This window comes from Cupriavidus necator A5-1 (assembly GCF_000744095.1).
GTDB classification, from domain to species: domain Bacteria; phylum Pseudomonadota; class Gammaproteobacteria; order Burkholderiales; family Burkholderiaceae; genus Cupriavidus; species Cupriavidus necator_A.
Map to the genome: position 1 here is coordinate 2,519,299 of NZ_JQLI01000001.1, position 55,830 is coordinate 2,575,128.

Consider the following 55,830-nt stretch of genomic DNA (forward strand, 5'->3'; position numbering starts at 1 on the left):
GCCTCATGTCCTGCAGTTCCCTTTCGGCGATTTTTTCCGGGGTCGGCGGACTGAACAAGTTTGCAAGCCAACGCATGGCAGTACCTCCAGTGCTGTCAATGGCGAAATTGCGATGCTTGTGCCACGAGGTCCAATATAGACAAGAAATTGGAAAAAGACCCTTGAGTCGCATGGCCGTGGCGCCTCGCCCACAAGGATGATTGATGCAGGCGGAAGTCTGCGGTAGATTGTCCGCCGAGGGTCGGACCCTGCCCCGGGTCTGCCGGCTGCATCGGCAGCCGGCCGGGGTCAAAGCGTTTTCGCGGTTGCCTTCGCGCTTATCTTTCCTGTTCCGATCGTCTCGCCTGCGTCGACTTCCACATCCACGTCTTCCGCTTGTTTTTCGTCGCGCTCTTGCGCATGCACGAAGCGCAGGATCGGCGCCCAGAATGCCCCGATATGGTCCGGCAGGATCGCTGCGTCATGTGGCATCGCGTCCAGCATCACCAAGGCATGCAACTGCCTGGCTGCGCTGGCGAGGCGCTCCGCATGGCGCGGGGCAATGACCGCATCGTCACGGCTGTGCACCACCAGCAGCGGACGCGCCAGCCGGCTCGCGCGCGCGGCGTTGTTCCACGGATCGGGCAATAGCCATGAGGCCCATCCCGGCACGCGCCCGGTCTGCACCGCGGCCAGTCGCGCCGAACTGAAGCCGGCGGCAATCACATAGCCATCGGGCTGCGGATCGAAGCGCCACGCCACGTCGAGCAGGATGCCGGAGCCCAATGAATGGCCCAGCACGACGCGCCGCTTCGCAGCGGGCGTAGCCGCAACAAAATGCTGGTAAGCGGTGAGCGCATCCTCGCGCAGATGGCGCACGCTCGGCCGGCCGCTGCTGCGTCCGTAGCCGCTGTAGTCGAACACATAAGAGGCGATGCCCGCTGCGGCCAGCATGGTTTGCACCGGCAGCCAGTCAGCCAGGCATTCGTTGTCGCCGTGGCACACCATCAGTGCGGGCGCCGCGGGATCGGCGGCGGGCATGAACGAGGCGTGCAACACGCGCTTGCCGCTGGCGAACGTGGTATGCCGCGCGATTGCCTTCGGCGCGGCCGGCGCGATAGCAGGCAATGTCTCATCCGTCGGTGTGACAAATGCTTTGCGTTCCAGCGCACGAAACAGTAGATGCCGCGCAACGCCGGTCGCGAGTGCGACCCCCGCGGCGGCGGCAAGCCAGCGGTGCGCGGAGGAGCCGGGCGGGGGCGATTCTGGTCGCTGGCCTGCGGACATGAGCGGTTGGGCGAGAACGGCTTCTCTTCAGGCTAGCAGGCCGCGGGCGCGCGGGTGAAGGAAAGTTCATCCCGAGCATCTGTAGCCGGTTTATGCGGAGTGACGCCGTACATTTAGTCGGCCGCTATCACACCGATAGAAAACTTTTTCCTTGACTCTCTACCTAGTAGTAGATAGCATTCAGTCCATGGAACCGCTGCACCGCCAGCAGCAAGCAAGAACGGGCGGATAAGTGGCGATCCCATTGCATTACCGCAAGGTGGTCTTTTTTTAGCCCCGAACGTCTATCTACTAGTAGATGCGAGCCTGAAAAGCGACCTGCTGGAAGCCACTGATACCGAATTGACGCGATCCCGAAACATCGTCATCCAGGAGCCCACCATGAATGCCAAGTTCGCCAAGACCCTGATCACCGCCGCCACCCTTGCCGTCGCGTTTGCCGGCGGTGTCGCGCAAGCCTCGGGTGTGCAGGACAGCACCTTCGCCGGTGACAAGTACGGTTACCAGTTCCGCGTCGGCAAGACCGATGCATTTACCGAAGGTGCCCGTACCGGCCAGTTCGACCCGTTCACGGAAGGCGCCCGCGCCGGCAAGTTCGATCCGTTCACGGAAGGCGCGCGCGTTGGCAAGTTCGATCCGTACACCGACGGCGCCCGCACCGTTGCAGGCCTGGACCGCAGCAGCGTGTCGTCGCAACCGGGCCGCAGCATTGACCCGTACACCGATGGCGCACGCGTGAGCAAGACCGATCCCTACACCGACGGCTTCCGCGCCGTGGCTGGATTGGACCGCAGCGGCGTGTCGTCGCAGCCGAGCCGCAGCTTCGACCCGTACACCGACGGTGCGCGTGTTGGCAAGGGTGACCCGTACACCGACGGCGCCCGCACCGTGGCTGGCCTGGACCGCAGCGGCGTGTCGTCGCAACCGGCCCGCAGCTTCGACCCGTACACCGACGGTGCACGCGTAGGCAAGGCTGACCCGTACACCGACGGTGCCCTGGCCTGATCGCTTCCGGCCCTGAGGCCGGCGGCCCAACCCTTTACGGTGGCGCTCCCAGTGAGCGCTGCCCGATGGAGTCCATCATGAGTTTGCGTGACAGCATCCTGCTCCTTGGCGGATGGCTTGTGCTTTGCGTGACGAGTGGCTCGATGATCACCTTCGCCGCGCAGGTCCTGCCTGGCTAAAGCACATGCCCCGATTGCTAGGGAATTACCCGAGCCTCGGGGCATTTCGACTTGAGCGTCTATCTTCGCGTAGATAAACTGTTTTCATGAAAACGCAATCCGTACGCGAGCAACTGCTCGAGCACACGCTGGTCCTGATCCGACGCCGTGGCTTCAACGGCTTCAGCTACCGCGACCTGGCGGAACTGGTCGGGGTCAAGACGTCCAGCATCCACTATTACTTCCCCAGCAAGGACGACCTGGTCCTGGAGGCGGTGAAGGAGTACAGCGCGCGCATGTCCGAGCGCATGCGCTCCATCGACACCACCTTGCCAGTTACCGAACAGGCGGCGATCTACCTGGCGCCGTTCCGCGCCAGCTGCGGTTCGGACCAGATCTGCCTGTGCGGCATGCTGTCCACCGAGACGCTGTGCCTGCCTGAATCCGTGCACAAGCTGCTGCAGGGTTTCTACCTGCTCAACGAGCAGTGGCTGGCCGGCTTGCTGGAACGCGCGCAACCGCAGCGCAGCGCGCCTTTCCCGGTGCCGCCGCCGCGCCTGGCGCAAGTGGTGTTCGGCTCGCTGCAGAGCGGGCTGATCGCGGCGCGGCTGTTCGGGACTTCCGATCGGGTCGAGGCCGCGGCCGATACTTTGATGGCGGCCGTGTCCGGCTGAGTTTTTTCGCGCATATCAGTGGCGCGCTCAAAGCCGCCATGTGGCTTACGCTGCATGGCGGCTTTTTTATCAGGCGCGATCCCGGCTCGCGGCCGCAGCTTCTCGTTCCTCAACTAATGCAATAAAAACAAAGACATGGCAGGGAGACTGCGTTCCCTATCAGGTCGATAGAAAACTTTTTCCTTGACTATCTACCTAGTAGTAGATAGTATTCAGGGCATGGAAGCGCCGCAGCGCCACCAAGCAGCAACAAAGCGCGGCTTAGCGACGATCCCATTGCATGACCGAAGGAGGTCATTTTTTCAGGACCGGTTATCTATCTACTAGTAGATGCGGAATGAAGAAAGCGACTGCCACAGCCACTGATACCGATTGACGCGATTCACAACATCGCCCCCAGGAGCCCATCATGAATGCCAAGTTCGCCAAGACCCTGATCACCGCCGCCACCCTTGCTGGCGCCTTTGCTGGTGGCGTGGCCAACGCCGCCGGCGTGAAGGACAGCACCTTCACCGGCGACAAGTACGGCTATGAATTCCGCGTCGGCAAGGCCGATGCCTTCACCGACGGTGCCCGCACCGGCAATTTCGACCCCTTCACCGAAGGCGCCCGTACCGGCAACTTCGACCCGTTCACCGAAGGCGCACGCGTCGGCAAGCCCGATCCGTACACGGACGGCGCGCGCACGGTTGCAGGCCTGGATCGCAGCGGCGTGTCCTCGCAACCGGCCCGCAGCTTCGACCCGTACACCGATGGCGCACGTGTCGGCAAGGCTGACCCGTACACCGACGGCGCGCGCACGGTGGCAGGCCTGGACCGCAGCGGCGTGTCCTCCCAACCGGCCCGCAGCTTCGACCCGTACACCGATGGCGCACGTGTCGGCAAGGCTGACCCGTACACCGACGGTGCCCGCACGGTTGCAGGCCTGGACCGCAGCGGCGTGTCGTCGGAACCGGGCCGCAGCATTGACCCGTACACCGACGGCGCCATCGCGTGAGAGCCGGCCGGCCTGGTGCCGGCCATCTGAATCTGCCAGGCCGCCAGCATGCGGCCCGACTCAAGGAGTTGATCGTGCGTTGGCTTGACACTGCGCTGATCTTGGGCGGATGGGTAGGGCTTTGCCTTGTAAGCGGGTCCCTCATTACGCTGATCGCACAAACGCTGCCGGCCTGAATTGCCGGCGGCAAGACGAGGAGCTGGTCCCATGAAAACCCGATCCGTACGCGAGCAGCTGATTGAACATGCGCTGGTGCTGATCCGGCGTCGGGGTTTCAACGGCTTCAGCTACCGCGACCTGGCCGAACTGGTCGGGGTAAAGACCTCCAGCATCCACTATTACTTCCCGTCCAAGGACGACCTGGTGCTGGAAGCGGTGCGCGAGTACAGCACGCGCATGCAGGGGCGCCTGGGCGCCATCGACACCAGCCTGCCCCCGGCGGAACAGGCGCGGCAGTACCTGGCGCCACTGCGTGCGGGCGCCGGCACTGACCAGGCCTGCCTGGTCGCGATGCTATCGGCGGACGTGCTGGCGCTGCCCGAGGCGGTACGCGCGGTGATGCAGGACTACGTCCGCTTCAACGAACAATGGCTGGCACACTTGTTCGAGCGCGCCGCGGCACAGCGCGAGACGCCGTACCTGGAACCGGCGCCGCAACTGGCACAAGCGGTGTATGGCGCGTTGCAGACCGGCCTGATCAGTGCGCGGTTGTTCGGCTCGGCGGAGCGGCTTGATGCCGCCGCGTCGCTGTTGACCAGCACCATGCCGGTCGAGCAGGCCTTAGCCGACGCCTAGCATGACCCGGGCCGCGGCGTCGCACAGCCACTGCGGATCGTCGTGGGGCAGGTCGTGGCCGGCCCAGTGGTGTGTCAGCAGCGGCGCGCCCCAGGCCTGCGCGATGCGTGTGGAACACATCGGATCGACCAGGCGATCGGCTGCGGACGCAACCAGCAGTACCTTGCAGCGAGGCGCGCTAGCGGGCGCGCGATAGCGTGCCGCAGCCAGCAGTTGCGCCAGCGCCGACTGCCGGCTGACCGGCGCATCGGCGGCGATGGCCTTCCACGCGTCGATATCGCCCGCCAGCGTATCGGCGCGCGCACAGGTGATGGCGTGGATGGTGCGCTCGCAGAGTTCGCGGTCGTGCCAGCGCTGCGCCACGCGCAGCAGCTTGCCCCAGTTGCGCGGGCGCAGCCGCTGTGCCGGCGTGCAGAACGGCCGCATGCTGGTATTGACCAGCACCAGCGCGCCGACTTCCTCCGGATGCATGCCCGCCCACTCGGTTGCGACCATCGCGCCGAGCGACATTGCCAGCACGCGGTAGGGCCCGTGCGCACTGGCATCCGGCAACTGGCGCCGCACCGCGCCAACCATTTCCCGCACACCCCAGGGCGCCGGCTGCGCCGACAGTGCCCCGTTGCCCGGCAGGTCCGGTAGCAGCGGACGCCCAAGCCCGGCCGCTTCCCATTGCGTCGGCAACGTCCCCCAATGGCGCGATTCCCGCGTCAGTCCCCTCAGGAATACCCATCGACCCATGGATCGGCCCATCGCGTTCATCGCGGCGGCTCCTTCTGCCAGTGTGCGCGCGCCTGCTGCTCCAGCTGTTCGCGCTGCGCGCCGCGCGGCCGCCACCGTTCGGGCGCAAACGCGACCCGGCCCAGGAAGTCGAACAGGCTGACGTGCCGGCGCAGCACGCGCGCGGTGCGGTGCGCCTTGATCGGATTGAAGATGCCTTCGCGCGAGAACAGCTGGCGCGGGTTCTTCTTGATCCACAGCCACGAGCCCAGTTCCAGCGTCATCGGCAGGAACAGGTTGCCCGGCTGCGCCAGGTCGTAGGCATGGTCCCACAGGTCGCCGTGCAGCAGGTACTGGTGGCTTTGTGGCTCGAAGGTATAGCCGTGGTGCGGATGGGCCTGCTCGAACAGCGTCTTGAGCAGGTACATCTCGGCCAGGTGCGCCATCGGCCGGCGCGTGCGCGCGTATGGGAACCAGATGCTGTCGCGCCAGCCGTAGCCGGAGTGGCAGTCGACCGCAAAGCTGAGCGGGCGCGGCAGCAGTTCTTCCTGCACCACGCGCAGCAGTGCGCGGCTTTCCACTTCCATCGGCGCGCCGGCCGGGCCGCGGTACCACGGCAGCCAGGCGCCGATACGCTGCCCGCCGGCGAGGAAGGGCACGTGCGCATCGGCGTCCTGCGGCCCGTTGCGCATCAGGTCGACGCCGTTGGGGTTGGCGCGGGTGCCGGCCCACATCCCGCCCGGGTTGACGATCGGCATGAACACCAGCCGCACCGCCTGCAGCTCGCGGTGCAGCAGTTCATCCCACGCCATTCGGCACAGCAGCGAGCGCAGGTAGTCCAGCACCAGCTGCGTGCCAATGCGTTCGAGCCCGTGGATGCCGCCAAATATGCCGATCGCGGGCGCTGCCGGATCGCGGCTGCCGAGCGTGGCCACATGCACGGCGAAGCGATGGCCCTGGACCGTGGTTTCGCAGATCACGCGGGTATCCAGCACATGGCTGCCGGCGTCTAGCAAGGACAGCAGCTGGTCATACTCAGGAAAGCCGGCGGCGCGCGCGATCATGCAGTTCAGGTTAGTGGCAATGCGGCGTCCGCGCCAGCCGAAGCCGGCAAGCCTGGCGCCGCGCGGTGACCACGCAGTGATGATCGCAGCAAGATTTCCGATAGCGGCATCGGCGCTTTGCGCATGCGCGGGTCTTCAGGCGGCCTGCGCCTCGGTGGCCGGCTCGGCCAGCGCCACGCATTCCACGAACGCGCCGACGAGCCGTGTGTCGCGCCGGCTTTTCAGGCAATAGAGGTATTCATGGAGTACCGGCGCACCGTGGGCTAACGGCACCACGCGCAGCAGCGGGTCGCGCGGCACTTCGCCCAGCGGTACCACGCTGGCGCCCAGGCCCAGCCGGATCGCTTCGTAGATCGCCTCGCGGCTGCCGATCACCGTGTGCGGCGGCAGTTCCTGCCCGCAGGCGGCCAGCGCATCCTCGGTGGCCTTGCGCGTCATCGAGCCATGCTCGCGCACCAGCAGGTGGCAGCCGCGCAGCTGCGGCAGTTCGACCCGGGTCAGCCCCGCCAGCGCATGGTCCGGATGGACCACCAGCACCATCGGATCCGACGCCAGCCGGATGCGCGCCAGGCGCTCGTCGTCGACCGGGTGCGAGGACACCGCTGCATCGATGCGGTACTCGAACAGCGCTTCCAGCATCTGCTGCGAGTTTCCAGTGTCCAGGCTGACGTCGATGGCCGGGTAGCGCTGCCGGAACGCCGCCACCGCGCGCAGGATGTAGTAGGGTCCCGTAGCGCCGATGCGCAGGTTGCCAAAACGCAGGTTGCCGGCGTTGCGCAGCAGGTAGTCGGCATGGCCTTCCTGCTGCATCAGCTGCTCGACCATCGGCATCAGCGCCACGCCCACGTCGCTCAGGTCGACCCGGCTGGCGCGGCGGTGGAACAGCTCCACGCCGTAGGTCTCTTCGAGCTGGCGGATGCGGCCGGTCACCGTAGGCTGGCTGACGCGCAGCTGCCGGGCAGCCATGGTGATGCTGCCCTGGCGCGCGACTTCGAAAAAGGTCATCAGCAGGTCGCCAAGCATGGTCATCCGCAGGGTTGTGGGGGTAGTGGACCGGACAGGTCCGGACGACCGCGCAGTCTAGCGGGCCAATATGACAAAACGGCTACGCCCGCCGCGGCCGCGATGGGCCGGAGCGGGCGCAGCACTGCGCACCGGAAGGCGCGGGACGTCAGTCGATCACACCCATCGCCGGGTCCGACACGCTGTCCCTGCCGGTTTCGATGCGGCCGCCAAAGCGCCGCATAAAGGCACCGTGGCCACCCTGCGTGGCGGTCACGGTGAAGTCGTACCAGTTGCCCTGCCGGCCCACCGGCCAGTGCTGGTCGAGCTGCTTGCCGGCCGGGATCTCGAAGGTCCACGGGCCGTCATCGCGGTAGGCATTGGGCTGTACCGTGAAGGTGCAGGCAGCGCTGCCGGTATTGATCATCGTCAGGTACACGGCCGCGTTGGCGATGTCGTAGCAGACGCGGATCTCCGGCGCGGCACCGGCTGCCGTGACCGCGGCCACGTCGCCGCTGAAGGCGCGATGGAAGCCGTTGGGGCCGAGCACCCACAGGTCGTACTTGCCGCTGTCGGCCGAGAACACATCCCAGCTGCCATGCAGTTCCTTGCCCGGCTCGACCAGGTAGCGACGCGGCACGCGGTCCAGGTGCAGGCGGTCGTAGACGTGGAACACTGCCGCGGCCGTGCCGGTATTGGCGAACAGCAGCCACAGCCCGCGACTGTCGCGGGCGTCTTCCCGCGCGCTGACATGCAGCTCATAGGGCAGGGCGCGCGACGGACGCGTGCCGGTGTCCTGTTGCGGCATCTGCTGGCTGTCCGCCGCGGGCAGCGCCACCTGCGGCAGCACGCCCTGCGCGGTGCGGATCGCGTCGGCGCTGACCTTGTCGCGATTCGGCAGCGAGGGCAGCGGGTTGGCGTTCGGGCTGACGAAGTTGAAGGCCGAGGTCAGGTCGCCTGCCACCGCGCGGCGGAAGCCGCTGATATTGGGCTCGGCCACGCCGAAGCGGGCTTCCAGGAAGCGCAGCACCGAGGTGTGGTCGAACACCTGCGAGTTGACCCAGCCGCCGCGGCTCCACGGCGACACCACGTACATCGGCACGCGCGGGCCGGGGCCGTAGGGATGCTTGTCGACGTGGTACTCGGGCGCGACGTCTTCCGGGGCGAGCGTGGTGGCGCCGGCCAGCGTGTCGTTGTCCCAGGCCGGTGCGCACGGCGGCGGCACGTGGTCGAAGAAGCCGTCGTTCTCGTCGAAGTTGATCAGCAGCACGGTCTTGCTCCAGACCGCGGGGTTGGCGGTCAGCGCATTGAGTACCTCCTGCGTGTACCACGCGCCCTGCACCGGGCTCGACGGCCCGGGGTGCTCCGAGTACGTGGCCGGCGCCACGATCCACGACACCTGCGGCAGCTTGCCGGCGGCCACATCGTCGCGCAGCGCCTGCAGGAAGCCGCCGTCGGGCATGGTGTTGGCCACGCCCTTGAGCAGCGGGCTGATGGCATCGTCGGCGCTGGTGTACGGCGGGTAGGGGCTGCCGTTGGCCTGGTTGCCGCGCGCGGCGTTGGCGTCGCGGTATTGCTTGAAACCCGCGAGGGGGTTGTCGGTGAAGTTGTCCGGCATGTTCTGGTAGACCTTCCAGTTCACGCCGGCCGTGTCCAGCCGTTCCGGGTAGGTCTTCCAGGTATAAGGCGGGGCCGAGCCCGTGAACGAATCGCCGCTGTTGTCGATCACCGGGCCGCCGTTGGCGCCACCAGGGTCGTTGGTGCCGGTCCAGTGGAACAGGCGGTTGGGGTTGGTGCCGCCATGGAAGCTGCAGTGGTAGGCATCACACAGCGTGAAGGCATTGGCCAGCGCCACCTGGAAGTCGAGCTCGGCCTCGGTGTAGTAGCCCATCGACTGGGTCTGCTTGTAGGTCGGCCACTTGTTCATGCGGCCCAGGTCCCACGCGTTCTGCGCATCGGGGTAGGAGTGCGGCGTGCCGCTGACGCGCTGCGCGTTGCCGGTGCTGCTGTCGAGGTGATAGGGCAGCACGGTGCGGCTGGTGCCGCCGTTGATATAGGTTTGCTGCAAGACGTTCAGGCCGCCCGCCAGCGGGATCGGGAAGCGGTCGCCAAAGCCTCGCACGCCGCGCAGCGTGCCGAAGTAGTTGTCGAACGAGCGGTTCTCCTGCATGAGGATGACGACGTGCTCGACATCGCGGATGGTGCCGGTGGCGTTATTGGCCGGGATCGCCAGCGCACGGCGGATGGCGGGCGGAAAGGCGGCCAGCGCGGCGGCGGCAGCGGTGCTGCCGCCGGCGAGCTTGAGGAAATTGCGTCTGCTTTGGGGGTTCATGGATTCTGTGCCGGGTGTTTGTTCGGGAAGGGAAGACAGGCCGGGCCCGGCTTCAGGGCGCGCAGCGCATCTGCGGCTTCACGGCAGGCGTCTCGCCAGGCCGGTCGCTGCCGTTACCCTGGCCGGGGTTGCCGCCGGTGCCGGGGGCGCCCGGCGTGGCCGGCGCTGCATTGGGCGAGCCGGTGGCGGGGCTGTCGCCGGAATCGCCGCCGCAGGCGCTCAGCGCCGTGCACAGCAGCAGGGCAGCCAGCCAGTGCGGCCGGGCAAGGGTGGAAGGTCGGAAGGTCATGGTTCATCTCCTGCAGGGATCGGTAGCGTGGCGCCCGCAGAGTAAGAACCGGGGTTGTCACCGTGGTGACAGAGAGGCAAAGAATGCTGATGGAGCTATTCAGATTCTTGGAAGCATTGCAGACAAGGCAGGCGTGACAAGGCCGCGCGGGGCAAGTGAGCAGCCCCTTGTAAACTGCTTATAGGGTAAGTTCTCAATAAAACGGGGCAAGCGGCGGCACGTCGCTCAGGTCGAGCGAGCGATGCGCTGTTCGAGGAGGTGGGGAAGTCGGGGAATGTGATTGGTGTGTGTGATGCGGTCCGCCAGGTAGTCCCAGAACGAGATTCCCAGCTTTCGACAGGTCTTCTTCAAGCTCGAGAAGGTGTCACGGCATTGACGACCGAGTTCGCTGCGCGTGCCGCCACTGATCTTCTGCTTTTTCACGTGGTCGCGAATGTCGCGTTCACTGCCGTTGGTATGCAGTGGGATCTCGGGGCGTTCGAGCACCAAGAGCAGCTCGGACTTGTTCTTGTGAAGGCGTCTGAGCAAACGGTCCAGCGTTGCGTAACGGGTCTTTTGGATGAAGACTGCGTCAAAGCGTTTTTGCAGTTCGGCTTTGCGCCGGATCGTCGGATTCTGCTTGTATTCCTTCAGATCCGCATAGAGCGACCAGATTTCGCTGCGCACACGGGCAATATCCTCTCGATGTAGGTCATTGAGCGGCAGCAGCTTGTGCACGAGACGCTCGGCGTGGACCCAGCATAAGCCGTGAATCAACACATTGAACTGTCCCGCATCATCGCTGATGATGGCCAGATCCTGGGCTACGCCACGTCGCCTCAGGCTGCCCACTAATGCCCCTTCGGTGGCGATGTTCCGGTGGCGGGTAACGTCCATGCCCAGGCTGTCCAGATGAGACAGCCACGCACTCTGGTTGGCGAAGCTCGCGCACTCATGCTGACGCAGCCCTTCCACGAACGCCTGTGGGAGCTCATGCTTTTTCATGTAGGAGAAGGCCTCGTCGTTGACCCGGTAGCCATGTCCCGCTGCGAGCAGTTCGAGGAAATTGATGCGGCTCTTCGTGCTTGTGCTTTTGAACCAGGCGAAGTGCTCGTTACCGATGTGGGTGACATAGCCGTTGCGGCCCTGATGCCGCGTGCCGGTGTCGTCGACCGTCACATACGCCGAGAGCGCCAGCCCCGTCGACAGCAGACCCTCCTTTTCCTCATGGAAGCACTGCTTGTCCTCCTGCAGCAGCGCATTCATCTGCCCGGACGAGATCTCGATACCCCATTCCCGCAACTGCTCGCACAGCAGCGGCTGCGTCACGTGGCAGTGGTGATATTGGTACAGCACGTAACTGACCAGTGTCGCGCCAAAGTGGCTGCCGGCAACGGCCTTGGGCAGCTGCCCGGTCAGCGTTTGACCGTCCGGAGTCTGCCAGCGTGCGAGCCGGTAGCGCGTATTGTGGGTCCCGATCACGAGGTCCTGCACCACGAAATCCCGGTAGCCCTTGAACCGCGAGCCAGACGGGATAGACTCGGGCGGCTGGATGACTTGCTCGCAATCGATCTTCAGCTGCCCCGTCTTGCTCCTGGCGGGCGAACCGCGTCGACCGGCTGGTTTGCCCTGCTGCCGCCGATTGGACTCGCTGGTTTTGCCGGCCTCCTCATGCATGCGGCTTGGCTTGAACGTCGGGCGCTTCTTCTCTCCCTTGAGCACCGCGACCTCGTCTTTCATGTGCCCCGCGTTCTCCACCAGACGATGGATGAGCGCCACGAGATCTTCACCCCAGGCCAGCACCTTCAGCACCGCCGGCGTACGTTCGGCCTCGGCAATGTACGGCGCAACAAGCTTCTTCTTCACGGCCGCAGTCAGGCTACGCGCGCTTTGCAGCTCTTCTCAGCTCGGCGAGTTCCTGTTCCAGTTGCTCCTTCTCCTGCTGCAAGCCATTGGCCATGTCGACCAATCCCTCAACCCATGCCAACACCTCAAGTTCTTTTGGCGTCAATCCTTCTCGCGCGATGTCCGGCAGCGTGATTTTTTGGCAAGTGGTCATGACCTGGGCAGCGTGGATGGCGACGGCGAAAGTTAACATCTCCACCCAGCGTTTACAAGTGGAACTCGTTGCGGCTTACGGCAAGGTCGCGCCGATATTTCCACCCCGACATTCCAGTCACCGGCCACGCCTCACCACCTGGCCTTGCCCCGGCTTATTGAGAACTTACCTTATAGGTATGCAATTATGATCACCCATGAGCATACTTGCTAAAGTTACGATGAAGGAGGCGTGCGCGATGCTGGGCATCCACCCTGGCACGCTTCGCCGATGGGAGCTCGACGGGAAGATCTCCGCCGATCGGACTCCGGGTGGTCATCGTCGCTATAATTTGACCGCTCTAATGGAGTTGGCCGGCAAGAAGGTCGAGGAAGCAGAGCGCGGGCGTACTACGCTCGCCTATGCGCGCGTTTCCAGCCACGACCAGAAGGCCGATCTGGAGCGTCAGTGCCAGGTGCTGGAGTCGTTCTGCGCTGCGAAGGGATGGCCCTTCGAACTCATCCGGGATCTCGGCTCCGGCATGAACTATGAGAAGAAGGGCCTCAAGCAACTGCTCAAACGTATCTGTGCCGGAGGCGTTGATCGGCTTGTCATCACACACAAGGACCGGCTCTTGCGATTTGGTGCAGAGCTCGTTTTTGCTCTGTGCGAGCAATTCGGAACGGAAGTCGTCATCATCAATGCCAAAGGCGATTCGACGTATGAGGAGGATCTTGCCTGCGACGTGCTTGAGATCATTACCGTCTTTTCGGCGCGCCTCTATGGCAGCCGTTCCCACAAGAATCGTCACGCCATGAAAGCCCTGAAAGAGGCTGCAGATGCCATTCAAGAGGGCTGATCCCACCACTATCCAGTTCGCGAGGAAGGTCCGTCTGGTGGTGGACGCTGATGCTGCGGGCAAGCTCGACGGGCAATCCAAAATCTGCAACTGGCTATGGAACGCGCATGGCGGAGTTGTCCATCGTCGGCGGCTATGGCTATCTTGATGAGGCGCGAACCAAGAAGCTCCTGTCGGAGGTCTATTCCGAGATCGGGCTTCGCAACCTCGTGCCGCCGCTCAAGGAGCGTCATCGGTTCTTGCGCTGCGTGTTTTCTTCACCGCTGAAGAATGTCGCGCTGCGCATGGCCAAGGCCATTGCCTCGCATCGAAAGTCGAAGAATGGACAGCGCTGCGGCCCAGACGTGGGCTGGGTCAAGTACAAGGCATGGGCCAAGCACTGGATGAGCCTGGAATACGACGAGCCAGGCAAAGGCTGGAATGTTTCCCAGTTCGGTTGGCTCAACCTATCGTTCGGCGCGAACGCGCAAGGACAGCGGCTGTCGCTGCGCCTGAAGATGGAGAAGACACCCAAGGAGATCGCGAGCGCTCGCACTTGCCGGATCGTCCGCGAGGGCCGCGACCGCTATTTCGCTGTGTTCACGTTCAAGGGGCAGAAGAAGGCCAGGCAACGCGGCACGCGCGTGGTCTACATCGATCCGAACCTGAAGAACTTTGGCTACGCTCTGGATACTGAGGGGCGCGCCTTCGAATTGTCCAATCTTGAGAAGTTGAAGGAGTCGGAGCGCATTCTCGATCGGCTAACGAGTCTGCGTGACCGGTGCATAGCAAAGTCGCTGTGGGTAGATACCATCCACGGCGATGGCACGGTGTCGACGCATTGGCGTCCCAGTCGCCGCTGGAAGCGTTTGGACGACGCTGTGGAGCGAATGCAAACCAAAGTGCGAGAACAGAAAAAGCACTTCATGTATTCGCTGGCGAACCAGCTCTGCAGGCACTACGACGTGATTGGGATCGGCAACTACGTGCCGGAGAACACCAACCACGGCAAGGGCCGCAAATACAACCGCGCGGTAAGAAACAGAACGATGCACGGTGCATTCAAGGACATTGTCTCGTGGGTCGCGACGCGCTCCAGAAAGCATGCGCTGGTGCTGGATGAAACCGGCACCACGCGAACGTGCCATGCGTGTGGTCACGTTGTCGAGGGCGGGATAGCGCCCGCAATTCGGGAGTGGGATTGCCCGGGCTGCGGCACCTGCCACCTGCGCGACGAGAATGCCTGTCAAAACGGTCTGCGGCGGCTGCTGACGCAAGTCGGCGACGCTGTGGACTGCTCCCATCTGCCCTGCTCGGGCCCCGTTCAGATTATCGGGCGGTGTGATTGGCGATTCCATCCGCAAGGATGGACGGGAGTCCCGAGAGGGGGCGCCAATGTGAATTCAATGCGCCTGCCGGAGTACCGGCAGCGAATGCGCGCGTTACCGCGCGCTCGGGTTGGTGACCGCGCGTCCAAATCTGCAAAGACGTCGCCATTAGCGATGCGTAGGCTTGCTTAGATTTGGAAGAGCGGCATATGCGCCGCGCGGCATCGGGAGAAAAAACAGGAAGGTGTGAGGCGTCAGCTACGGAAGCCGACGCCCTGCATGATTATCCGCAGCACCCACGCGGCCACGCCTAGCGCCGCGACGCTGGCCGCCCAGATCAGCACCAGCCAGCCGACACGGCGCAGCCAGGTCGATGCGCCGGGACGTTGCGCGCCCATCAGTGGTAGCCCTCGCCGTGGCGGACCTTGCCGCGGAACACGTAGTAGGCCCACACCGTGTACATCAGGATGAAGGGGATGATGAACAGCGCCCCGACCAGCGCAAAGCCCTGGCTCTGCGGCGGCGCGGCGGCATCCCAGAACGAGATATTCGGCGGAATGATATTGGGCCAGACGCTGATCGCCAGCCCGCTGTAGCCGAGGAACACCAGCCCGAGCGCATACATGAACGGCGAGATATTCGGCTCGCGGCGCAGCGCGCGCATCAGCATGAACATGCACAGCGCCACCAGGATCGGCACCGGCGAGAACCAGAACAGGTTGGGCAGGCTGAACCAGCGCTCGGCGATCTCCGGGTGCGTCAGCGGCGTCCACAGACTGATCACCGCGATCACCGCCAGCAGCAGCCAGGCGAGCGTGCCGGTCAGCTTGATCATGCGCTGCTGCAGCTCGCCCTCGGTCTTCATGATCAGCCAGGTGCTGCCCAGCACCGTGTAGGCCACCATCAGCCCCAGGCCGCAGAACAGCGGGAAGGGCGTGAGCCAGTCCAGCGGCCCGCCGGCAAAGCGGTGGCCCTCCATCTTGATCCCGTCGATATAGGCGCCCAGCGCCACGCCCTGGAAGAAGGTCGCCGTGGCCGAGCCCAGGATAAAGGCCGCATCCCACACCGGGCGCTCGCGATCGTTGGCCTTGAAGCGGAACTCGAACGCCACGCCGCGGAAGATCAGCCCCAGCAGCATCAGCATCAGCGGCAGGTAGAGCGCGCTCAGCACCACCGAGTACGCCAGCGGGAACGCCGCCAGCAGCCCGGCGCCGCCCAGCACCAGCCAGGTCTCGTTGCCGTCCCAGACCGGCGCGACCGTATTCATCATCACGTCGCGGTCATGCCGGTCCGGCACGAACGGGTAGAGCATGCCGATGCCCAGGTCGAAGCCGTCCATCACCACGTACATCATCACGCCAAAGAAGATGATGACGATCCAGAGAAGGGAGAGATCGATACCCATGGTGTCAGCTCCGGCTGCGTGCAACGGTGGTGGGGGCGAGCACTTCGTCGTCGTCCACGGCGGACAGCGGCCGCGCCGGCGTATGCCCGCGCCCGGGCCCGCCTTCCGGCTTGAGTTCCTCGATCGCCGGCCCCTTGCGCACCAGCCGCATCATGTAGGCGATGCCCACGCCGAACACGAAGAAATACGCCACCACGAAGATCGCCAGCGTCAGCGCCAGCTCGGGCACACCGTGCGGCGACACCGCATCGGCGGTGCGCTGCAGGCCGTAGACCACCCACGGCTGGCGCCCGATCTCGGTCGTATACCAACCAGCGAGGATCGCGATCAAGCCGGTCGGCCCCATCCACAGCGCCATATGCAGGAAGCCGCGCGCGCGGAACATCCTGTCCTTGCGCCGCAATAGCAGGCTCCATATGCCCAGCAGGATCATCAGTAGCCCCAGCCCGACCATCACGCGGAACGACCAGAACAGGATGGTGGAATTGGGCCGGTCCTCGGGCGCGAACTCCTTCAGCCCCTTGATCTGCCCGTCCCAGCTATGGGTCAGGATCAGGCTGCCCAGGCGCGGCACTTCCACCGCGAAGCGCGTCTCCTCGCGCGCCATGTCGGGCCAGCCGAACAGCAGGAGCGGCAGGCCTTCATGGCCCTTGTTCTCCCAATGGCCTTCCAGCGCGGCGATCTTGGCCGGCTGGTGCTTGAGCGTGTTCAGGCCATGCAGGTCGCCGATCACGGCCTGGATCGGCGCGACGATCAGCAGCATCCACATCGCCATCGACAGCATCTTGCGGATGGCGGGGTTGTCGCGGCCACGCAGCAGGTGCCATGCGGCCGAGGCGCCGACGAACAGCGCCGTGGCCAGGAACGCCGCCACGCTCATATGCAGCAGGCGGTAGGGGAACGAGGGGTTGAAGATGACCTCGAACCAGTTGGTCGGCACCACGCGGCCATTGATGATCTCGAAGCCCGCCGGCGTCTGCATCCAACTGTTGGACGCCAGGATCCACGTGGCCGAGATCAGCGTGCCGAGCGCGACCATCACCGTGGCAAAGAAATGCAGCCCCGGCCCAACCCGGTTCCAGCCGAACAGCATCACGCCCAGGAAGCCGGCTTCCAGGAAGAAGGCGGTCAGTACTTCATAGGTCAGCAAGGGGCCGGTGATACTGCCCGCGAACTCGGAGAAGAAGCTCCAGTTGGTGCCGAACTGGTAGGCCATCACCAGCCCGGACACCACACCCATGCCGAAGTTGACGGCGAAGATCTTGGACCAGAAGTGATAGAGGTCGCGGTAATGCGTCCGCTGCGTTTTCAGCCAGCAGGCCTCGAGCACCGCCAGGTAGGCGGCCAGGCCGATGGTGATCGCGGGAAAGACAATGTGGAAAGAGATGGTGAAGCCAAACTGGATGCGGGCGAGGTCGAGCGCGGTCAAACCAAACATGTCGTGTTCTCCGTGGCGCTGGCCTGACGCACGCCTTGGACGGCGCGGCGCTGCCGTGAGGCAGGCCGGGCCAGTCGGCAGGGGCGCGCCGGGGCGCGGGCCGTAGGCGCGTGCGGGAAAGCGTAGTGTACGCCGCGCGCCGCGCAAAGTGCAGCATGGCAGCAAGCAGCGGGCGGGCGACAATTCGTCGCAGGCGTATCGCATTCGCCGCTTTGCATGCCTTCAGTCATGCTTGCAGGTAATGCTAACCAAGCGCGAGTTCGCCGAACAGCATCACCTCAATGGAAAAACGCCGTATCAGTTTTGCGCGCTGCAGCAGCATCGCCGGCTGACAAGGTGAGTAATCAAGTGCATAGTCACGCGCTTTGCCAAACGACATATCGTTGCCTCCGCGCCCCGGCGGACCTCGCTGCCCATATGGATTCCACCTTGCTGATCGTGATCGCCGGCGCTGTCGTGGCCGGCTTTGTCCAGGGCTTGTCGGGCTTTGCGTTCGGCATGGTGGCGATGTCGTTCTGGGCCTGGGCGATAGAGCCGCGGCTCGCCTCGGCGATGACGGTGTTCGGCGCGCTCACGGGCCAGTTGCTGGCAGCGGCATCGGTGCGGCGCGGGCTGTCGTGGCGGCGGCTGTGGCCGTTCGTGGCCGGCGGCGTGTGCGGGATCCCGCTGGGCGTGGCGATCCTGCCGATGCTCGACGCGCAGTGGTTCAAGGCCGTGCTCGGCGGCTTCCTGACGCTGTGGTGCCCGGTGATGCTGATGGCGCGCCGGCTGCCACATATCGGCGTGGGCGCCCGCGTGGCCGATGGCGTGGCCGGTGCGGCCGGCGGCGTGATGGGCGGCATCGGCGGCTTCACCGGCGTGATCCCCACGCTGTGGTGTACGCTGCGCGGCTTCGACAAGGACGAGCAGCGCGCGGTGATCCAGAACTTCAACCTCGCTACGCTGGCGGTGACGATGGCCACCTATGTCGGCAAGGGCATCGTCACACGCGAGATGCTGCCGATGTTCCTGGTGGTGGCGCCTGCGATGCTGGTGCCGTCGCTGCTGGGGGCGCGGCTCTACCTCGGCATTAGCGAGACCACCTTTCGCAAGGTTGTGCTGTCGCTGCTGACAGCCTCCGGGGTGGCGCTGCTGGCGACGTCGGTGCCGGTGCTGCTGGCGCGCGGTGCGAACTAGTCCAGCGCCTTTTTCAATCCGCAGCGATGAAGACTTCGCGTGCGAGGCCGCGCGCTAAGCGCTCTTGACCTCCGCTGCAGCCTCGCGCAGGCAGGCCGCCATGTGGTCGCCGCTGAGCGACGGTGCGCGCTCGCGTAGGGTGATGATGCCCACTGGCGGCAGGTCCACCGGCACCTCCATCGCCAGCACATGCAGCCGGTCTTCGGCCTGCAGCGCCCGTGCCACCGATGCCGCCATGAAGCCCGCGGCATTGCGCTGGCTGACGAAGGTGGACAGCGCGAGGTAGGACGACGATTCGATCACGTCCTGTGGCGGATGCAGGCCGTAGCGGTAGAACGCCTGTTCGATCTTCACGCGCAGCGATGCCCACGGCGGCGGCATGACACAAGGCATCTCCGCCAGGTCGGCCCAGCCGGGGCGCGCCTTTCGCGCGAGCTTGTGGCCGCGCTTGACGACAACCACCATCGGCTCGTCGTAGAGCGCTTCTGTCAGCAGGTCGGGCGCCGCATAGCCGGGTTCGAGCCGGCCGACGATCAGGTCGAGCTCGCGCAGGCGCAGCTTGGGCAACAAGTGCGTGAGGTCGCCTTCTTCCACCAGCACGGTGGCGCGCGCATAGCGGTCCTTCAGCATCCCCACGGCCCGCGCCAGCAGTACCGGCAGCGCAGCGCCCATCGATCCGACGCGGATGCGGCCCGAAGCGCCGCTCTGCACCGCCGCGATCTCGTCGCGGGTCTGCTCATACTGCGCCAGCACCGAGCGCGCAAAGCGCACCAGCGATTCTCCCGCGGGCGTGGGCTCGGTGCCGCGCGTGGAGCGCGTGAACAGCGTCAGCCCCAGTGCCTTCTCGACCTCAGTGAGCACCTTGGACACCGCCGGCTGGCTGACCGACAGGAACTCCGCGGTGCGGCCGAGATGGCGGAACTCATCCAGCGCCACCAGCAATTGCAGGTGGCGCAGCTTGATATTGGAGCGCAGCGCGCGATCGATCTGGACCATGTCCGGAGTCTACATAACTATATGCTTATGAAGCAATGCTAGTTTTTGATTGGATTGTTATGTTAGGTCGCGCCAGAATGCTGGCATGAAGAAGCCGGCTGCGCCGGCCTCGCCCATAATCAAAACATCGGAGACACCCGCAAATGACTCAACGACTCCCCATCGATCTGAAGCGCCGCAACCTGCTCATCGGCGCTGCCGCGGGCGTTGCTGCCGGTGCCGCCGGCGTGCTGCTGCCGGCTGGCCGCGCGCTGGCGGGCGAGTATCCCGAGCGTCCCATCACCTTTATCTGCCCCTGGCCGGTTGGCGGCACGGCCGACCAGTCGATGCGCGCGCTGTGCCAGGTGGCCGGCGGCATCCTCAAGCAGTCGATCGTGGTGGAGAACCGCGCCGGTGCCTCCGGCATGATCGGCACCAAGGCGCTGGCGCGCGCCACGCCGGACGGCTACACCATCGGCCAGATCCCGATCTCGGTCACGCGTTTCTCGCAGCTCGGCATGTTGCCGCTCGATCCGCGCACCGAGCTGACCTACCTGGCGCGCACCTCGGGCCAGACCTTCGGCATCGCGGTGCCCGCCAACTCGCGCTACAAGACGCTGCAGGACGTGGTCGCCGCCGCCAAGGCCAATCCCGGCAAGGTGACGTATGCGCACGCCGGCATCGGCGGCGCGACCCATGTCGGCATGGAGCAGTTTGCGCTGGCCGCGGGCATCCAGTTCAACGCGATCGCCTACAAGGGCGGCGCGGCCGCGCTGCAGGACGTGCTGGCCGGGCAGGTGGACCTGCTGGCCGATTCCAGCTCGTGGGCGCCGCACGTGGAAGCCGGCAAGCTGCGCCTGCTGGCGACCTGGGGCGAGCAGCGTGCATCGCGCTTCAAGGACACGCCGACGCTCAAGGAGCTTGGCTACAACGTGGTGGTGGAAGCGCCCAACGGCATCGGTGCACCCAAGGGCCTGCCGCCCGCGGTTGAGAAGAAGCTGCGCGACGCCTTCCGCGCCGCGGTGGCGAGCAACGAGTTCAAGCAGGTGGCCGCGCGTCTCGATGCGCCGCTGATGTACCTGGACGGTCCCGACTACAAGAAGTACGTGGCCAGCGTCTATGACCAGGAAACGCAGCTGATCAAGCGCCTCAAGCTCAAGGAACTGCTGCAGCAAAGCTGAGCCGCAGGCGATTACCGAGCCTGGCCGCAGGCGCACAACAAGCGAACCCCAAGTGAATCCCAATCCCGTCATCCGCCTGCACGCCAACGACAACGTGCTGGTCGCGCGCAACGACCTGTCCCTGGGCCAGCAGCTCGCCGATCCCGCCGTGCGTGTGCGCGCGCAGGTGCCGGCCGGGCACAAGATCGCCGCCTGCGCGATCACGGCCGGCACGCCGGTGCGCAAGTTCGACACCGTTATCGGCGTGGCCGCGCGCGACATCGCGCCGGGCGAGCACGTGCATTCGCACAACCTGACGCTGGTCGACTTCTACCGCGACCCGGCGTTCTGCCAGGATGTGCGTCCGGTCGACTACGTGCCCGAGGCGCAGCGCGCCACCTTCAACGGCTTTGTGCGTCCCGACGGGCGTGTGGGCACGCGCAACTTCATCGGCATCCTGTCGTCGGTCAACTGCTCGTCCACCGTGATCCGGCAGATCGCCGCGCATTTCACCCCTGAGCGGCTGGCGGCCTATCCTAACGTCGACGGCGTGGTCGCGTTCGCGCAGACCAGCGGCTGCGGCATGTCGTCGCCGAGCGAGCACTTCGATGTGTTGCGCCGCACGCTGGCCGGCTATGCGCGCCATCCCAACCTGGCCGGCGTGCTGATCGTCGGCCTCGGCTGCGAGCGCAACCAGGTCGCTTCATTGGTCGAATCACAAGGGCTGGAGCCCGGGCCCGCTGTCCATACGCTGGTGATGCAGGACACCGGTGGCACGCGTGCCACCATCGCGGCCGGCATCCAGGCGATCGAATCGATGCTGCCGCTCGCCAACGCGGCGGTGCGCCAGCCGGTGCCGGCCAGCCACCTGAAAATCGGCCTGGAATGCGGCGGCTCGGACGGTTTTTCCGGCATCAGCGCCAATCCCGCTCTGGGCGCGGCGATGGATCTCCTGGTGCGCCATGGCGGCACGGCGATCCTGTCGGAGACGCCGGAGATCCACGGCGTCGAGTTCATGCTCACGCGCCGCGCGGTGACGCCCGAGGTCGGCCAGAAGCTGCTGGACCGGCTGGCCTGGTGGGAACGCTATACCGCCGGGCACAACGCACAGTTCAACGGCGTGGTCGGCCATGGCAACCAGCAGGGCGGCCTCGCCAATATCTTCGAGAAGTCGCTGGGCTCCGCGATGAAGGGCGGCACCACGCCGCTGCAGGCGGTGTACGAGTATGCCGAGCCGATCGACCAGTCTGGCTTTGTCTTCATGGACTCGCCCGGCTACGACCCGGTGGCGGTGACCGGCCAGATCGCCAGCGGCGCCAACCTGATCTGCTTTACCACCGGCCGCGGCTCGATGTTCGGCTCCAAGCCGGCGCCGACGATCAAGCTCGCTTCCAACTCGGCGATGTTCAACCGGCTGCAAGAGGACATGGACATCAACTGCGGGCTGGTGCTCGACGGCGAGCTGACCGTGCCGCAGATGGGCCAACGGATTTTTGAATACATCCTGCGCGCGGCATCCGGCGAGCCCACCAAGAGCGAAGCGCTCGGCCTTGGCGACAATGAGTTCGTGCCCTGGCACATGGGCATCGTCAGCTAGTTGCCGCTCCTCACATCCTTTCTGCTTACACCGATGGCCCTGTCTCTTGCCGATGCTGCGCTGCTGCGCAGCCAGAACCTTATTGACCACCAATGGCGCGATGCCGGCCTTGGCCGCCGCCTGCCGGTGACCGACCCCGCCACCGGCGAGACCTTCGCCAGCGTGGCCGACAGCGATGCCGGCGATGCGCGTCTCGCGGTCGATGCCGCCGCGGCGGCGTTTCTGGCATGGAGCCGCCGCCCCGCACGCGAGCGCGCGCAGCTGATCAAGCGCTGGCATGCGCTGATCCTTGCGCACCAGGACGACCTGGCCCGCATCATCTCGACCGAGCAAGGCAAGCCGATGCACGAGGCACGCGGCGAGGTGCTGTACGGCGCCTCGTACGTCGAATGGTTCGCCGAAGAAGCCACCCGTATCTGCGGCGATATCGTCGCGGAGGCGGTGCCGGGCCGCAAGCTGCTGGTGCTGAAGGAGCCGGTCGGCGTGGTGGCAGCCATTACGCCGTGGAATTTCCCGCTGGCGATGATCGCCCGCAAGATCGCTCCCGCGCTGGCCGCGGGTTGCACGGTGGTGGCCAAGCCCGCGGAAGATACCCCGCTGACGGCCCTGGCGCTGGCATGGCTCGCGCAACAGGCCGGCATCCCGGCAGGCGTGCTCAACATGGTCACCGCGTCGCGCGAGCACACGCCCGGCGTGGTCGATGCCTGGCTCGCCGACAGCCGCGTGCGCAAGATCACCTTCACCGGCTCCACGCCGGTGGGCAAGCACCTGGCGCGCGAATCGGCGGCCACGCTGAAGAAGCTTTCTCTGGAACTGGGCGGCAACGCCCCGTTCATCGTCTTCGACGACGCCGACCTCGATGCCGCGGTCGACGGCCTGGTGGCCTCCAAGTTCCGCAACGGCGGCCAGACCTGCGTCTGCCCGAACCGCGTCTACGTGCATGATGCCGTGCACGACGCCTTCGTCGGGCGCCTGGCGCAGCGCGTGGGCGCGCTCCATGTCGGCCCGGCGACAGAGGAGGGCGCGCAGATCGGCCCGATGATCAACGCCCGCGCCGTCGACAAGATCGCGCGCCATGTCGAAGACGCTGTCGCCAGGGGTGCGCGCGTGGTCACCGGCGGCAAGCGCGTGCGCACCGCCGACGGCCCGCACTACTACGCGCCGACGGTGCTGGTCGACGCCACGCCGGCAATGGAGCTGTCGTGCGAGGAGACCTTTGGCCCCGTCGCGCCCATCTTCCGCTTCCGCGACGAAGCCGAAGTGATCCGCGACGCCAACGACACCCCGTTCGGCCTCGCCGCGTATTTCTACTCCAACGACATCCGCCGCATCTGGCGCGTGGCGCAGGCACTGGAAACCGGCATGGTCGGCATCAACGAGGGGGCGATTGCGGCCGAGGCGGCACCGTTCGGCGGCGTCAAGGAATCCGGCTACGGGCGCGAGGGCTCGCGCCACGGGCTGGACGATTACATGCATACCAAGTACCTTTGCCAGGGCCAGCTTGGCTGACGCGCCGGGCGAGACAGCAAACCGAACAGGAACCACCATGCCCGCAAACAATCCCTTCAAGGCCGCGCTGGCTGCACGCCAGCCGCAGATCGGCCTGTGGCTGTCGATGGCCACGCCGTACCTGGCGGAAGTCTCGGCCACTGCCGGTTTCGACTGGTTGCTGATCGACGGCGAACACGCCCCCAATGACCTGCAAACGACACTGCATGCCCTGCAAGTGCTGGGCTCGTACCCGTCCCAGCCCGTGGTGCGCGCCGTGTCCGGCGAGGTGCCGCTGATCAAGCAGCTGCTGGATATCGGCGCCAAGACTTTGCTGGTGCCGATGGTCGATACCGCCGAACAGGCCCGCACGCTGGTCAGCGCCACGCGCTACCCGCCGCAGGGCATCCGCGGCGTGGGCAGTGCGGTGGCGCGTGCTTCGCTGTGGAGCTCTCGCACCGACTACCTCGACGTGGCCGACGATGAAGTCTGCGTGCTGGTGCAGGCGGAAACCGTGACGGCACTGCAGAACCTCGAAGAGATTTGTGCGGTCGATGGCATCGATGGCGTCTTCATCGGCCCGGCTGACCTGGCCGCCTCGATGGGCCATCGCGGCCGCCCGGGCGACCCGGAAGTGCAGGCGGCGATCGAAGGCGCGATGCGCACCATCATCGCCGGCGGCAAGGCCGCCGGCACGCTGACCTCCGACCCGGCGCTGGCGCGCCGCTACCTGGAACTCGGCTGCACCTTCGTGGCCACCGGTGTCGACGTGCTGATGTACGCCAACGCCGCGCGCAAGCTCGCCGCGTCGTTCCGCGAGCAGCCCTCGGACAGCGCCGCGGACAAGCCGTCCGCCGCGTACTGACCCGCATCCCATTCAGGACCCACACATGTCCGCTGAAACCCAGACCCCCGACACCACCTTGCGCGCGATGCAGGCCATCGTCGGCGAGAACGCCTGCCGCAGCGGCGACGCCGACACCCAGGCCTATGTCACCGACTACCGCGGCATCTATCGCGGCAAGGCGCAGGTGGTGGTGCTGCCGTCATCGACCGAGCAGGTCAGCCAGGTGCTGCAGTGGTGCCATGCGCATCGCGTGCCGGTGGTGCCGCAGGGCGGCAATACCTCGCTGATGGGCGGCGCGGTGCCCGACGACAGCGGCACCGCCGTGGTCGTCAACCTGAGCCGCATGAACCGCGTGCTGGGTATCGACCCCATCAACGACACCATGACCGTGCAGGCCGGCGTCACGCTGAGCGCGGCCCGCAGCGCTGCGGAGGCTGAGCAGCGCCTGTTCCCGCTGCGCATCGGCTCCGAAGGCTCGTGCCAGATCGGCGGCAACCTGTCCACCAACGCCGGCGGCACCGCCGTGCTGCGCTACGGCAATATGCGCGACCTGGTGCTCGGCATCGAGGCGGTGCTGCCGGACGGGCGCATCTATTCATCGCTGCGCGGCCTGCGCAAGGACAACACCGGCTACGACCTTAAGCACTTGTTTATCGGCGCGGAAGGGACGCTGGGCATCATCACCGGCGCGGTGCTCAAGCTGATGCCGCAGCCGCGCAGCAGCGCCGTGGCCTTCGTCGCGGTGCAGGATCCCGCGGCCGCGGTAGCCCTGCTGGGCGAGGCCAAGCGCCTCTCGGGCCAGGCCGTGACCGCGTTCGAACTGATCTCGCAGCCCGCGCTCGAGCTGGTGCTGGAATACCTCGTCAACGTCGCCTCGCCGCTGCAGGACAGCCACCCGTGGATGGTGCTGATCGAGCTGACCTCCGGCACCGATGCCGAGAGCCTGAACGCCACGCTGATGGAGATCCTCGAATCCGGCTTCAGCCAGGGACTGGTGCGCGACGCCGCCGTGGCCGCGAGCCTCGCCGATGCGCAGACTTTCTGGCGCATCCGCGAAGAGATCTCCGACGCGCAGACCCGCACCGGCGGCAGCATCAAGTGCGACGTCTCGGTGCCGCTGTCGCGCATTGCCGCCTTCGTCGAAGAGGCCTCTGCCAGGGTGCTGGAACTGGCGCCCGATGCGCGCATGGTGATCTACGGCCACATGGGCGACGGCAATGTGCACTTCAACCCGCTGCGACCCAAGGACCAGCCGGCCAAGGATTTCCTGGCGCAATGGTATGAACCGGTCACGACGCTGGTCGACGGACTGGCGCACGCTGAGAACGGCTCGATCTCGGCCGAGCACGGCATCGGCGTGATCAAGCGCGACGACCTGACGCGCTACAAGTCCCGGGTCGAGCTGGAACTGATGTGGCAGGTCAAGCAGGCGCTCGACCCGCTGAACCTGCTCAATCCGGGCAAAGTGCTGCCGCCGCTGGGGCAATAAGCCGCCCTGAATCCCGCGCGGCGCAGGGGGCAGGGCGCGCGTAGCAAGAATCGCCTATCTCGGCTATGGTGTCAGTTCCAGAACGCGCGGAGCCGGGGCATCGTCGCACCGGTATCCGGCACACCACGGCCGGCACCGGCCGAGATAACGATGAGCGCCCAAGTCCCCAACTCAGCCTCCGCCCCGCTCGAAAAACCCGAGCTCGACTACCCCTGCGGCGACGCGCCGGAACCCGGCCGCGCCCATGAGATCGCCCCCGGCGTGCTGTGGCTGCGCATGCCGATGCCGCTCGGCCTGAACCACATCAACCTGTGGGCCATCCACGACGGCCACGGCTGGGCCGCGGTCGACTCCGGCCTGCAAACCCCCGAGACCGCGCAGGCCTGGCGCACATTGTTCGGCAGCGCCGGCGCGCTCGCCGGCGGCCTGACGCGGCTGTTCGTCACCCATATGCATCCTGACCACGTCGGCATGGCCGGGTGGCTCACGCGCAAGTTTGCCTGCCAGCTGTGGATGACAAGGCTGGAATACCTGATGTGCCGCGTGCTGGCGGCGGACACGGGGCGCGCGGCGCCGGATGAGGCGATCGAGTTCTATCGCAAGGCGGGGTGGGACGACGAGGCGATCGAGGTGTATCGGGCGCGCTTTGGTGGCTTTGGCAAGTACGTCCATGCCTTGCCGGAGAGCATCCGCCGGCTGACCGACGGCGACGTTGTGCGCATCGGTGCGCACGACTGGCAGGTGCTCGTCGGCACAGGCCACTCTCCGGAACATGCCTGCCTGTACTGCCCGGCGCTGAAGGTGCTGGTGTCCGGCGACCAGGTGCTGCCGCGCATTTCCTCCAACGTATCCGTGTTTCCGACCGAGCCCGACGCCGACCCGATGCAGGATTGGCTCGCCTCGCTCGACAAGGTACGCGCCGCCGTGCCGGACGACGTACTGGTGCTCCCGGCGCACAACGAACCCTTCCGTGGGCTGCATGCCCGCATCGACTATCTGCGCGCCAGCCAGTTGCAGGCGCTCGATCGGCTGCGCGACGCGCTGGCTGTGCCGAAGCGGGCGGTGGATGTGTTTGGCGAGCTGTTTTCGCGGCCGATTACGGGGAGTGGTGGGTTGTTGGGGATGGCGACGGGGGAGAGTATTGCGCATCTGAACTACCTGTTGGCGCGGGGGGAGGTGGTGAGGGAGGTGGGGATTGATGGGTGTTATTGGTATCGGATGAAATAGTGGGCGGGAAGCGCTGATGGCGCATTCGGTCGCTGGCAGGACGCAGCGCCTGGATGCGGTGGCGGACGGGCGGTCGTACGAAGTCGATGGCGCATCGGGCGATGGTCCTGATGATCTATCGCCTGGCGCCGGTGTTTTCCGCGCTGACCAGCGTCGAGTCCGGTTAACCAGAACGCGGGCTGCAAGCGCCGTCACGCGGTAGTTGCGCCGCACGGGCGCGCCCGCTAGAACCCGCTGACTCGCAGTCCGATCGATAGCAGCCCGTATGACCTGTCCAGGCGGTTTGCCGTGGCGGGGTTGTAGAGCATGGGCGCATACCCCGTCAGGCTGTTCTGGAAACCTTGCCCACGCGCAAACACATCGACGTACCGGTTGACGGCATAGGAGAGTTGGAGCAAGACCGCCTGGTTGAACTGGGGCCTGGGCGCGCCATAGGCGCCAAGGCGGGTGTCGAGATCGCGAAAGAAATACTGCGCGTGGTAGCCGGCGACGACGCTGACGGGGCCATACCGCCATTGCCATGAGCCGCCCGCGCCGAGAAAGGCCCCGCTGTAGTTGTAGCCCCTGTCGGCATCGATGCCGGGCTGCGTGGCCAGGATCGGGAAGCCGCCCATGGGGATGATGGCGCCCGCCGTCCGGCACGGGGCGGCCGTGAGCGTGCCGATGGCCGTGCTGTCGTGAGCCACCCTGAAGTTGTATGGGCACCCGCCTTGTTGCAGCGTGCCTTCGATATCGCCGGATCGCACCCAGCTATAGCCGGCACTGGCAAAGCCCGTCAGCCACTGGCTGGTCGACGGTTGTCCGGTATAGACCAGGTCAGCCTGCGCTTGCGTGTCGCGCGGATGGTCGGACTGAAAATCGGAAAAGTGGCTGCCCGCCGCACTGCTCTTGCCCAGGCTGCTGGCGTAGTTGCCCCACGCCGACAATCTCAGCGTGAGTTTCCGGCCTACATCCGGGCTGGCTAGCACGCTGTAGCTGACGCCCGCAAGCCAGCTGCCGATGTCCGCCGAGTCACGGGCATCGGTCGGATGCCTGCGCCAATAGTCGGCCTCCAGCGACCATGACGGAGCGAGCTTGTAGCCGGCCCTGACATGCCCCCCCTGGTAATGACCGCTGCCGTCATACGCGCCCTCAGCGGCATATCCCTGTGCCACAGCCCCATAAGACTCCGCGCTGAGCAGCGCATCTTCCATGGCGCCTCGCGCCGATTGCCACGATGCCAGCATCATGACGCCGGTCCAGGCTGCTGCAAGCCTTCGCTGTGTGGTGGCGCCCATGTGTCTCCCCCGTTTTGCCTGCTCACTTGTGGTGGGTTTGGGGCGGTCAGGCCGCTCACCTTCTTGTACGGAGCTTGGCGTTAAATGAATGTTGGAGAGCGGGGCGCGTCTGCACAACCCGGTTGTGTGTGCCAGGGCACGCGACTCCCGGCCAGCCTGTACCCGGCTTGACATTAGCTCGTACGATATATATCGTACGATATGTTTTGCGACATATCGAAGCGATCCATGCGCCACCATTGCCACCCCTTCAGCCTTTCCGGCCACGGACGGCACGTCCTCATGCGCCTTGCCCCGCACCTGGCGCGCCACGCCATGGGCCGCCACCAGGCCGGCGGTTTTTGGGGCGGCCGTCATGACGATGGCTTTGGCCCCGGCGGCCCGGACGGTCCCGGCGGCTTTGACGGCGAAGGCTGGCGCCGTGGCCGCAAGTTCAGCGCCGACGACCTGCAACTGCTGCTGCTGGCGCTGCTTGAGGAAAAACCCAGCCACGGCTACGAGCTGATCAAGGCGCTGGAAACGCGCACCAGCGGCTTCTACAAGCCGAGCCCGGGCGTGGTGTACCCGGCGCTGACTTACCTGGAAGAAGTCGGCTACGCGACCGTCGATACGGAAGGCAACAAGAAGCGCTACCAGCTCTCAGACACGGGCAGGGCCCATCTCTCGGCCAACCGCGAGCGTGTCGACGTGATGTTCGGCAAGCTGCGCCACGTGGCGCGCAAGATGGAGTGGATGCGCCGGGCGATGAGCGGCGAGCCGCAGGTCGAGCCGGAGCAGGGCGGCTGGCTGCCCGAGTTGGTGCAGGCGCGTGGCGCGCTCAAGCGCGCGCTGATGTTGCGCAGCGAGGCGGGCGTGGACGAGCAGCGCCGCATTGCCGAGATCCTGTCTCGCGCGGTGGCCGAAATCGAAGCAGGTCCCAAGGCCTGAGCCGTGGCGCTGACACTGGCCTGCACCATCGGCAACTGGACCCGGCAAGCGCCGGGCTCGACATCAACGAATCCTTCTATGACTGCAAACTTCCCTGAATCCGCACGTGACCTGACGGTCCAGCGCGTGCGTCATCCGCTCAAGATGCGCCTGCTGCAGGTGCTGCACACCACGCAGGTTTCACCGCAACTGCTGCGCGTGACACTGGGCGGCGCCGACCTGGAGGACTTTGTCTCGGCGTCGTTCGACGACCACGTCAAGGTGTTTTTCCCGGTGAATGGCGCCGACAAGCCGGTGCTGCCGCAGGTGACGCCTGACGGCATCGCCTTCCCGGAAGGCCAGCCGCGCCCGCCCGCGCGCGACTACACGCCGCGCCGCTATGACGCGGCAAAGCGCGAACTGGATATCGAATTCGTGCTGCACGGCGACGGTCCCGCGTCGACGTGGGCGGCACAGGCGCGCGCCGGCCAGTACCTGGGCGTAGGCGGGCCGCGTGGCTCCTTCGTCGTGCCGGCGGCCTTCGACTGGCACCTGCTGATTGGCGACGATACCGCGCTGCCGGCGATCGGTCGAAGACTTGAAGAACTCGGCCCGCCTACCCGCGCCATCGTGGTGGTGGAAGTGGCCGATGCAGCCGCGCAGATCCCGCTGCCGACACAGGCGCACCTCGACCTGTACTGGTTGCATCGCGGCGATGCGCCCGAAGGCAGCCAGCTGGAAGCAGCGCTGCGCAAGCTCACGCTGCCGCGCGGCGAAGGCTATGTCTGGGCCGCCGGTGAAGCCGCGGCGATGAAGGCGGTGCGCCAGTACCTGGTCAGCGAGCGCGGCATCGACAAGCGCCGCATCCGCGCATCGGCGTACTGGAAGCGTGGCGATTCGGCGGTGCATGAGACGCTGGACGACTGAGGCGGAGCGCCATGTACGCGATGGTCGCGATGGCCTAAGATTAGGGCCATCGCGCCCTCTGGAGGACTCGCCGTGCCGCACGCCGCCATGCCTTGCCGCCTCCCATCCAGCCTGCGCCTTGCGCTGGCCGCCAGTGCGGTTGTCCTTGCTGCCTGCGCGCCTGACTCGGTGCGCAATATCCAGGCGAAAGACTTCAATGCCTATCTCGATTCGCTGAAGACCGCGTGCCCGAACATGGTCATGGGCTCGAGCAATATCAGCGAATGGCTGCGTACCAGTGGCGACAGTGATGACAGCAACTACGTCTACTGGCTGGACCAGACCTCGCGGCTGTATTACCAGCGTATCTCGATCAAGCAATACCGTGATTCCATCAGTGCGGCGCTGGGCGGGCGCTCTGACGCGCCCGCGCTGGACTGCATCGTGCGCAACCTGCCGGCGAAACGGCCCACGCATCTGCCGGGCGGAATGCTGTAAGGATCGCACGCAGCCGTTGTGCAACGGCCGCATCCCCGCTAACATGAGTCTCCGGTGGCCGAGACAACGGCCGCCGACGTCGCTCGGACGGTTCCGGGCGCTTACGTAAAGGACTCCCTCCATGACTGCCGCTTCTGGCAAGCGCCGCTTTGCGCGCATCGATCGCCTTCCCCCGTACGTTTTCAATATCACTGCCGAGCTGAAGATGGCCGCCCGCCGCCGTGGCGAGGACATCATCGACATGAGCATGGGCAACCCCGATGGCGCCACGCCGGCGCATATCGTGGCCAAGCTCACCGAGGCGGCGCAGCGGCCCGATACGCATGGCTACTCGGCCTCCAAGGGCATCCCGCGCTTGCGCCGCGCGATCTCGCACTGGTATCGCGAGCGCTATGACGTAGAGATCGACCCCGATACCGAGGCCATCGTCACCATCGGCTCCAAGGAAGGGCTGGCGCACCTGATGCTCGCCACGCTGGATCGCGGCGATACGGTGCTGGTGCCCGATCCCAGCTACCCGATCCATATCTACGGCGCGGTGATTGCCGGCGCGGATATCCGTTCGGTGCCGCTGGTGCCGGGCATCGACTTCTTTGCCGAGCTGGAGCGCGCGATCCGCGGCAGCTATCCCAAGCCCAAGATGATCGTGCTGGGCTTTCCGTCGAACCCGACCGCGCAATGCGTGGAGCTGGATTTCTTCGAACGGGTGATCGCGCTGGCGCGCAAGCATGACATCTTTGTCGTGCATGACCTGGCGTATGCGGATATCGTCTTCGATGGCTGGAAGGCGCCGTCGATCATGCAGGTGCCGGGCGCCAAGGACATTGCGGTGGAGTTCTTCACGCTGTCCAAGAGCTACAACATGGCGGGCTGGCGCATCGGCTTCATGGTGGGCAATCCGGACCTGGTGGCGGCGCTGACGCGCATCAAGAGCTATCACGACTACGGTACGTTCACGCCGCTGCAGGTGGCGGCCATTGCGGCGCTCGAAGGCGACCAGCAATGCGTGCGCGAGATCGCGGCGCAGTACCAGTCGCGCCGCGACGTGCTGGCCCGCGGGCTGATCGAATCGGGCTGGCCGGTGGATATCCCGAAGGCGTCGATGTATATCTGGGCGCGGATTCCGGAGCCGTATCGCCACCTGGGTTCGCTGGAGTTTGCGCGGCAACTGCTGGAGAAGGCGAAGGTGACGGTGTCGCCGGGCATCGGCTTTGGCGACTACGGCGACGAGTACGTGCGCTTTGCGCTGATCGAGAACGAATCGCGCATCCGGCAAGCGGTGCGGGGCATCAAGGCGATGTTCCGTGCGGACGGGCTGGTGAAGGTGCCTGCGCCGGAGCACGCTGACAACGCGGCAAAACCCGCAAAGGCCACCAAGCGCGCGGCTCAGTAACGTCGCAGTGCCTCCAGGTCGAGCACGTGCACCACGCCGTGCTCGACCGCCAGCAATCCTTCATCCTCCAGCACCTTCAGCGCCGCATTGGCGCGCTGGCGCGAGATGCCGGCCAGCAGGCCGACTTCTTCCTGCGTCAGGTGCAGGCTCGACGCCGCGTCGGCGCCGAGCGCGGGGCACAGCACCGGATGGAACAGCGCCGCCAGCGCGCGTGCCACGCGGCCCTCGACGCCATGCATGCGCCCATGTTCGACCGTGGCGATGAAATGCCCGAGGCGCTCGTTCAGTTGCGTGATCAGGTAGCGATTGAAGGGCAGGCTGCTGGCCAGCAGCCATTCGAAGGTGGCCAGCGGCAGGCAGGCGATGCGCGAATCGCGCAGCGCCACCACGTCATAGCGCCGCGCTTCGCGCTTGAGCAGCGAACCTTCGCCGAGCCAGCCGCCGGCGGGTACGCCGGTCAGCGTGGCGCGCTTGCCCGACGCGGTGGCGCAATGCACCTTCACCAGTCCCTGCGCGACACCCAGCCAGCAATCGGCGGGCTCACCCTTGCGGCTGACGTAGGCGCCTTGCGGCACCAGGCGCTCGCGCAGTTCGGTGCGCACGCGCTGGCGTTGCTCCGGCGTCAGCAAGCCGGCCCACGCGCTGCGCGCCAGCAGCGCGTCCAGGCTCACGGCACCGCAACCGCTCAGGCGTGCAGGGGCAGCGGCTGCTCGCCCGGCGCCCACCACGGCCGGAACAGCGCCTGCACCGCGGTGTCATCGACGGCTTCGTAGCTGGCGGTGCGCCAGTGCGGCGTGTTGTCCTTGTCGACGATCAGCGCGCGCACGCCTTCGATGAAATCGCCTTGCGAGAACGTATTGACCACCACCGCCAGCTCCATGCGGAAGCAGTCGGCCAGGTCCATGCGGCGGCCGCGCAGCAGCAGCTCTCGCGTGACACAGGCAGCCAGCGGCGAGCGCGTGCGCAGGACGTCGATGGTGCGGGTAGCCCACGCGGTGTATTGGGGATCGTCCTGGCAGGCCAGCCCGGCAAGGATCTCGGGCAGCGTGGCGTGCGCCGGGAAATGCCGCAGCAATGCCGGCAGCACCTGCAGCAGCGGCGCATCGGCGGCGCTTGCCACCGGCTCGTGCACCAACGCGTGGCGCAGGTCTGCCAGCACGTCCTTGCCCCAGTCAATGCCGGCAAGTGTCTGCTCCAGGCCGGCGAGCGAGCCGCTGTCGACGGCTGCGTCGGCCAGCCCGCATAGCAGCGCGTCGGCCGCGCCGATGGTGACGCCGGTCAGCCCCAGGTACAAGGCCAGCTCTACCGGCAGCTTCGACAGGAAATGGCTGGCGCCCACGTCCGGCACCAGCCCGATACCGGTCTCCGGCATGGCCACGCGCGAGCGTTCGGTGACGATGCGCAGGTGCGCCGCTTGCGCCAGGCCCATGCCGCCGCCCATGACGATGCCGTCCATCAGTGCCACCAGCGGCTTGGCATAGCGGTGCAGGCGGTAGTCCAGCGTGTACTCGTCGATAAAGAAGCGCCGGTGCAGCGGGGTGCCGTCGCGGTAGCTGTCGGTCAGCGCGCGGATGTCGCCGCCGGCGCAGAAGGCCTTGGGGCCGGCCCCGCGCAGCACGACCGCGCGGATGGCGTCGTCCTGCGCCCAAGCCTCCAGTTGCGCGCCGAGCGCGACGATCATCGGGTACGACAGCGCATTGAGCTGGCGCGGCCGGTTCAGCGTGGCGATGCCGACGCCGTTGACGGCGTGGAACAGCACCTCGGGTTCGGCGGCGTCCAAGTTGGCGGCCGTGGTCTCCTCAGTCAGGCGCATGGCCGGCTCCTAGGCGTTGCGCCATTGCGGCGCACGTTTCTCGAGGAAGGCGTTGACACCCTCGCGCTGGTCGGCGTCATCGAACAGGTCGACAAAGCGCTCGCGCTCCAGCGCCAGCGCGGCCTTGCGCGGCACGCCCTGGCGTGCGAGGTGCACCAGCCGCTTGCTATGCGCGGCGGCGCGAGGGCTCACGTTGCCGGCGCGCTGCGCCATCGCCATCGCTGCCTGCAATGCCTGGCCGCGCGGCACGACTTCTTCCACCAGGCCGATGCGCAGCGCGGTGGCGGCGTCGACGCGTTCGTTGGTCAGGATCATGCGCTTGGCCCAGCCTTCGCCGACCAGCCACGGCAGCGTTTGCGTGCCACAGCCGCACGGCAGCAGGCCGACCGCGGCTTCCGGCAGCGCCATCTGCGCGTGTTCTTCGGCGATGCGGATATCGCAGGCCAGCGCGCATTCGAGGCCGCCGCCCATGGCATAGCCGTTGATTGCGGCGATCACCACGGTGCGGGCGTTCTGCAGCGCTTCGAAGGCGCTGCCGAACTGCTGTGCCATCACGCGGGCGTGAGCGCGGTCGCCTTCGGCAAAGCCGTTCAGGTCGGCGCCGGCGCTGAAGAACTTCTCGCCGGCACCGGTGACGACCACGGCGCGGACTTCCGGGTTTGCGTCGATCTTTGCCACCAGCTCGCGCAGTTGCTGCAGGCCCTCGGCGGTGAAAGCGTTGGCGGGCGGGCGGCTCAGCGTCAGCGTGGCGACGTGGCCTTGCAGGGCGAACTCGATCATTGCTTGTGCTCCAGGTACTGGCGGATCACGCCGGAGAAGTCGAGCTGGCCGTCGCCGGCATGGCTCATGGCCTGGTAGACGTGCTGCGCCAGCGCACCCAGGAACAGCGGCTGCTTCACGCTGCGCGCGGCATCGGCGGCCAGGCCCAGGTCCTTGAGCATCAGGTCAGCGCCAAAGCCGCCGCTGTAGCCGCGTCCGGCCGGCGCGGTCTCGATCACGCCGGGCCAGGGGTTGCAGGTGTCGGATGCCCAGCAGCGGCCGGTGGAGGTGTTGACAATGCCGGCCAGCACGTTGGCATCGATGCCGAGCTTCACGCCCAGCGCCATCGCCTCGGATACGCCGATCATGGAGATGCCCAGGATCAGGTTGTTGCAGATCTTGGCGACCTGGCCGGTGCCGGTGCCGCCGCAGTGAACCAGGTTGCGGCCCATGCCGGCGAGTACCGGACGCACCTGGGCGAACAGTGCTTCGGTGGCGCCGACCATGAAGGTCAGCGTGCCGGCCTGTGCGCCGACGGTGCCGCCGGAGACGGGGGCATCGGCCAGCGCGTTGCCGTGGGCTTTCGCGGCGGCGGCCAGTTCGCGCACGGTGGCGGGGTCGATGGTGCTGGAGTCGACCAGCGGCACGCCGGGGCGCACGCCGGCGAGTACGCCGTCTTCACCCAGGTAGGCGCTGCGCACATGTGCCGCGGCGGGCAGCATGGTGATGACGAAGTCCGCTTCGGCCACCGCCTTGCGCGCGGAATCGGCCGCGGTGGCGCCTTCGGCGCGCAGTGAGGCTACGGCGGTGGTGTTGAGGTCGAAGACGGTCAGGGTGTGGCCGGCCCTGAGCAGGTTGCGCGCCATGGGGGCGCCCATGTTGCCGAGGCCGATGAAGGCGATATGCATGGGGTGTCTCCTTCGTACAAGGTGTCAAATCCCTGCCTGTTGTCTCCCTCTCCCGCTTGCGGGAGAGGGGCGGGGGGAGAGGGCGGGATGTCAATCGCAACTGCGTCAGTTGAGCAGCCATGAAAGTTCGCGTGCCGGTGGTTCGCGTAGGTCAGAGGTCCTGCCAGCGCCTGCCCTCTCCCCCGGCCCCTCTCCCGCAAGCGGGAGGGGGGAGCAAACCGCCGGCCCTGCGACGGTGTCGCGTTACTTCAGACTGATCGTCGTATTCACCCCATCATTCACCGTCGCATCATCAAACCACCGCGCCGTCACCGTCTTGGTCTGCGTATAGAACTGCACCACCTGCTTGCCATACGGCCCCAGGTCGCCCAGCTTGGACCCGCGCGAGCCGGTGAAGCTGAAGTAGGGCACCGGCACCGGGATCGGAATGTTGATCCCCACCTGGCCCACGTCGATCTCGCTCTGGAACTTGCGCGCGGCGGCGCCGCTCTGCGTGAATACGCCGGTGCCGTTGCCAAAGGGATTGCGGTTGACCAGCGCGATGGCGTCGTCCAGCGTTTCCACGCCGATCACCACCAGCACCGGCCCGAAGATTTCTTCGGTGTAGATCGACATCTGCGTACCGACGTCGGTGAAGATGGTCGGGCCGATGAAATTGCCCTGCGGGTACCCCGGCACCTGCACGCCGCGGCCGTCGAGCACCAGCGTGGCGCCTTCGCGCTCGCCGGCGGCGATCAGGCCGAGAATGCGTTCCTTTGCTGCCACCGATACCACCGGGCCGACATCGGTCCCGGCTTCGGCGCCAGCGCCGACCTTGAGCGTCTTGGCACGTACCACCAGGTCAGGTACCCATTCGCGCGCCGCGCCCACCAGCACCACCACTGAGGTGGCCATGCAACGCTGGCCGGCCGCACCGAAGCCTGCACCTGCCAGCGCATTCAGCGTCTGTTCCTTGTGCGCGTCGGGCAGTACCACCGCGTGGTTCTTCGCACCCATCATCGACTGCACGCGCTTGCCGTGCGCGCCGGCCAGGTTGTAGACGTGCGTGCCGACCGCGGTCGAGCCGACGAACGACACCGCCTTGATATCCGGATGCGTGCACAGTGCATCGACCACGTCCTTGGCGCCATGCACCACGTTCAGCACGCCCGGCGGCACGCCGGCTTCCAGCGCCAGCTTGACCAGCTCCATGGTCGACAGCGGATCCTGCTCGGAGGGCTTGAGCACGAAGGTATTGCCGCAGACGATGGCCATCGGGAACATCCACAGCGGGATCATTGCCGGGAAGTTGAACGGGGTGATGCCCGCGCACACGCCGATGGGCTGCTGCAGCGTGTAGGTATCCACCGTGGCGGCGACGTTCTCGGCAAAGCCGCCTTGCTGCAGCGTGCCGATCGAGCACGCATGCTCGACCACCTCAAGTCCGCGGAAGATATCGCCTTCGGCGTCGGCCAGGGTCTTGCCCTGCTCGGCGGTCAGGATGGCGGCGATGCGCTTGCTGTGCTCGCGGATCAGCGCCTGGTAGCGCAGCATGATGCGCAGCCGCGCGCCGATGGGCGTGTGGCGCCAGGTGGCGAAGGCGCGGTGCGCGGCGCCGACAGCGGCGGCGACCTCGCTGGCCGTGGCCAGCGGCACGCGCGCCAGCACTTCCTGCGTGGCGGGGTTGACCACCTGGCGGAATTCGGTGGCGGACGATGCCACCCATTCCCCGTTGATCAGCAGCGGTACGGTCGGCACGGCATTGTCAGTCTTGGGCACGGCACTCATGGTTGTCTCCGGACGGTGTGGTTGTATGGGTAGGGCAAGCGTTACAGGCTGCGCGCGATCAGCATGCGCTGGATCTCGCTGGTGCCTTCGTAGATCTGGGTGATGCGGGCATCGCGGTAGTGGCGCTCGACCGGGTAGTCTTCCAGGTAGCCGTAGCCGCCGTGGATCTGCAGCGCCTTGGAGCACACGCGCTCGGCCAGTTCGGATGCGTACAGCTTGGCCTGCGACGCTTCGGAGAGGCACGGCACGCCTGCACTGCGCATGCGTGCGGCACGGTGCACCAGCAGCCGTGCAGCGTTCAGTTCGGTGGCCATGTCGGCCAGCATGTTCGCAATGGGCGGATGCTCGCGCAGCGCGCGGCCGAACTGGATGCGTTCCGATGCATAGCGGCACGCGGCCTCGAAGGCAGAACGCGCGATGCCGATCGCCTGCGCGGCAATGCCGATGCGCCCGCCTTCCAGGTTGGACAGTGCGATGCGCAGCCCTTCGCCAGGCTCGCCGAGCAGCGCATCGTGCGGCACGGTGCAGTCTTCCAGCGTGATGGCGCAGGTGTCGGACGCACGGATGCCGAGCTTCTTCTCGGGGGCGTGGACGATAAAGCCCGGCGTGTCGGTGGGCACCAGGAAGGCCGAGATGCCTTTCTTGCCGCGCTCCGGTTCGGTCGCGGCGAACACCACCGCCACGCCGGCGCGTTTGCCGTTGGTGACGAACTGCTTGCTGCCGTTGAGGACCCAGCCGTTGTCGGTGAAGCGGGCGCGGGTGCGCAGGTTATGCGCCTCGGAGCCGGCCTGCGGCTCGGTCAGGCAGAACGCGCCGATCAGCTCGCCGCTGGCCAGGCGCTCCAGGTAGCGCTCTTTCTGCGCATCGGTGCCGTAGTGCAGGATCGGGCCGCAACCGACCGAGTTGTGCACGCTCATCATGGTGGCGCAGGCCGCGCACCCGGCGGCGATCTCTTCGATGGCGAGGGCGTAGGCCACGTAGTCGGTATAGGTGCCGCCCCATTCCTCGGGCACGATCATGCCGAGCAGGCCCAGCGCACCCATCTCGGCGACCACCTCGTCGGGCAGGCGGCCATCGCGGTCCCATTGCGCGGCGCCGGCGGCCAGGCGTTCGCTGGCAAAGGCGCGCGCGCTGTCGCGGATCATGGTTTGCTGTTCGGTGTAGTCGCTGTGCATGGCAGGTTGGGGGTGGCGTTTGGAGCGGCGCGGCAAGTGAGGCAGAATGCGCGCTCGGTGTTGACCTGCGGGCAGTGTAGGAACCCCCGGGTCGGACTCCTATGCCAAAATCCGCCAATCTTCCTGAACTCGTTTGCCACCTTCGCAACCCCCTGCGCCATGGAAAAAGGCAGTGTCGCCATCTGTTTCGTCCACCACGCCATTGCCGGGCTGCGCGCACGCGGCATCGACCCCGAGCCGGTGCTGCGCGGCGCCGGCATTGCCCCGGCTCTGCTGGCGGTGCCGCAGTCACGTGTTTCCGCCGCGAGCTACAGCGAGCTGTGGCTGGCCGTGGCGGCGGCGCTGGACGACGAGTTCTTCGGGCAGGATTCGCGCAGCATGAAGTGCGGCAGCTTTGCCATGCTGTGCCACGCGGTGGCCGGCAGCCGCACGCTGGGGCAGGGGCTGGAGCGGATCACGCGGTATTTCCGCTTGCTGCTGGACGATATCGGCGTGCGGCTGGACCGCCACGAGGGAGAGGCGGCGCTGGTCCTGACCGCGCCGTCCGCGCACCTGAGGCGCCAGCCGGGCGTGTTCGCCAAGGAAACCATGCTGATCATGCTGCATGGGCTGATGAGCTGGCTGCTGCGGCGGCGCGTACCGGTGCTGCTGGCCGCCTTTGACTATGACGAGCCGGCGTACAGCGCGGAGTACCGAGTCATGTATTCGCGCCAGCTGGCATTCGGGCAGCCAGCCACCGCGCTGGTGTTCGACGCCGCGCTGCTGGACCAGCCGGTGCGCCAGGACGAGCGCAGCCTGAAGGCCTTCCTGCGCGATGCCCCGCACAACGTGGTGGTCAAATACTCGGACCGCGCCAGCGTGGGCGCGCGCGTGCGCCGCCTGCTGCGCAACCAGCGCCCGGAGCATTGGCCCACCTTCGAGGCGTTGGCGCATAGCCTGAACCTGTCGGCGTCATCGCTGCGGCGCCGGCTGATGGACGAGGGGGTCAGCTACCAGGACCTGAAGGATGCGCTGCGGCGTGACCTGGCCATCGAGGCGTTGAGCCACTCCGGCCGTCCGGTGGCCGATATCGCGGCGGAACTCGGCTTTGCTGAGCCGGGGGCGTTCCACCGGGCATTCCGCCGCTGGACCGGTTCGCGGCCGGGGGCTTACCGGCGCGTGGCAGAAGACGCCTGAGCCGGCTCTGCCCGCGCGGACGGCGCCGGATCAGCGTCACGCCCCTACCGGCGTTCGGGCCGGCCGGACAGGGGTCTATTCCCGCGGGGGCGGGGGCTCGGGCGGCTCGTCCGCGCGCAGCACCGGATCGTTCCTGAGCAGCCAGCGCACGGCGATCAGCAGCGCCGCGAGGAAGGCAAGGATATAACCGCCAACCGAGGTGACCTGGTTCATTGTTCGACCCCATCTTCTTGTCCCGGCTTCTGTGGCCGGTCGGACTGTCATTATGGGAGCCAGCCCGCGCGCCGGACATCCCCTGATTGGGGGCCGGCGCGGTCACATCGGCACGCTTGCCTAGAGTTGCGCGGCGTGGTGGCGGACGTGGTCGGCGATAAAGGTCGTGATGAAGTAGTAGCCGTGGTCGTAGCCGCTGTGCCGGCGCAGCGTCAGTGGCTGGCCCGCGGCCTGGCAGGCGGCCTCGAACGCGTCCGGATGCAGCTGGCTCTGCAGGAACTGGTCGTCCAGGCCCTGGTCGACCAGGATGCCGGCCGGGAAGGGCGCCGCTTCCTGGCGCGCCATCAGTTCGCTGGCGTCATGCTCGGCCCATGTGGCGCGGTCAGGGCCGAGATAACCGGTGAAGGCCTTCTCGCCCCACGGGCAGCGCGTGGGCGCGGCAATCGGCGCAAAAGCCGACACCGAGCGGAAGCGGTCCGGATGGCGCTGCGCCAGCACCAGTGCGCCGTGGCCCCCCATCGAATGCCCGAAGATTCCAACCCGCCCGGCATCGCCCGGCAGCGCAGTGGTGACCAGGTCGAACAGCTCGGTGGCGACGTAGCTCTCCATGCGCCAGTGCTTGTTCCAAGGTGTCTCGGTGGCATCGACATAGAAGCCGGCGCCTACGCCGAAGTCCCAGGCGTCAGCCTCGCCCGGCAGGCCCGCGTCGCGCGGGCTGGTGTCGGGCGCCACCAGCATCAGGCCGTGCTCGGCGGCAAAGCGCTGCGCGCCGGCCTTGATCGTGAAGGTTTCCTCGGTGCAGGTCAGGCCGGCCAGGTAGAACAGCACCGGCACCTTGGCACCCCCCTGCGCCTGCGGCGGCAGGTAGATCGAGAAGCGCATCGGCAGCCCGATGGCCGTCGAATCATGGCGGTAGAAGCGCTGGACGCCGCCATGGCAGCCGTGTTGCGAGATCAGTTCCATGTCGGCGCCATCCTCAGTAGAGCACCACCGAGCGGATCGACTCGCCGCGCTTCATCAGGTCGAAGCCGTCGTTGATGCGCTCCAGCGGCAGTGTGTGCGTAATCAGGTCGTCGATATTGAGCTTGCCTTCCATGTACCAGTCGACGATCTTCGGCACGTCGGTGCGCCCGCGCGCGCCACCGAAGGCCGAGCCCTTCCACTCGCGGCCCGTCACCAGCTGGAACGGACGCGTCGAGATCTCCGCGCCCGCCTCGGCCACGCCGATGATGATCGACTTGCCCCAGCCCTTGTGGCAGCACTCCAGCGCCTGGCGCATGACCTGCGTGTTGCCGATGCATTCGAAGGAATAGTCCGCGCCGCCGTCGGTCAGCTGGATGATGTGGTCGACCACGTTCTCCACGTCTTTCGGGTTGATGAAATGCGTCATGCCGAACTTGCGCGCCATCGCTTCGCGCGCCGGGTTCAGGTCCACGCCGATGATCTTGTCGGCGCCGACCATCTTGGCGGCCTGGATCACGTTCAGGCCGATGCCGCCCAGGCCGAACACGACCACATTGGCGCCAGCCTCCACCTTGGCGGTGAACAGCACCGCGCCCACGCCGGTGGTGACGCCGCAGCCGATGTAGCAGACTTTGTCGAAGGGAGCGTCCGGGCGGATTTTGGCCAGCGCGATCTCCGGCACCACGATGTGGTTGGCGAAGGTCGAGGTGCCCATGTAGTGGAAGATCGGCTTGCCGTCGAGCGAGAAGCGCGAGGTGCCGTCCGGCATCAGGCCCTTGCCCTGGGTGGCGCGGATCGCCTGGCACAGGTTGGTCTTGCGCGACAGGCAGAACTTGCACTGGCGGCATTCCGGGGTGTAGAGCGGGATCACGTGATCGCCGGGCCTGAGCGAGGTCACGCCCGGGCCGACGTCGGTGACGATGCCCGCGCCTTCATGGCCCAGGATTGACGGGAAGATGCCTTCCGGATCGGCGCCGGACAGCGTGTAGTAGTCAGTATGGCAGATGCCCGTGGCCTTCACTTCCACCAGCACTTCACCGGCGCGCGGGCCGTCCAGGTCCACGTCTTCGATGGTCAGCGGGGCGCCGGCTTTCCAGGCGATGGCGGCTTTCGTCTTCATGTGGGGTCCTCCAGGGATAGGAATACGGATGGGCGCGGCCGCGGGTGGCCGATGGCGACGATGCGGGGCCCGAGGCCAAGACTATACGGCCATCCGGCTGCCGCAGGCCAGCCTGTGCGGCGCGCAAGGCGCGCTTTCAGTGCGAAGGCGGCGATGACGGCGCGGCGTGGGCGCGCTGCGCGCTGGCGCTGGCGGCCTCGGGTTGCACCAGTTGCCCCTCGTGCCGCCGCCCCAGCCACCATCCCAGCCCGGCCCAGCCCAGCGCCAGTGCGGCACCCGCCAGCGCCACCGTGGCAGGATGTCCCGACAGCGCATCGATCCCAGTCTTGACCCATGCGCTGACCGCATCGCCGGCGCGATAGACCGCGGTGTCGATCACGTTCTTGGCCTTGTACTTGGTTTCCGGGTCGACCACGGTGAACAGCATCTCGCGCCCGGGGCGCAACAGCGCGTATTCGCCCACGCGGCGCAAGATCATCACGCCGGCCAGCACGCCGAAGGTCGGCAGCAGCGCCAGCACCAGGAAGCCGCCCGCGACCGCCAGCGGCACCGCGGTGAGCAGCAGCGTAACGCCGTAGCGGCGCGCCATGCGGCCGGTGAAGAACAGCTGGACGAGGATGGTCAGCGCCTGCACGGTGGCGTCCAGCGCGCTGAAGACCTGGGTCTGGCGGGTGCGGTCGGGAAAGGTTTCGGACACCAGTCGCGCCTGTTCGAAATACAAAAAGGTGCTGGCGGTGGCCAGCAGGATCACGAACAGGCTGATGCCAAGCAGGTAGCGCGAGCGCAGCAGCAGCGACAGCCCGGCCCACAGCCCGCCGCCGACAGGATTGGCAGGATCGTGCGCATCCACTGCGGCCTGGGCCTCGCCAGCCGAAGCCTGTCCCGCACCGGCGCGGCGGCGCCAGCCGAACAGCCAGCCCACGCCGGGCAGCGTTGCGGCCAGCAGCGCGGCGGACAGCAGCATCAGCCCGGTCAGCCCGATCTGCGGCACCAGCCAGCCGCCCAGCACCGGCCCGGTCAACCCGCCTGCGCTCGCGCCGGCGGCCAGCAGCGCGAACAGGCGCCGCGCCTGCTCGGGCCGGAACACGTCGGCCATCAGGCTCCATGCCACCGAGACCACGAACAGGTTGAACACCGACAGCCACACGTAGAACACGCGCGCCAGCCAGACATTGTCGGGCAGCGCGCGCGTGGCCAGCGCAAAGCCGAGCAGGTTGGCGATGAAGAAGGCGTACACCCACGGCACGAAGCGTCGCCGCGGCAGCCATGCGCAGACGGCGCCGTACACCGGGATCGCCGCCAGCATCACCACGAAGGTGGCGGTGAACAGCCACTGCAGGTTCTTCACGCCGCCGGCGATGCCCATGGTCTCGCGCACCGGGCGCAGCATGAAATAGCTGGCGAACAGGCAGAAGAAAAACAGGAAGCCGGCCACCACCGCGCCGGCCTCGCCAGGGCGGATGCCAAAGCTGCGCCGCAGCCGCGCCACGCCACCGGAGGCGGGCGGATCGGGAACAGCGGGATCGTCCACGGCGCGCAGGCCTCGCGCGTCAGGCCAGCAGCGCGGCGATGCGCTCGCGCTGGCCGGGATCGGGCATGCGGCCCAGCCCCGCGCCCAGGTTGTCGGCCATATTGCGCGGCTTGGAGGTGGCCGGGATGGCCGCGGTCACGGCCGGATGGCTGACGATGAACTTGAGAAAGAGCTGCCCCCAGGAGCCACAGTCGATGTCGCCGGCCCAGGGCGGCACCGGGCGGTCCTTGACGGCGCGGAAGAGGCGCCCGTCCTGGAACGGCCGGTTCGCCAGTACCGCCACGCCGCGCGACTCGCACAGCGGCAGCAGCGTACGCTCGGCATTGCGCTCGGCGATGGAATAGTTGACCTGGACGAAATCGATGCGCTCGCTGCGCACGATCTTTTCCAGCGCTTCGTGCGCGTCTTCGCGGTAATGGGTGATGCCCAGGTAGCGGATGCGCCCCTGTTCCTTCAGCTCGCGCAGCCAGCGCAGGTTGGCCTGCCAGTCGATCAGGTTGTGCACCTGCAGCAGGTCGACCTTGTCCACGTGCAGGTCCGCGAGCGAATGGGCCCATTGCGCCTGCGCGGGGGCGCCGGCCGGGGCCGAAATCTTGGTGGCCAGGAACACGCGGTTGCGGGCATTGGCCGCGCGCAGCAGGTCGCCGGTCACGGCCTCGGCGGTGCCGTAGCTGGGGGCGGTGTCGACCACCGAGCCTTCGGTCTGCAGCAGCAGGCCCATCACCTCCGCCACCGGCTTGCGGTCGGCAGCGGTGGGCCCGACGTTGAAGGTGTCGGCGGTGCCCATGCCGATCACGGGCAGGGCTTCGGTGGTGCCCGGAATGTTGCGGCGCATCGGGGCGGCCACGGTGGCGGCGCCGGCAGGCATGACGGCGCCAAATCCGGCGGTGGCGGCCAGCCCGGCGGCCAGGCCAAGGAAGGAGCGACGGTCAATCGACATGGGGGCGGTTCCCGGCGAGTCACACTGGTTGACCTTAGGCGCTGGCCGTAGGCTTGTAAACCGTTGCCTCAGTGCCAGTGCGCAAAGGGCCGGGGGCAAGGCAATCCCGGTTGATCCCGGGCCTTGCGGTGCGCCCCCGCCGAAGGGGGGCGCGGAAGGGAAACGCTCAGATCACTGTGGCCAGCCCCAGCGTCAGCAGCAGCGCCACCACCGAGATGATGGTTTCGCACACCGACCAGGTCTGGAAGGTCTGGGTCACGGTCATGTTGAAGTACTCCTTGACCAGCCAGAAGCCGCCGTCGTTGACGTGCGACAGGATCAGCGAGCCCGCGCCGGTGGTCAGCACCAGCAGCTCGGGCCGGGTGCCCGGCACGCTGGCGGCGATCGGTGCGACGATGCCGGCGGCGGTGGTCATGGCTACCGTGGCCGAGCCGGTGGCGATGCGGATCATCACCGCCACCAGCCAGCCCAGCACCAGCACCGACACGTTGGCGCTGGTGGCGACGTCGACGATGGCGGTGGAGATGCCCGAGTCGCGCAGGATACGGCCGAAGCCGCCGCCGGCGCCGACCACCAGCGTGATGATGGCGGTGGGCGCCACGCACTCGTTGGTGAACTTGAGGATCATGTCGCGGTTGAAACCGCGCGCCTTGCCGAAGGTGTAGAAGCTCACCAGCGCGGCGATCAGCAGCGCCATCACCGAATTGCCGATCAGCTTGAGGAAGTCGTTGGCAAAGGTCTTGGGCGTGGTGAACACGTCGGCCCAGCTGCCGATCAGCATCAGGATCACGGGCAGCAGGATGGTGAACACGGTGATGCCGAAGCTCGGCAGATGGTGCGATTCCTTGACGCTCTCATCCTCTTCGGTGAACTGGTCGGCCAGCGGGTTGACCTCGGGCAGCTTGACGTAGCGGTCCATCAGTTTGGCGAACAGCGGGCCAGCGAGCGCGGCCGTCGGGATGCCGACGATCAGCGCGTACATGATGGTCTTGCCGATATCGGCGCCATACGCCGTCACGGCCAGCAGCGCGGCCGGGTGCGGCGGGATCAGACCGTGCACCACCGACAGGCCGGCCACCATCGGGATGCCGACCAGCACCATCGACGTGCCCGTGCGCTTGGCCACGTTGAAGGCGATCGGCACCAGCAGCACGAAGCCCACCTCGAAGAACACCGGCAGGCCGACGATAAAGGCGATGGTCGCCATCGCCCAATGGACGTTCTTTTCGCCGAAGAAATCGATCAGCGTGCGCGCGATGCGCTCGGCGCCGCCGGACTCGGCCATCATCTTGCCGAGCATGGTGCCCAGGCCCACCACCAGCGCGATATGGCCGAGCGTGCCGCCGACACCGGCTTCAAAGGACTTGACGATGTCGCCCATCGGCATGCCCACGGCAAAGCCGAGCAGCACCGAGACGACGACGAGGGTAATGAAGGGGTTGAGCTTGAAGCGAGCGATCAGCACCACGAGGGCGATCACGGCGATCAGCGCATACACCAAGAGCGTGGTTCCGGTGACGGCACCCATATTGTCTCCTTGTGTGGAAAAAAGGCCGCTTGTGGCGGCAGAGGTTTAGGTTTTTGTTTTCCGCTCATTGCGAGCGGGAGAAAGCATGCACGCTGGCTATCGTGACGTGCTTCCAAGGGCCAACACGTCGTCCCCGCGCACGCGGGGACCCAGCGGCTTTCACGTCCCCCAGCGGGGGAAAAGAGCTGTATTCCAGACTGCGCGGGAATGACGGGTCTTAAGCCGTCGGCTTCTTGTACGCGATGCAGTCCACTTCGACCTTGCAGTCCACCACCATGCTCGACTGGACGCAGGCGCGCGCCGGGGGATTGGCGCCGAAGTATTCCTTGAAGACCTTGTTGAACGAAGCAAAGTCGCGCGCATCGTCCAGCCATACGCCGCAGCGCACCACATGCTCGGGGCCGTAGCCGGCCTCCGCCAGGATCGCCAGCACGTTCTTGATGGCCTGGTGGGTCTGCGCCACGATGCCGCCGTCGATGACTTCGCCGTTGACCATCGGCACCTGGCCGGAAACGTAGAGCCAGCCGTCGGCCGCGACCGCGCGGGCAAAGGGCATGTGCTGGCCGCCGGTGCCGGTGCCGCCTTCGACGCCGAATCGTTTGATATCCATGGGAACTCCTGGAATTTGTTGCAGGGAAAAGCTTGGAAAAAGGAAATCGGGGTCAGGCCGCGCCGCGCGCAAGGAACCTGCCGGCACGCACGCCGGTGCTCTGGCGCTGCTGCCATGACAGCTCGCCGTTGACCCAGACCGCGGCAATGCCTTCGGCCGGTTGCATCGGATCGGTGAAGCTGGCCGCGTCGCGAATGGTGGTGGCGTCGAACAGCACCAGGTCGGCCCAGTAGCCTTCGCGCACGAAGCCGCGTTCATGCAGGCCGAAGCGCTCGGCGGACATGCCGGTCATCTTGTTGACGGCCACGGTCAGCGGGAACAGCTCGCGGTCGCGCGCATAGTGGCCCAGCACGCGCGGGAACGCGCCCCACAGGCGCGGATGCGGCAGTGGGTCGTTGGGCAGGCCGTCGGAGCCGACCACGGTGGCGGGGTGGCTGAGGATGCGGTCGACGTCGGCATCCTCCATGCAGTGGTAGACAGCGCCCGCGGGCATCAGCCGGCGCGCGGCCTCGTGCAGGTCGACCTGCCATTCGGCGGCGATATCGGCCAGCAGCCGGCCGCCCATCTCGGGCGCGCCTTCGGACCAGGTCACCATGATGTCGAAGTCGCTGGTGATCTGCTTCAGGTCCAGCGTGGACGAGCTGGCGGTGTAGGGGTAGCAGTCGCAGCCGACCGGCTGCCAGCGTTGCGCGCCGTCGAGGGCGTTGAGCACCTCGGTACTGCGGCCCCAGTTGTCGACGCCCGCGCATTTCAGGTGCGAGATCACCACCGGCACGCGCGCATGGCGGCCGATGCGGAAGGCTTCGTCCATCGCGTCGAGGATCTCGGCGAACTCGCTGCGCAGGTGGGTGGCGTAGAGCGCGCCGGCATTGGCCAGCGGTTCGGCCAGCGCCAGCACTTCCTCGGTCGGCGCGCTGAAGGCGTTGGCGTAGGCCAGGCCGGTGGACAGGCCGAGCGCGCCGTGCTGCAGCGCTTCTTCCAGCTGCGCACGCATCGCCGCGATCTCGGCCGGCGTGGCGGCGCGGTCGAAACGGTCCATATGGTTGCTGCGCAGTGCGGTATGGCCCACCAGCGCGGCGACATTGACCGCCGGCTGCGCGGCCCCGACCGCATCGACGTAAGTCTTGAAGTCGGGGTAGCGGAAGGCGTCGGCGTGCCCGAGCAGGTTCATCGGGTCGGGCGGCTCGCCCGAAAGCGTCACCGGCGCGGCGCTGATGCCGCAGTTGCCGACGATCACGGTAGTGACGCCCTGCGACAGCTTGGGCGTCATCTCGGGCTGGCGCACGACGTTGGTATCGTCGTGCGTATGCACGTCGATAAAGCCCGGTGCAAGCACCAGGTCGTGGCCTTCGACCACATGCGCGGCGGCATCGGGATCGATCGCACCGGCTTCATCGATGCGCGCGATGCGGCCGTCGCGCAGCGCCACGTCGGCCAGGCGCGCGGCGGCGCCCGAACCATCGAGCAGCGTCACGCAGCGGATCAGGGTATCGAACAGGTGGGGCATGTCAGTCTCCAAGCGGCTGGCGGCTGTCAGGGCCCGTGCCAGGGCCGCCTTCGCCGCGGTGGCTGTCCAGCACGTACTTGAGCCGGCGCAGCCGCTCCTTGCTCTGGTCCTGCTGCAGCAGCGCGCACTGTGTGGCCAGTACATCCAGCACCATCAGCATCGCGTAGCGCGACGCGGACGGCTTGAAAATGAAATCGGTCTCGAGCGTGCGCACCGGCAGCAGCACGTCGGCGCGCGCCGCCAGCGGCGAGCCGAGCGCGGTCACCGCGATCAGCCGGGCGCCGTATTCGCGCGCGATGTCGCAGCTGGCCAGCATCTCCGGCACGCGGCCGCTGGCCGAGAACGCCAGCACCACGTCGTCGCGGCTCAAGGTCGCCGCCACCATCTTCTGCAGCAGGGCGTCCTGGTAGCTCGCCACCGGCTGTCCGAGGCGCGCCAGCCGGTGGCGCGCCTCGTCGGCCATGAACGACGAGCCGCCGCCCATGCCAAAAGCGTAGACCATGCGTGCGCCAAGCAACAGGCGCGCGGCCTGCTCGATGCGCTGCGCATCCATCAGCCCACGGTTGACTTCGAGCGCGTTGATGATCTCGGCATGAATGCTGTCGGCCAGCGTGGCCGGGGCTTCTTCACCGCCGGGCACGCCGCCCGGCTGCAGGAAACGCGCACCCACCGCGGTGGCCTGCGCCAGCCGCAGCTTCAGGTCGCGCACGTCGCGGCAGCCGATCGCCTTGGCAAAGCGGGTCACGCTGGCCTCGCTGACGCCGGCCTTGCGCGCCAGCTCGTTGATGCTCGCGGCGGCCGCGCCGGCCAGGTCTTCCAGCACCACCTGCGCGACCTTCTGCTCGGCCAGGCGCAGCGCGGGGCCGCGCTCGGCGATGCGGGTCAGGATGTCGAAGGGCGCGGTCATGGGCGGGCTGGTCGGGTCGGAAGGTGGTCGGATTGCAATGTGACGGAGTCGGCAGCCCCCGCGCGCAGGGGCTATAACAGTGACTGGCGACGCGTCGCGTACAACCGGTCCGCACGCTGCCGGGCCACACTTCCGTCCGTCTGCGTGTTACTTTATAACAAGGATGAAATATCTTATTTTCAGGGCTATCATTACGTCAATCAGATTTTTTCAGGGTGATGACAAGCATGCGTGAAATAAAGTATCAGGCTGGCGTGATCGATCCGCTCAACAAGGCGCTGGGCCGGATGGAAGCCCCGCTGGCCCCCGATGCCGGCCAGACCGGCTGGAGCCTGCTGCAGGAAGAGATGAGCCTGCCGGCCGCGGTGCTTTATGAAGACCGGCTTGCCCACAACCTGGAATGGATGCGCCGTTTCATGAACGAGTACGGCGTGCAGCTTGCGCCGCATGGCAAGACCACGATGGCGCCCAAGCTGTTCGCGCGCCAACTGGGCGCGGGCGCATGGGGCATCACGCTCGCCACCGCGCACCAGACCGCCGCGGCACACGCGCACGGCGTCAAGCGCGTGCTGATGGCCAACCAGCTGGTGGGCCGGCGCAATATGGAAATCATCGCGGACCTGCTGCGCGATCCGGAGTTCGAGTTCTTCGCGCTGGTCGATTCGGCCGCGCTGGTCGACCAGCTCGGCAAGTTCTTCAGCGAGCGTGGGCAGACGCTGCAGGTATTGCTGGAGCTGGGCGTGGAAGGCGGGCGCACCGGCGTGCGCGACGACGCCCAGCAGCAGGCTGTGCTCGAGGCACTGGCGCGCTGGCCGGATGCGCTGTCGCTGGCGGGCGTGGAGATCTATGAAGGCGTGCTGCAGGAAGAGGCCGATATCCGCCGCTTCCTGCAGCGTACCGTCGCGGTGACGCGGCAACTCGCAAAGGACGGCCGCTTCGGCCGCAGCCCGGTGGTGATGTCGGGCGCGGGCTCGGCCTGGTACGACGTGGTGGCCGAGGAATTCGCGCGCACCGAGATCGGCGCGCCGATCGATATCGTGCTGCGCCCGGGCTGCTACCTGACGCACGACGTGGGCATCTACCGCGCCGCGCAGCAGCGCATCCTGGCCAGCAACCCGGTCGCGCAGAAGATGCGCGAGGGCCTGCTGCCGGCGCTGCAGCTATGGGCCTATGTGCAGTCGATTCCCGAGCCGGACCGCGCCATCATCGGCATGGGCAAGCGCGACGCCGCCTTCGACGCCGGCATGCCGATCCCGGCGCGGCGGTACCGCCCGGGCAGCGAGGCGCCGGTGGATGTGCCCGCGCACTGGGAGGTCACCGGCATGATGGACCAGCACGCGTACCTGAAGATCCAGCCGGGCGACAACGTGCAGGTCGGCGACATGATCGCCTTCGATATCTCGCACCCGTGCCTGACCTTCGACAAGTGGCGCCATATCCCGGTGCTGGACCGCGACCTGCGCGTGATCGACATCGTGCAAACCTTCTTCTGAGGTGGGCAGCCCCATGAGCATCGATATCCTGGCCTACGGCGAGCCGCTGGTGGAGTTCAACCAGCTGCCTGACGATCCGTCGCGCTACCTGCAGGGCTTTGGTGGCGACACTTCCAATTTCTGCATCGCGGCCGCGCGCCAGGGCGCCAGCACCGGCTATATCTGCGCGGTGGGCGCCGATACCTTCGGTGAGCGGCTGCGCGCACTGTGGACGCAGGAGCGGGTCGATACACGCAACGTGTACATCGACCCGAGCGCGCCGACCGGCGTCTACTTTGTCACGCACGACAACCACGGCCACCGCTTCGACTACCTGCGCGAAGGCTCGGCCGCGAGCCGCTACCAGCATGAGCAGTTGCCGCTGGGCGCCATTGCCGCGGCACGCTACCTGCATCTGTCCGGCATCAGCCTGGCGATCAGCACCAGCGCCTGCGATGCCGGCCTGGCGGCGATGGAGCATGCGCGCAAGGCCGGGGTCAAGGTCTCGCTCGACACCAACCTGCGGCTGCGTCTCTGGTCGCTGGTCCGCGCGCGCGGCATCATGCGCGAGGCCTTCGCGTTCACCGACGTGTGCCTGCCGAGCTGGGACGACATTACGGTGCTGACCGGGCTGGACGACCGCGATGCCATCGCGGACTACCTGCTTGGCTGCGGCATCGGACTGGTGGCGCTGAAGCTGGGCGAAGAGGGCTCTTATGTCGCCACGCCGGAATCGCGCGCGCTGGTGCCGCCGTACCCGGTCAAGCCGGTCGATGCCACCGGCGCGGGCGACTGCTTCGGCGGCAGCTTTATCGCGCGCCTGTCCGCGGGTGCCGATCCTTTCGAGGCGGCGCGCTATGCCAACGTGGCGGCGGCGCTGTCCACCACCGGCTACGGCGCGGTGGCGCCGATCCCCGATGCGCAGACCGTGCTGGCGCGCCTGGCGCAGTCGGTGTCGGTGATCGCGTGAGCCGGCATCCCTGAACCCCTGAATTTTTCCTGAACCTTTCCTCCCGAGACAGCCACCATGCAAAACCAGACTTCCCCGCTGCTCCAACGCCTGGCCGACGTGCCGGTGATTCCCGTGCTGGAGTTCCACTCGGTCGACGAAGCGCTGCACGTAAGCGAGGCGCTGGTCACTGGCGGCCTGCCGCTGCTGGAAATCACGCTGCGTACGCCGGTAGCGCTGGAGGCCATCAAGGCCGTGGCCGCCGCGCTGCCGCAGGCGTGCGTGGGCGCCGGCACGGTGCTGAACGTCGAGCAACTGCACGCCGTGCGCGACGCGGGGGCGCAGTTCGCGGTCTCGCCGGGCCTGACGCCGGCGCTGGCAGCGGGCGCGCAAGGGGCTGGGATCTCGCTGCTGCCGGGCGTTGCCACCGCCAGCGAGGCGATGGCCGCGCTGGAAGCCGGCTTCACCTTCCTCAAGTTCTTCCCCGCGCAGGCCGCGGGCGGGGTGCCGATGCTCAAGTCGCTGGGCGGTCCGCTGCCGCAACTGCGCTTCTGCCCGACCGGCGGCATCGACATCGCGCTGGCACCGTCCTACCTGGCGCTGTCCAACGTGGTGTGCGTGGGCGGTTCGTGGGTGGTGCCCAAGGATGCCGTCGCCAGCGGCGACTGGGGCCGTATCCGTACGCTGGCCGAGCAGGCGCGGGCGTTGCGCAAGCAGGGCTGAGCGCTGGCAGCCTCCGGCTGAAAAAGAAAACGGCACGCCATGGCGTGCCGTTTTCATATCGACGCGGTACGGGCTGCGTCGGCGAGACTGTGTCCGGGCGGGTTACTTGTGGCGGTCCGCCGAGCTTTCGAGCTTCTGGCCACCGCGCTGAATGTCCTGGCCGAGCCCCGCCATCGTGTTGCAGCCAGCCAACAGGGTGGCAAACAAAACGCACCAGATCCAACCTTTCTTCACGCCGGGCTCCTTTCGAGAATGTTGAGAATCGAGGGATTCTTGTATTGAGGGTTTGGCGCAGATTTTACCGCTGCCGTGAGCGCCGTTGATATCTGGTATGTGCCAATTTGTAAATCGTGCAACGGACGCAACGGTGCCCGGGCGCTTCAGTCGGCGCTTCAGTCGGCGCTTCAGTCGGCGCTTTAGTCGGCATTCCCCAGCAGTTCGCGCGCGCGCTGCTGGATGGCCGCATGGGTCTGCAGCAGCCAGGTGGCCGGGAACGGCTGCGCCAGCAGGTAGCCCTGCACGCTGTGGCAGCCCCAGGCGCGTACGGCGTCGAGTTGCTGGCGGCTCTCGATGCCCTTGGCGCAGACCGCTGCACCGGCATGGCGCGCCAGCAGGCAGGCGTCGCGCAGGCGGTCGGTGCTGTCGCCGGGCTGGCCGGCATGGCCCAGGCGGCGCACGTCCAGCGTGACGCGGTCCGGCTGCAGCGCCGCCAGGGCGTGGCGGCAGCCAGTGCTGTCGTCGAAGTCGCCCAGTGCCAGCTGCATACCGCGGCGCCGCAATGCGGTGAAGCGCGCGAGGATGTCGGCGTCCGCCGGCACGGCGCCGGCCGGCACCTCGATGCACAGGCTTTGCGGCGCGATCCCGCCGGCGTCCAGGATGTGGGCCAGCGCGTCCACCATCTGCGGGCGGTGCAGCTCGGCGCTGGAGGCCAGCAGCGTGAACTGCAGCGGGGCGATGTCGTCGGCGGCGCGCACCAGCGGCAGCACGCTCTCCAGCAGCCAGCTGCCGATCGGCCCGACCAGCCCGAGCGCTTCCACCGCAGGCAGGAAATCCTGCGGCGCCACGCGCCCCAGCGCCGGGTTGTGCCAGCGCAGCCGCACCGTATAGCCGCTGATCCTGGCGTCGGCAAGGTCGGCGCGGGGTTGCAACTGCAGGCTCAGTTCGCCTCGCTCGATCGCGGCGGGCAGGGCGGCCAGCAGCGGGGCGGCCGGCGGCGCGGCAGGCTTGTCGGCGCGCGCCAGGCCGGCGCCGCCCTGGCGGTCGACCCGCAGCATGGCGTCAAAGGCTTGCTGCAGGCTGCGCTCGGCCGGGATGTCCGGATGATCGGCAGCCACACCGATGCTGCAGGAGATGAAGAGTTCATAGCCATCCAGCGAGAACGGCCGGGCCAGGTCGTTGGCAATACGGCTGGCCAGCGGCGCGGGGTCGACGGTGCCGTCAGGCAGCGCCGTGATCACGCCCAGGTCGGCCGCCGCCACCCAGTGCATGACGGCGCCCGGCGGCAGCAGGCCGGCGATGCGGGCCTGCACCAGGGCCTGCAGGCGGCCCGCGCGCTGCGCGCCAAGCGTTTTGCAGGCGCTGGCAAAGCGGTCCAGCCGGAGCGCCAGGATGGCCTCCGGCTGCCCGGTACGGGTGCGGCGCGCCACCAGCGCGGAGACCAGGCTGGCAGGGGCCGTCGAGCTGGCCGGGCCAGACGCTCCGGTCGGACCATTCGGCACATTCGCGCCCCCGGCCGTGCGCGCGGCGATGTCATCGGCGTCTGGATGCATGGATGGTATTGCGGACAGCAGATGATGGCGCTAGCGCTGGCCGCGTTTCCCCGTTTTGTCAGTTTGTGTATTGCTTGCAAGCCGCTGGCGCGGCATGGATTCCCCGTCCAGGCAACTGGCGACGCGTGCCTGCCGCAGACGCGTGCCGGCCGCAAGGGTCCGATCATAAGCCAAGGGAAGGGGCGGGGCAGTGGAAGTTGCGGGCACGTGACCGGCCCGCAACTTCCATTTTGACGCAAATCAAAGCCGCTTCAAGCGGATATGACCGGAGATTGACTCTGCCGCGCGGTGCCGGCAGCGGGGCGTAACCCCGTCAGGACATGGCCGTCGCGGCTCAGCCCGTGGTTTCTTCCTCCGGCCCGTCCTGCGGCGGCAGGCGCGCAGCCAGCACCTTGTCGATGCGCTTGCCGTCCATGTCGACGATCTCGAAGCGCCAGTCGCCCCATTGCACCGTGTCGGCGGTCTGGGGCAGGCGGCCGAGCAGCAGCAACAGCATGCCGGACAGCGTGTGGTAGCGTTCCTTTTCTTCTTCCGGCACCTGGCGCAGGCCGATGCGGTCTTTCAGTTCCGGGATCGGGATCAGGCCGTCCAGCAGCCACGAGCCGTCCTCGCGCTGCACCGCCCATTCCTCGCCGGCGGCATCGGCCTTGAATTCACCGGTGATGGCCTCGATCAGGTCCTGCAGCGTGACCAAACCCAGCACCTCGCCGTACTCGTCGATGACAAAGGCGACCTGGCCGCCGGAGCCGCGGAAGTTCTCCAGCAGTTCCATGCCGGTCACGCTTTCCGGTACGAACACCGCCGGCGTCAGCACGGCCAGCAGGTCGGCTTGTTCGCCGCGCAGCCGGCGCGCCAGCAGCTGGCGCGCGCTGACTACCCCGATGATGTCATGCATGCCGCCGCGCACCACCGGGAAGCGCGAATGGTCCGATTCTTCGATGCGGCGCAGGTTCTCTTCCAGCGGCGCTTCCACGTCCAGGTAGACGACATCGCCGCGCGGCACCATCAGGGATGCCAGCTGGCGGTCGTCCAGGCGGAACACGTTGCGCACCATGGTGTGCTCGTGCTGCTCGATCACGCCGGCCTCGGAGCCCTCGACCAGCAGCGCATGGATTTCTTCCTCGGTCACGCCCGGGCCGCGGTCGACCTTGGTGCCCAGCATCCGCAGCACCAGCCGCGTGGAGCTGGACAGCAGCTTGACGAACGGGGTGGAGGCGACGGCCAGCCAGCCGATCGGGCGTGCCACCAGCCGCGCGATGGTTTCAGGGGCCATCTGGCCCAGACGCTTGGGCACCAGTTCACCCAGCACGATGGAAAAGTAGGTCAGGCCGGCCACCACGATGGCGGTTGCCACATAGCCGGAGGTGCTTGGCGCCAGGCCGAAGCCTTGCAGCCAGAGGCCAAGCGGCTGCGCCAGCGTGGATTCGCCGACCACGCCATTGAGCACGCCGATCGACGTGATGCCGATCTGCACCGTAGACAGGAAGCGCGTGGGGTCCTCGCCCAGCTGGACCGCGGCAATGGCGCCGCGGTCACCGTTCTCGATCTGGCGCTGCAGACGTGCCTTGCGGGCCGTGACCAGCGCGATCTCGGACATGGCGAACAGGCCGTTGAGCAGAATCAGCGCCAGCAGTATGGCAATTTCCATCAGGGTGCGCGCCCTTTGCGTGTGAGTTGAAAGCACCAAGCATACCATCCGCGCATGACGACTCGGCACCGGGCTGGCTGGCGATGGT

54 protein-coding genes (1 of these 54 only partly in view) are annotated in these 55,830 nt (G+C 67.0%); 21 read left to right on the plus strand and 33 right to left on the minus strand.

The window, feature by feature from the left end; all coding sequences use genetic code 11:
- Nucleotides 1-76, minus strand: partial view of a hypothetical protein gene (locus K307_RS11140; protein WP_042878220.1) — the 5' end (the start) only. It extends 224 nt beyond the left edge of the window; 76 of the gene's 300 nt are visible here — the first part of the coding sequence; it begins with the start codon at nt 74-76; its stop codon lies beyond the left edge, outside the window.
- Between the two features lie 212 nt (nt 77-288).
- The gene (locus K307_RS11145) at nt 289-1,266 is read right to left on the minus strand and encodes an alpha/beta hydrolase (RefSeq protein ID WP_080744987.1); all 978 of its coding nucleotides are present in this window, start codon (nt 1,264-1,266) and stop codon (nt 289-291) included.
- Between the two features lie 381 nt (nt 1,267-1,647).
- Here K307_RS11145 and K307_RS11150 point away from each other — a divergent pair, with 381 nt between their 5' ends.
- The 4 genes from K307_RS11150 to K307_RS11165 all read left to right on the plus strand — a co-directional run bounded on the left by K307_RS11150 (nt 1,648) and on the right by K307_RS11165 (nt 4,895).
- On the plus strand, nt 1,648-2,271 hold the full coding sequence (locus tag K307_RS11150; protein ID WP_042878222.1) for a hypothetical protein: 624 nt from the start codon (nt 1,648-1,650) through the stop codon (nt 2,269-2,271).
- 265 nt (nt 2,272-2,536) lie between these two features.
- Entirely contained in the window at nt 2,537-3,103 is a 567-nt protein-coding gene (locus K307_RS11155; protein ID WP_042878224.1) for a TetR/AcrR family transcriptional regulator, read from the plus strand.
- A gap of 409 nt (nt 3,104-3,512) precedes the next feature.
- A complete protein-coding gene (locus K307_RS11160; RefSeq protein WP_042878227.1) occupies nt 3,513-4,100 on the plus strand; it encodes a hypothetical protein in 588 nt (195 codons plus the stop codon).
- 207 nt (nt 4,101-4,307) lie between these two features.
- Complete coding sequence (locus K307_RS11165; protein WP_042878229.1) at nt 4,308-4,895, plus strand: TetR/AcrR family transcriptional regulator; 588 nt, start codon at nt 4,308-4,310, stop codon at nt 4,893-4,895.
- Here the strand turns inward: K307_RS11165 and K307_RS11170 are convergent.
- The 7 genes from K307_RS11170 to K307_RS11200 form a co-directional block, all read right to left on the minus strand.
- Entirely contained in the window at nt 4,881-5,633 is a 753-nt protein-coding gene (locus K307_RS11170; protein WP_042881827.1) for an alpha/beta fold hydrolase, read from the minus strand. The two genes, K307_RS11165 and K307_RS11170, sit on opposite strands and share 15 nt — an antisense overlap.
- A gap of 17 nt (nt 5,634-5,650) precedes the next feature.
- Complete coding sequence (locus tag K307_RS11175) at nt 5,651-6,676, minus strand: M14 family zinc carboxypeptidase (protein WP_042878230.1); 1,026 nt, start codon at nt 6,674-6,676, stop codon at nt 5,651-5,653.
- A 135-nt stretch (nt 6,677-6,811) separates the two neighbouring features.
- Nucleotides 6,812-7,699 (minus strand): LysR substrate-binding domain-containing protein, encoded by an 888-nt coding sequence (locus tag K307_RS11180; RefSeq protein WP_042878231.1) that lies wholly within the window; start codon nt 7,697-7,699, stop codon nt 6,812-6,814.
- A 148-nt stretch (nt 7,700-7,847) separates the two neighbouring features.
- Nucleotides 7,848-10,010, minus strand: a complete 2,163-nt coding sequence (locus K307_RS11185; protein ID WP_042878233.1) for a phosphocholine-specific phospholipase C — start codon at nt 10,008-10,010, stop codon at nt 7,848-7,850.
- Between the two features lie 52 nt (nt 10,011-10,062).
- Nucleotides 10,063-10,299 carry a hypothetical protein gene (locus tag K307_RS11190; protein ID WP_042878235.1) on the minus strand — a complete coding sequence of 79 codons (237 nt, stop codon included), beginning with the start codon at nt 10,297-10,299 and terminating at the stop codon, nt 10,063-10,065.
- 225 nt (nt 10,300-10,524) lie between these two features.
- Entirely contained in the window at nt 10,525-12,144 is a 1,620-nt protein-coding gene (locus K307_RS11195) for an IS66 family transposase (protein ID WP_042878236.1), read from the minus strand.
- Between the two features lie 13 nt (nt 12,145-12,157).
- The gene (locus K307_RS11200; protein ID WP_042876292.1) at nt 12,158-12,376 is read right to left on the minus strand and encodes a hypothetical protein; all 219 of its coding nucleotides are present in this window, start codon (nt 12,374-12,376) and stop codon (nt 12,158-12,160) included.
- Between the two features lie 157 nt (nt 12,377-12,533).
- Here K307_RS11200 and K307_RS11205 point away from each other — a divergent pair, with 157 nt between their 5' ends.
- Both K307_RS11205 and K307_RS11210 read left to right on the plus strand, forming a co-directional pair.
- On the plus strand, nt 12,534-13,175 hold the full coding sequence (locus K307_RS11205; protein ID WP_042878237.1) for an IS607 family transposase: 642 nt from the start codon (nt 12,534-12,536) through the stop codon (nt 13,173-13,175).
- Nucleotides 13,176-13,282: 107 nt separating this feature from the next.
- Nucleotides 13,283-14,674: an RNA-guided endonuclease InsQ/TnpB family protein gene (locus K307_RS11210; protein WP_051974815.1), complete on the plus strand. Its 1,392-nt coding sequence runs from the start codon at nt 13,283-13,285 to the stop codon at nt 14,672-14,674.
- A 62-nt stretch (nt 14,675-14,736) separates the two neighbouring features.
- Here the strand turns inward: K307_RS11210 and K307_RS46045 are convergent, their stop codons facing one another.
- The 4 genes from K307_RS46045 to K307_RS50335 all read right to left on the minus strand — a co-directional run bounded on the left by K307_RS46045 (nt 14,737) and on the right by K307_RS50335 (nt 17,704).
- The gene (locus K307_RS46045) at nt 14,737-14,880 is read right to left on the minus strand and encodes a DUF2474 domain-containing protein (protein WP_080744990.1); all 144 of its coding nucleotides are present in this window, start codon (nt 14,878-14,880) and stop codon (nt 14,737-14,739) included.
- Nucleotides 14,880-15,887, minus strand: a complete 1,008-nt coding sequence (cydB, locus tag K307_RS11215) for a cytochrome d ubiquinol oxidase subunit II (protein ID WP_042878238.1) — start codon at nt 15,885-15,887, stop codon at nt 14,880-14,882. The genes K307_RS46045 and cydB overlap by 1 nt, the downstream gene beginning before the upstream one ends.
- A gap of 4 nt (nt 15,888-15,891) precedes the next feature.
- Complete coding sequence (locus K307_RS11220) at nt 15,892-17,325, minus strand: cytochrome ubiquinol oxidase subunit I (protein ID WP_042878240.1); 1,434 nt, start codon at nt 17,323-17,325, stop codon at nt 15,892-15,894.
- A 244-nt stretch (nt 17,326-17,569) separates the two neighbouring features.
- The gene (locus K307_RS50335; protein ID WP_268989192.1) at nt 17,570-17,704 is read right to left on the minus strand and encodes a hypothetical protein; all 135 of its coding nucleotides are present in this window, start codon (nt 17,702-17,704) and stop codon (nt 17,570-17,572) included.
- Nucleotides 17,705-17,742: 38 nt separating this feature from the next.
- On the opposite strand from K307_RS50335, the gene K307_RS11225 reads away from it, so the two are divergent.
- Nucleotides 17,743-18,501, plus strand: coding sequence for a sulfite exporter TauE/SafE family protein (locus tag K307_RS11225; protein ID WP_042878242.1), 759 nt, complete (start codon nt 17,743-17,745; stop codon nt 18,499-18,501).
- Between the two features lie 54 nt (nt 18,502-18,555).
- On the opposite strand, the gene K307_RS11230 is transcribed toward K307_RS11225, so the two are convergent.
- Entirely contained in the window at nt 18,556-19,497 is a 942-nt protein-coding gene (locus tag K307_RS11230) for a LysR substrate-binding domain-containing protein (protein ID WP_042878244.1), read from the minus strand.
- 143 nt (nt 19,498-19,640) lie between these two features.
- Between K307_RS11230 and K307_RS11235 the strand changes: the two genes are divergently transcribed.
- The 6 genes from K307_RS11235 to K307_RS11260 all read left to right on the plus strand — a co-directional run bounded on the left by K307_RS11235 (nt 19,641) and on the right by K307_RS11260 (nt 27,284).
- On the plus strand, nt 19,641-20,657 hold the full coding sequence (locus K307_RS11235) for a tripartite tricarboxylate transporter substrate binding protein (protein ID WP_042878246.1): 1,017 nt from the start codon (nt 19,641-19,643) through the stop codon (nt 20,655-20,657).
- A gap of 52 nt (nt 20,658-20,709) precedes the next feature.
- Nucleotides 20,710-22,233, plus strand: coding sequence for a UxaA family hydrolase (locus K307_RS11240; protein WP_042878248.1), 1,524 nt, complete (start codon nt 20,710-20,712; stop codon nt 22,231-22,233).
- A 33-nt stretch (nt 22,234-22,266) separates the two neighbouring features.
- Nucleotides 22,267-23,742 (plus strand): NAD-dependent succinate-semialdehyde dehydrogenase, encoded by a 1,476-nt coding sequence (locus K307_RS11245; RefSeq protein WP_042878250.1) that lies wholly within the window; start codon nt 22,267-22,269, stop codon nt 23,740-23,742.
- A gap of 37 nt (nt 23,743-23,779) precedes the next feature.
- A complete protein-coding gene (gene hpaI, locus K307_RS11250) occupies nt 23,780-24,586 on the plus strand; it encodes a 4-hydroxy-2-oxoheptanedioate aldolase (RefSeq protein ID WP_042878251.1) in 807 nt (268 codons plus the stop codon).
- Nucleotides 24,587-24,611: 25 nt separating this feature from the next.
- Nucleotides 24,612-26,057, plus strand: coding sequence for an FAD-binding oxidoreductase (locus K307_RS11255; protein ID WP_042878252.1), 1,446 nt, complete (start codon nt 24,612-24,614; stop codon nt 26,055-26,057).
- A gap of 150 nt (nt 26,058-26,207) precedes the next feature.
- Nucleotides 26,208-27,284 carry an MBL fold metallo-hydrolase gene (locus tag K307_RS11260; protein ID WP_042878253.1) on the plus strand — a complete coding sequence of 359 codons (1,077 nt, stop codon included), beginning with the start codon at nt 26,208-26,210 and terminating at the stop codon, nt 27,282-27,284.
- 224 nt (nt 27,285-27,508) lie between these two features.
- Here the strand turns inward: K307_RS11260 and K307_RS11265 are convergent, their stop codons facing one another.
- Nucleotides 27,509-28,561, minus strand: coding sequence for a hypothetical protein (locus tag K307_RS11265; RefSeq protein WP_051974816.1), 1,053 nt, complete (start codon nt 28,559-28,561; stop codon nt 27,509-27,511).
- 228 nt (nt 28,562-28,789) lie between these two features.
- On the opposite strand from K307_RS11265, the gene K307_RS11270 reads away from it, so the two are divergent.
- From K307_RS11270 to alaC, 4 genes are all read left to right on the plus strand, one after another.
- Nucleotides 28,790-29,488: a PadR family transcriptional regulator gene (locus tag K307_RS11270; RefSeq protein WP_042878254.1), complete on the plus strand. Its 699-nt coding sequence runs from the start codon at nt 28,790-28,792 to the stop codon at nt 29,486-29,488.
- Nucleotides 29,489-29,566: 78 nt separating this feature from the next.
- Complete coding sequence (locus tag K307_RS11275; RefSeq protein ID WP_042878255.1) at nt 29,567-30,394, plus strand: siderophore-interacting protein; 828 nt, start codon at nt 29,567-29,569, stop codon at nt 30,392-30,394.
- A gap of 87 nt (nt 30,395-30,481) precedes the next feature.
- Nucleotides 30,482-30,871, plus strand: a complete 390-nt coding sequence (locus K307_RS11280) for a hypothetical protein (protein ID WP_042881833.1) — start codon at nt 30,482-30,484, stop codon at nt 30,869-30,871.
- A gap of 121 nt (nt 30,872-30,992) precedes the next feature.
- On the plus strand, nt 30,993-32,264 hold the full coding sequence (gene alaC / locus K307_RS11285; RefSeq protein ID WP_042878257.1) for an alanine transaminase: 1,272 nt from the start codon (nt 30,993-30,995) through the stop codon (nt 32,262-32,264).
- Here the strand turns inward: alaC and K307_RS11290 are convergent.
- The 6 genes from K307_RS11290 to K307_RS11315 form a co-directional block, all read right to left on the minus strand.
- On the minus strand, nt 32,258-32,935 hold the full coding sequence (locus K307_RS11290; protein ID WP_042878258.1) for a Crp/Fnr family transcriptional regulator: 678 nt from the start codon (nt 32,933-32,935) through the stop codon (nt 32,258-32,260). The genes alaC and K307_RS11290 overlap by 7 nt on opposite strands.
- A 14-nt stretch (nt 32,936-32,949) precedes the next feature.
- Entirely contained in the window at nt 32,950-34,077 is a 1,128-nt protein-coding gene (locus K307_RS11295; protein ID WP_042878259.1) for an enoyl-CoA hydratase/isomerase family protein, read from the minus strand.
- Between the two features lie 9 nt (nt 34,078-34,086).
- Nucleotides 34,087-34,857 (minus strand): enoyl-CoA hydratase, encoded by a 771-nt coding sequence (locus K307_RS11300; RefSeq protein WP_042878260.1) that lies wholly within the window; start codon nt 34,855-34,857, stop codon nt 34,087-34,089.
- Nucleotides 34,854-35,744, minus strand: a complete 891-nt coding sequence (mmsB, locus tag K307_RS11305) for a 3-hydroxyisobutyrate dehydrogenase (protein WP_042878261.1) — start codon at nt 35,742-35,744, stop codon at nt 34,854-34,856. Before mmsB ends, K307_RS11300 begins: the two co-directional genes overlap by 4 nt.
- 243 nt (nt 35,745-35,987) lie before the next feature.
- Nucleotides 35,988-37,511 (minus strand): CoA-acylating methylmalonate-semialdehyde dehydrogenase, encoded by a 1,524-nt coding sequence (locus K307_RS11310; RefSeq protein ID WP_042878263.1) that lies wholly within the window; start codon nt 37,509-37,511, stop codon nt 35,988-35,990.
- A gap of 41 nt (nt 37,512-37,552) precedes the next feature.
- Nucleotides 37,553-38,686, minus strand: a complete 1,134-nt coding sequence (locus K307_RS11315) for an acyl-CoA dehydrogenase family protein (RefSeq protein ID WP_042878265.1) — start codon at nt 38,684-38,686, stop codon at nt 37,553-37,555.
- A 159-nt stretch (nt 38,687-38,845) separates the two neighbouring features.
- Between K307_RS11315 and K307_RS11320 the strand changes: the two genes are divergently transcribed.
- A complete protein-coding gene (locus tag K307_RS11320; protein WP_042878267.1) occupies nt 38,846-39,862 on the plus strand; it encodes an AraC family transcriptional regulator in 1,017 nt (338 codons plus the stop codon).
- A gap of 75 nt (nt 39,863-39,937) precedes the next feature.
- Here the strand turns inward: K307_RS11320 and K307_RS47740 are convergent, their stop codons facing one another.
- The 9 genes from K307_RS47740 to K307_RS11360 form a co-directional block, all read right to left on the minus strand.
- Nucleotides 39,938-40,075: a hypothetical protein gene (locus K307_RS47740; protein WP_155301127.1), complete on the minus strand. Its 138-nt coding sequence runs from the start codon at nt 40,073-40,075 to the stop codon at nt 39,938-39,940.
- Between the two features lie 120 nt (nt 40,076-40,195).
- Nucleotides 40,196-41,038: an S-formylglutathione hydrolase gene (gene fghA / locus K307_RS11325; RefSeq protein WP_042878269.1), complete on the minus strand. Its 843-nt coding sequence runs from the start codon at nt 41,036-41,038 to the stop codon at nt 40,196-40,198.
- Between the two features lie 13 nt (nt 41,039-41,051).
- Nucleotides 41,052-42,158 (minus strand): S-(hydroxymethyl)glutathione dehydrogenase/class III alcohol dehydrogenase, encoded by a 1,107-nt coding sequence (locus K307_RS11330; protein ID WP_042878270.1) that lies wholly within the window; start codon nt 42,156-42,158, stop codon nt 41,052-41,054.
- 136 nt (nt 42,159-42,294) lie between these two features.
- Nucleotides 42,295-43,689, minus strand: coding sequence for an NTP/NDP exchange transporter (locus tag K307_RS11335; protein WP_051974817.1), 1,395 nt, complete (start codon nt 43,687-43,689; stop codon nt 42,295-42,297).
- Nucleotides 43,690-43,708: 19 nt separating this feature from the next.
- Nucleotides 43,709-44,629 carry an aldo/keto reductase gene (locus K307_RS11340; RefSeq protein ID WP_042878272.1) on the minus strand — a complete coding sequence of 307 codons (921 nt, stop codon included), beginning with the start codon at nt 44,627-44,629 and terminating at the stop codon, nt 43,709-43,711.
- Between the two features lie 166 nt (nt 44,630-44,795).
- On the minus strand, nt 44,796-46,157 hold the full coding sequence (locus tag K307_RS11345; RefSeq protein WP_042878274.1) for a GntP family permease: 1,362 nt from the start codon (nt 46,155-46,157) through the stop codon (nt 44,796-44,798).
- A gap of 217 nt (nt 46,158-46,374) precedes the next feature.
- Nucleotides 46,375-46,767: a RidA family protein gene (locus K307_RS11350; protein ID WP_042878276.1), complete on the minus strand. Its 393-nt coding sequence runs from the start codon at nt 46,765-46,767 to the stop codon at nt 46,375-46,377.
- A 52-nt stretch (nt 46,768-46,819) separates the two neighbouring features.
- Nucleotides 46,820-48,274 carry an N-acyl-D-amino-acid deacylase family protein gene (locus tag K307_RS11355; protein WP_042878277.1) on the minus strand — a complete coding sequence of 485 codons (1,455 nt, stop codon included), beginning with the start codon at nt 48,272-48,274 and terminating at the stop codon, nt 46,820-46,822.
- Nucleotide 48,275: 1 nt separating this feature from the next.
- A complete protein-coding gene (locus K307_RS11360) occupies nt 48,276-49,181 on the minus strand; it encodes a MurR/RpiR family transcriptional regulator (RefSeq protein ID WP_042878280.1) in 906 nt (301 codons plus the stop codon).
- A 227-nt stretch (nt 49,182-49,408) separates the two neighbouring features.
- Between K307_RS11360 and K307_RS11365 the strand changes: the two genes are divergently transcribed.
- From K307_RS11365 to K307_RS11375, 3 genes are read left to right on the plus strand one after another with little or no spacing between them, the layout of a single operon-like run.
- Complete coding sequence (locus K307_RS11365; RefSeq protein ID WP_042881838.1) at nt 49,409-50,674, plus strand: amino acid deaminase; 1,266 nt, start codon at nt 49,409-49,411, stop codon at nt 50,672-50,674.
- A gap of 13 nt (nt 50,675-50,687) precedes the next feature.
- The gene (locus K307_RS11370; protein ID WP_042878282.1) at nt 50,688-51,623 is read left to right on the plus strand and encodes a sugar kinase; all 936 of its coding nucleotides are present in this window, start codon (nt 50,688-50,690) and stop codon (nt 51,621-51,623) included.
- Nucleotides 51,624-51,680: 57 nt separating this feature from the next.
- The gene (locus tag K307_RS11375; RefSeq protein ID WP_042878284.1) at nt 51,681-52,325 is read left to right on the plus strand and encodes a bifunctional 4-hydroxy-2-oxoglutarate aldolase/2-dehydro-3-deoxy-phosphogluconate aldolase; all 645 of its coding nucleotides are present in this window, start codon (nt 51,681-51,683) and stop codon (nt 52,323-52,325) included.
- 102 nt (nt 52,326-52,427) lie between these two features.
- Here K307_RS11375 and K307_RS11380 read toward each other — a convergent pair whose 3' ends face one another.
- The 3 genes from K307_RS11380 to K307_RS11390 all read right to left on the minus strand — a co-directional run bounded on the left by K307_RS11380 (nt 52,428) and on the right by K307_RS11390 (nt 55,742).
- Nucleotides 52,428-52,559, minus strand: a complete 132-nt coding sequence (locus K307_RS11380; RefSeq protein ID WP_010814145.1) for an entericidin A/B family lipoprotein — start codon at nt 52,557-52,559, stop codon at nt 52,428-52,430.
- Between the two features lie 182 nt (nt 52,560-52,741).
- On the minus strand, nt 52,742-54,094 hold the full coding sequence (locus tag K307_RS11385) for a GGDEF domain-containing protein (RefSeq protein ID WP_080744991.1): 1,353 nt from the start codon (nt 54,092-54,094) through the stop codon (nt 52,742-52,744).
- A gap of 334 nt (nt 54,095-54,428) precedes the next feature.
- Nucleotides 54,429-55,742 (minus strand): hemolysin family protein, encoded by a 1,314-nt coding sequence (locus K307_RS11390; protein WP_042878287.1) that lies wholly within the window; start codon nt 55,740-55,742, stop codon nt 54,429-54,431.
- Nucleotides 55,743-55,830 lie beyond the last annotated feature (88 nt).

What these genes read in the sequence shown, in the direction of transcription:
- K307_RS11225 (WP_042878242.1), top strand. Translation starts at nt 17,743, where the DNA reads ATGGATTCCACCTTGCTGATCGTGATCGCCGGCGCTGTCGTGGCCGGC.
- K307_RS11160 (WP_042878227.1), top strand. Translation starts at nt 3,513, where the DNA reads ATGAATGCCAAGTTCGCCAAGACCCTGATCACCGCCGCCACCCTTGCT.
- mmsB (WP_042878261.1), bottom strand. Translation starts at nt 35,744, where the DNA reads ATGCATATCGCCTTCATCGGCCTCGGCAACATGGGCGCCCCCATGGCG.
- K307_RS11355 (WP_042878277.1), bottom strand. Translation starts at nt 48,274, where the DNA reads ATGCCCCACCTGTTCGATACCCTGATCCGCTGCGTGACGCTGCTCGAT.
- K307_RS11165 (WP_042878229.1), top strand. Translation starts at nt 4,308, where the DNA reads ATGAAAACCCGATCCGTACGCGAGCAGCTGATTGAACATGCGCTGGTG.
- K307_RS11370 (WP_042878282.1), top strand. Translation starts at nt 50,688, where the DNA reads ATGAGCATCGATATCCTGGCCTACGGCGAGCCGCTGGTGGAGTTCAAC.
- K307_RS11260 (WP_042878253.1), top strand. Translation starts at nt 26,208, where the DNA reads ATGAGCGCCCAAGTCCCCAACTCAGCCTCCGCCCCGCTCGAAAAACCC.
- K307_RS11360 (WP_042878280.1), bottom strand. Translation starts at nt 49,181, where the DNA reads ATGACCGCGCCCTTCGACATCCTGACCCGCATCGCCGAGCGCGGCCCC.
- K307_RS11345 (WP_042878274.1), bottom strand. Translation starts at nt 46,157, where the DNA reads ATGGGTGCCGTCACCGGAACCACGCTCTTGGTGTATGCGCTGATCGCC.
- K307_RS11270 (WP_042878254.1), top strand. Translation starts at nt 28,790, where the DNA reads ATGCGCCACCATTGCCACCCCTTCAGCCTTTCCGGCCACGGACGGCAC.
- K307_RS11350 (WP_042878276.1), bottom strand. Translation starts at nt 46,767, where the DNA reads ATGGATATCAAACGATTCGGCGTCGAAGGCGGCACCGGCACCGGCGGC.
- K307_RS11365 (WP_042881838.1), top strand. Translation starts at nt 49,409, where the DNA reads ATGCGTGAAATAAAGTATCAGGCTGGCGTGATCGATCCGCTCAACAAG.
- K307_RS11375 (WP_042878284.1), top strand. Translation starts at nt 51,681, where the DNA reads ATGCAAAACCAGACTTCCCCGCTGCTCCAACGCCTGGCCGACGTGCCG.
- K307_RS11315 (WP_042878265.1), bottom strand. Translation starts at nt 38,686, where the DNA reads ATGCACAGCGACTACACCGAACAGCAAACCATGATCCGCGACAGCGCG.
- K307_RS11190 (WP_042878235.1), bottom strand. Translation starts at nt 10,299, where the DNA reads ATGACCTTCCGACCTTCCACCCTTGCCCGGCCGCACTGGCTGGCTGCC.
- K307_RS11340 (WP_042878272.1), bottom strand. Translation starts at nt 44,629, where the DNA reads ATGTCGATTGACCGTCGCTCCTTCCTTGGCCTGGCCGCCGGGCTGGCC.
- K307_RS11235 (WP_042878246.1), top strand. Translation starts at nt 19,641, where the DNA reads ATGACTCAACGACTCCCCATCGATCTGAAGCGCCGCAACCTGCTCATC.
- K307_RS11230 (WP_042878244.1), bottom strand. Translation starts at nt 19,497, where the DNA reads ATGGTCCAGATCGATCGCGCGCTGCGCTCCAATATCAAGCTGCGCCAC.
- K307_RS11155 (WP_042878224.1), top strand. Translation starts at nt 2,537, where the DNA reads ATGAAAACGCAATCCGTACGCGAGCAACTGCTCGAGCACACGCTGGTC.
- K307_RS11145 (WP_080744987.1), bottom strand. Translation starts at nt 1,266, where the DNA reads ATGTCCGCAGGCCAGCGACCAGAATCGCCCCCGCCCGGCTCCTCCGCG.
- K307_RS11320 (WP_042878267.1), top strand. Translation starts at nt 38,846, where the DNA reads ATGGAAAAAGGCAGTGTCGCCATCTGTTTCGTCCACCACGCCATTGCC.
- K307_RS11180 (WP_042878231.1), bottom strand. Translation starts at nt 7,699, where the DNA reads ATGCTTGGCGACCTGCTGATGACCTTTTTCGAAGTCGCGCGCCAGGGC.
- K307_RS11210 (WP_051974815.1), top strand. Translation starts at nt 13,283, where the DNA reads ATGGCGGAGTTGTCCATCGTCGGCGGCTATGGCTATCTTGATGAGGCG.
- fghA (WP_042878269.1), bottom strand. Translation starts at nt 41,038, where the DNA reads ATGGAACTGATCTCGCAACACGGCTGCCATGGCGGCGTCCAGCGCTTC.
- K307_RS11300 (WP_042878260.1), bottom strand. Translation starts at nt 34,857, where the DNA reads ATGATCGAGTTCGCCCTGCAAGGCCACGTCGCCACGCTGACGCTGAGC.
- K307_RS47740 (WP_155301127.1), bottom strand. Translation starts at nt 40,075, where the DNA reads ATGAACCAGGTCACCTCGGTTGGCGGTTATATCCTTGCCTTCCTCGCG.
- K307_RS11330 (WP_042878270.1), bottom strand. Translation starts at nt 42,158, where the DNA reads ATGAAGACGAAAGCCGCCATCGCCTGGAAAGCCGGCGCCCCGCTGACC.
- alaC (WP_042878257.1), top strand. Translation starts at nt 30,993, where the DNA reads ATGACTGCCGCTTCTGGCAAGCGCCGCTTTGCGCGCATCGATCGCCTT.
- K307_RS11310 (WP_042878263.1), bottom strand. Translation starts at nt 37,511, where the DNA reads ATGAGTGCCGTGCCCAAGACTGACAATGCCGTGCCGACCGTACCGCTG.
- K307_RS11205 (WP_042878237.1), top strand. Translation starts at nt 12,534, where the DNA reads ATGAGCATACTTGCTAAAGTTACGATGAAGGAGGCGTGCGCGATGCTG.
- K307_RS11200 (WP_042876292.1), bottom strand. Translation starts at nt 12,376, where the DNA reads ATGTTAACTTTCGCCGTCGCCATCCACGCTGCCCAGGTCATGACCACT.
- hpaI (WP_042878251.1), top strand. Translation starts at nt 23,780, where the DNA reads ATGCCCGCAAACAATCCCTTCAAGGCCGCGCTGGCTGCACGCCAGCCG.
- K307_RS11265 (WP_051974816.1), bottom strand. Translation starts at nt 28,561, where the DNA reads ATGGGCGCCACCACACAGCGAAGGCTTGCAGCAGCCTGGACCGGCGTC.
- K307_RS11245 (WP_042878250.1), top strand. Translation starts at nt 22,267, where the DNA reads ATGGCCCTGTCTCTTGCCGATGCTGCGCTGCTGCGCAGCCAGAACCTT.
- K307_RS11175 (WP_042878230.1), bottom strand. Translation starts at nt 6,676, where the DNA reads ATGATCGCGCGCGCCGCCGGCTTTCCTGAGTATGACCAGCTGCTGTCC.
- K307_RS11255 (WP_042878252.1), top strand. Translation starts at nt 24,612, where the DNA reads ATGTCCGCTGAAACCCAGACCCCCGACACCACCTTGCGCGCGATGCAG.
- K307_RS50335 (WP_268989192.1), bottom strand. Translation starts at nt 17,704, where the DNA reads ATGTCGTTTGGCAAAGCGCGTGACTATGCACTTGATTACTCACCTTGT.
- K307_RS11220 (WP_042878240.1), bottom strand. Translation starts at nt 17,325, where the DNA reads ATGTTTGGTTTGACCGCGCTCGACCTCGCCCGCATCCAGTTTGGCTTC.
- K307_RS46045 (WP_080744990.1), bottom strand. Translation starts at nt 14,880, where the DNA reads ATGGGCGCGCAACGTCCCGGCGCATCGACCTGGCTGCGCCGTGTCGGC.
- K307_RS11390 (WP_042878287.1), bottom strand. Translation starts at nt 55,742, where the DNA reads ATGGAAATTGCCATACTGCTGGCGCTGATTCTGCTCAACGGCCTGTTC.
- K307_RS11295 (WP_042878259.1), bottom strand. Translation starts at nt 34,077, where the DNA reads ATGCGCCTGACTGAGGAGACCACGGCCGCCAACTTGGACGCCGCCGAA.
- K307_RS11170 (WP_042881827.1), bottom strand. Translation starts at nt 5,633, where the DNA reads ATGGGTCGATGGGTATTCCTGAGGGGACTGACGCGGGAATCGCGCCAT.
- K307_RS11150 (WP_042878222.1), top strand. Translation starts at nt 1,648, where the DNA reads ATGAATGCCAAGTTCGCCAAGACCCTGATCACCGCCGCCACCCTTGCC.
- K307_RS11275 (WP_042878255.1), top strand. Translation starts at nt 29,567, where the DNA reads ATGACTGCAAACTTCCCTGAATCCGCACGTGACCTGACGGTCCAGCGC.
- K307_RS11385 (WP_080744991.1), bottom strand. Translation starts at nt 54,094, where the DNA reads ATGCATCCAGACGCCGATGACATCGCCGCGCGCACGGCCGGGGGCGCG.
- K307_RS11185 (WP_042878233.1), bottom strand. Translation starts at nt 10,010, where the DNA reads ATGAACCCCCAAAGCAGACGCAATTTCCTCAAGCTCGCCGGCGGCAGC.
- K307_RS11280 (WP_042881833.1), top strand. Translation starts at nt 30,482, where the DNA reads ATGCCTTGCCGCCTCCCATCCAGCCTGCGCCTTGCGCTGGCCGCCAGT.
- cydB (WP_042878238.1), bottom strand. Translation starts at nt 15,887, where the DNA reads ATGGGTATCGATCTCTCCCTTCTCTGGATCGTCATCATCTTCTTTGGC.